Here is a 55,243-nt window from a genome sequence, read left to right on the forward strand (position 1 = left end):
TCCTCTAAGAAGACCTCCGCCCCGAAGCCCCCGCCGTCGACGACACCCAGTGTCACCACCACCGCCGCCAAAGCGACGACGGTCGCCCAGCAGATCCTCGCGCTTGTCAACGAGCAGCGCGCGACCGCGGGCTGCGGCGCGCTTACCGCGGACGACAGGCTCGACAGCGCCGCGCAGAAGTTCAGTGAGGACATGGCGAACCGCGACTATTTTGCCCATACCACACCGGAAGGCGTCACTTTCGATCAGCGGATCACGGCGGCCGGCTACCCGAGCCCGGCCGCGGAGAACATCGCGAAGGGCTCGACGACCGCCGCGCAGACCATGACCATGTGGATGAACTCCGACGGCCACCGCCGCAACATCCTCAACTGTGCCTACAAGAAGCTGGGCGTCGGGCTCGACAAGTCCGGCTGGTACTGGGTTCAGGACTTCGGGTTCTGACGAGCCCGTTCGATGATCGCCTTCGTGTCCACAGTGGACGGTAGAGTGCCGAACGCGATACCCCAGTCGCCACCGAGACGGGATGCGCAGAACGCGTCGGACACCGCGGCCGGCGCGTAGCGGACCAGCAGCGAACCCTGGAGTACCAGCGCCATCATCTCGACCAGCCGCCGTGCCCGGAACTGGATCTCGTCCACATCGGACAGTTCCTTGCGCAGCCGCTCCATCGCGTCGTCCAACCGCGCGTTCGCACCCGACGCCAGCGCAACCTCACCGAAGAAGGCCTCGACGGTCTCTGGCTGCTTTCCCATGGCGCGCAACGCGTCCAGCGCAGCGACGTTACCCGAGCCCTCCCAAATGGACAGTAACGGCGCCTCGCGGTACAGCCGTGGCATCCCGGATTCCTCGACGTAACCGTTGCCGCCAAGGCATTCCAGCGCTTCGGCGGTGTGCGCGGCACCGCGCTTGCACACCCAGTACTTGGTGACGGCGAGCGCGAGCCTGCGGAACGTCGCCTGCGCCGGGTCACCTGTCGCGCCGGCCAGCCGCAGCGCGACCGTCGTCGCGGCCTCCGACTCGATGACCAGATCGGCCAGCACATTGGCCATCGCGGGCTGGTCGATGAGTTTCGCACCGAACGCCCTGCGGTGCGCGGCATGATGGGTCGCGTACACAATCCCTTGGCGCATCAGGGAAGTCGTACCCAGGACGCAGTCGAGCCGGGTGTTGTTGACCATCTCGATGATGGTCGGCACGCCGCGTCCCTCCTCGCCGACCCGCCAGCCGACGGCGCCGTCGTACTCGATCTCGGAGGACGCGTTGGACCTGTTGCCGAGCTTGTCCTTCAAGCGCTGCAAGAAAATCCGGTTACGCGAGCCGTCGGGCAGCACACGTGGGAGAAGGAAACAGGAAAGCCCGCCCGGTGCCTGTGCGAGGGTGAGGAACAGGTCCGACATCGGCGCCGAGGTGAACCATTTGTGCCCGGTCAGCACGTAACTGCCGTCGCCGGCCGGCTGTGCTGTGGTCGTGTTCGTGCGGACGTCGGAACCGCCCTGCTTCTCGGTCATCGACATCCCGGCGATGAGCCCGCGCTTGGTGGTCGGTACCCGCAGGCCGAAGTCGTACTCGGGCGAGGCGAGCAAGGGTTCGTACGTCGCCGCGAGCTCGGAATTGTGGCGCAACGCGGGAACCGCGGCATAGGTCATCGAGATCGGGCAGACGTGACCGCCCTCGGCTTGGTTCCACACCAGGACTTTCGCGGCGCGGGCCACGTGCGCGGCGGGGCGTTCGTCGCGCCACGGCGCCGCGTGGAGGCCGTGTCCGACGGCGACGGTCATCAGCTCGTGCCACGCCGGATGGAACTCGACCTCGTCGACGCGGTGGCCCATGCGGTCGTGCGTGTGCAGCTTGGGCGGGTTTTCATTGGCCTGACGGCCCCATTCCTGCCCCTGCGCGCTGCCCGCGAGCCGGCCCAGCTCGTGCACTTCGTCCTCGGCCCAGCCGGCACCTTCGCGACGCAGCCCGTCGAGCAGCGCGGCGTCGTCGGCGACGTCGTAGTCGACCAGGGGCGGGACCTGGTTGAAAACCTCGTGGGTATCAGGCATCGGTGGCTCCCAAAGCTCGCAGGATGAAGGGGCGTAACTGCCCGACCGCGCCGGCATTGTCTGTGGTGAGCGGGCCTATGAGCACTTCGGTGACACCGCCGACGAGCGCGGCCGCGGTGAGGACGGCGTCCTGTGGTGGCAGCGAACCCTGGCTGACACCTTCGCGGATGTGCTTGGCCGCGACATCACGGAACACTCGCCGGAACACGATGCGCTCCGCTTCGATGGGCGGATCGACAGGCTCGGCCAGCAACGCGTACGCGCGACGAGGCGCCTTCAACGCGCGGCCGGCGAAGGTCTCGAACACGGCGACGACACGTTCGGCCGGGTCACCGGGCACTTCGGCCGCGGCGGTGACGGCTTCGACCTCGTGCCCGACAACGCCGCGGAACAGCTCGACCACCAGCTCGGCCTTGCCGGGGAAGTGCTTGTAGACGCTGCCGGTCGCGACGCCGGCCGCCTCGGCCACGGCCGCGACCGAACAGCCCGCATAGCCACGCTCGGCGAGCAGTTCGGTTGCGGCGCCGAGGATCGCGGCGCGCTGGGCGTCCAGGCGCGCCTGCACCTGCGGCGTCCGGCGGTACGGCACACAAGAAGTGAACCACCCATTCACTTCTTCGTGCAAGAGGACGTCAGTCGGCGTGGCCGTAGCGGGTGGCGATGTCGCCGTAGCGGGCGAGCACCGCTGCGCGTAAGTCCGGATCCGTCCGCGGAACCGGTTCGATGAAGACCTCGTGCACGTCCGAGTAGGCCTCCTGCAGTTCCCCGGCCAACCGGACGCAGGCGCGCTCGACGTCCGCGGCATGCAACGTGTCGTCGAAGTCCACCCGAGCGCACACCAGGATCAGATCGGTACCGAGCAACATGGTCTGCAGATCGACGACCGCCTCGATCTCCGGCGCGGCGGCCAGCAGCTCACGGATTCCGCGCACCACAACGGGATCCGCCTGGCTGCCGATGAGCAGCCGCAGGTTGGTCAGGCCGAGACTCCACGCGACGAGCGCGAGCAGCACCCCGATCAGGATCGATGCGACGCCGTCGTACAGCGAGGAGCCAGTGAGCTGGTGCAGCAGCAACCCGAGGAAGGCGAGAACGAGGCCGATAAGCGCGGCGGAGTCCTCGAAGAACACCGATTTCGGTGCGGGGTCGTCGACCATACGCAGGTAGGCGGAGATGGAACGGTTCTGCGCGCGGGATTCACCGCGCACCTGACGCATCGCCTGCAGCCAGGAAACGCTTTCCAGCACGAACGCCAGCGCGAGCACGACGTAACCGACGATCGGTTTCGTCTGCTCCGTCCGCTCCCCGAACACGGTGGAAAAGCCTTCGTAGAAGGCGAACATCGAACCGGACGCGAAGATCGACACGGCGGCGAGGAGGGACCAGAAGTACCGTTCCTTGCCGTAGCCGAAGGGATGCGCGAAGTCGGCGGGTTTGCCCGAGCGGCGCAATGCCGTCAGCAGCAGGATTTCGGTGAACGTGTCCGCGACGGAATGGGCCGCCTCCGACAGCAGCGCGCCGGAACCGGTGAGGACGCCCGCGATGGCCTTCATGATCGCGATGGCCAGGTTGACCGCACCCGCCAGCACAACGGTCAGGGTGCTCTCACTGCCGGATTCAGCCACCCGATGAAGATACTGCGGCCGAAGCGCCGCCGCGGGAGGGACGGCGCGGCGCGACCGGCTGGGGCTAGATGCGCTGCAATCCCGCCAGCACGCGACGCATGAGGGCCATCGGGGGACGGCCCTCGGCGGTGCGCGCCGTGCCGTGGATGTGCAGCAGGCCCAGCTCCGCCATGTCCGACAGCAGCACCCGCACCACCCCGAGCGGGACCGACAGTTTGGCCGCGATTTCCGCGACCGACACCGGGTGCGCGCACAACGCCCGCACCGGCTGGTACTCGCTGTTCAGCGCGACGCCGGTCCAGCGCGCGTCGGCCCGGACGTTGACCAGCGTCTCCAGCGCGAGTTCATGCGTGGCCTGGGTGCGCCCCCTGGTCAGCACATACGGGCGGACCCGGGGGCCGTTGACATCCTCCGCCGCGACATCCTCGCCGAATCGCGGCAGTCGTGCGCCCGGCTCACGCTCGGGCCACCGGTGCCGCGATTCCGGCTCGTCGAACGTCTCGAGCTGTTGACCCGGCGGAAACCAGGCACCAGTACGAGCGCGAACCGGCGTTTCCGCCGGATCACCGCCAGTACCTGTACCCATGTCAAATCCCGTTCGCGTAGTTCCGAATCACTCGCGGACGACGTTGGCGGCGAGGGAACCCAAGAATAGCTTGGGTGTCGACCCCCAATAGGGGTAGTACGCGATTAATCGACCTCCAGCGGGTCAGCCCCGGCGTCGGGAATGGCCTGGTCAGCGGGCACCGCTACCGCCTGAGGTTGCCGCTTCACCGCCTTGAGCAGCAATTGCGAAACGTCGACCACCTCGACTTTTTCGCTGGCCACACCATCGTTCTGCCGCGCGGTTACCCCATCGGTCAGCATTACGCGACAGAAAGGGCAACCAGTCGCAATCTTTGACGGCGCCGTGCCGAGTGCCTCGTCAACGCGCTCGATATTGATTCGTTTCCCGATTTTCTCTTCCATCCACATCCGGGCCCCGCCGGCACCACAGCACATCGACCGATCACCATGCCGCGGCATTTCGCGGAACTGCGCGCCGGACGCACCGACGAGCTCACGCGGCGCCTCGTAGATCTTGTTGTGGCGGCCCAGATAACACGGGTCGTGGTAGGTCACGTCGTCGGCGATCGGCGCCACCGGAACCAGCCGCTTCTCGCGCACCAGCCGGTTCAGCAGCTGGGTGTGGTGCACGACCTCGTACCGCCCGCCCAGCTCCGGGTACTCGTTGGCGAGCGTGTTGAAGCAGTGCGCGCAGGTCACGACGATCTTGCGCTGGTCCCGTCCTTCGAACACCGAGTTGAGCACCTCGACGTTCTGCTGCGCGAGCATCTGGAACAGGAACTCGTTGCCCGCACGGCGAGCCGGGTCACCGGTGCAGGACTCCTCCGGCCCGAGCACGGTGTACTTGACGTCGGCCAGGTGCAGCAGCTCCGCGACCGCACGGGTGGTCTTCTTCGCGCGGTCCTCGAACGCGCCGGCGCAGCCGACCCAGAACAGGTATTCGGCGTCGCCGAGTTCCCCGCCAGAGTCGCCGAATACCGGCACCTCGAAGTCCAGGTCGTCGGCCCAAGCGAGCCGGTCCTTCGCGTTCTGGCCCCACGGATTGCCCTTGTTCTCCAGGTTCTTGAACATCCCGTTGAGCTCGCTGGGGAAGTTCGACTCGATCATCACCTGGTAGCGGCGCATGTCGACGATGTGGTCGACATGCTCGATGTCCACCGGGCACTGCTCGACGCAGGCGCCGCAGGTGGTGCACGACCACAGCACGTCCGGGTCGATCACACCGCCGTCATCACCGACCAGCGAACGCTCGGCTTCCGCGATCGCCAGCACGTCGATCCCGGCGTACGGGTTGTCCCCGGTGAGACCGACCTCGTCACCGGCCATGTCCTTCTTGCCGCCGGCGAGCAGATACGGCGCCTTCGCGTAGGCGTGGTCACGCAGCTGCGTGATGACCAGCTTGGGAGACAACGGTTTCCCGGTGTTCCACGCCGGACACTGCGACTGGCAGCGGCCGCATTCGGTGCAGGTGGTGAAGTCCAGCCAGCCCTTCCAGCTGAAGTCCTCGATCTTGCCGGCACCGAAAACGTCCTTGTCCGGGTCGGCCTCCTCGAAGTCGAGCGGCTTGCCGTCGCTCATCATCGGCTTGAGCGCGCCGAGCGCGACCCCGCCGTCGTCCTCGCGCTTGAAGTAGATGTTGAAGAACGCGGAGAACCGGTGCCAGGCCACACCCATCGTCAGCGTCCGGCCGACGACGAGCAGCCACACCATCCCGGACAGCAGCTTGATCAGCGCGGTGATGGTGACCGCCGCCGTGCTCGCAGGCAGGATTTCGGCGATGCCCTTGGTGGCGAAGCTGCTCCACCAAGACGGGTCCTCGATCCCGCTGGAGATCTTGAACGCCTTCACGCCGAGGATGCCGAGGCCCTCGATGATCACCACGGCTTCGACGAAATACGCCTGACCGAAGTTCGACCCGGCGAAGCGGGACTGGCGGTCGGCGCGGCGCGGATGGTTGCGCTGGCGGATGATCGCGAGCGCGACCCCGCCGATCACGGTGCCGAGCCCGAGCAGTTCGGTGAGCAGCAGCCACGGTTCCCACGCGCCGATGATCGGCCAGTGGAAATGCGGGTCGAACGTCTCGCCGTAGGCCTCGAACCAGGCGAGCGAGCCGATCAGGAAGCCCCACATCACCATCCAGTGCCAGGGGCCGACGGTGCGGAACTTGTTCATCCGCGTGTGTGCGGCGAATTCCTTGACCAGCGTGGCGAAGCGCGCGCCGAAGGGGCCGCCGCGGGTGGGGTCCGGCTGTCCGAGGCGAATGATGCGCACCATGCGCCACACGCCGGCGACGAACACGATCCAAGCGACGATGCTTATGGCGACGCCGACCACGCCGAGCGTGATCTGCAGAGCACCCATGATCGGGGCCTTTCGTCCGTATGTGGTGGTTGTCGGGAGACTAACGGCAAATACCCGTCAGTAACCAATCGGTGTGGCGTACGACTCCCTGGAAAACGGGACGATCGTTCAGGTAGTTTAGCCCCTGTGCTCGCCTATTTGCTGCTCGCACTCGCCATCGCGGCCGAGGTGACGGGCACGGTCTCGCTCAAGCTCTCGGACGGCTTCTCGAAACTCGTCCCCTCGCTCGTCGTGCTCGCCGGCTACGGAACCGCGTTCGTGGCACTGGCCCTCGTGCTCAAAATGGGACTCCCGGTCGGGGTCGTGTACGCCATCTGGGCGGCCATCGGGGTCGCGGCGGTGGCGCTGATCGGGGCCCTGTTCCTCGGCGAGCACCTGAATCCCACCATGATCGGCGGGTTGCTGCTGGTCATCGGCGGGGTGGTGCTGCTCGAACTGGGGTCGGCGCAGTGAAGGCACAGCGCGACGGCCGCAAGGTGCGTGGCGAGCGGCGGCGGCAGGACATCATCGACGCGACGCTGCGGGTGATCGAGCGCGACGGGGTCGCCGGCGTGACGCACCGGACCGTCGCGGCGGAGGCCGGCGTGCCCACGACGTCGACGACCTACCACTTCGCGAACCTCGACGAGCTGCTGATCGCGACGCTGATCTCGTGCGCCAAGGACATGGCGACCGAGGTCTACTGGACGATCGACCGCGTCCGCTCACGCGGCAGTCTCGGCGCGGCCGAGGTCGCCGGCCTGCTGGCGGAGGCGCTCGGGCCGCGCCGGGGGCGCACGATGGCCGAGTACGAGCTCTACCTGCTCGCCGCGCGGAGGCCCGAACTGCGGCCCGCCGCGCGGCGATGGCTGGATGTGCTCACGTCCATGGTCCGGCCCGATGATCTGACCGCGCTGCGGGCGTTTCTCGCCGGGATCGACGGGCTGCTGATCCAGGGCCTCATCGACGACGAGCCGCCGACCGCCGACGAGCTCAAGCCCGTCGTGGAGTACTTGCTGCGGCCTCGGTGAGCGCTCAGCCCTTGACCTCGAACACGGGCACGATGGCCGCGCGGCCGAGCGTGTGGCCGAACAGGTTGAAGCCGAGGAACGCCGGCGTGGCCTCGCCCGGGATGTCGAGGGACTCCACGTCCAGTGCATGCACGACGAAGAAGTACCGGTGCGGGCCGTGCCCCGGCGGCGGAGCGGCACCCACATACTGCGTCAGCCCGGCGTCGTTCTTGAGCGTGACCGCGCCGGCGGGCAGGTTGTCTCCGCTCGGGTCGCCCGCATCCGCGGGCAGCTCGGTGACCGAGGCCGGGATGTTGAACACCGCCCAGTGCCAGAAACCGCTGGCGGTGGGCGCATCGGGGTCGTAGCAGGTGACCGCGAAGCTCTTGGTCTCCGCCGGGAAGCCTTCCCACGACAGCTGGGGCGAACGATCCTCACCGCCGGGCACGCCGAAGGCGCCGCTCGACTGCGGCGCGGGGAGCGTCTGGCCGTCACTGACATCGCTGCTGCGCAGGGTGAAACTCGGCACCGAGGGCAGGAACTCGTATGGGTTGGGTGGCTGTGCCATCAATCCTCCTTGTCCGCGAACAAGATCAGCTCGAAGCCTAGGTAGGGGATACCCCCGGTGGCGAACCGGGGGCTTCCCTGATGTGCGGAAGTACTACCCGGTTTTAGCGTTTGCCGCACAGGAAAACTGACTGGGGAGGACGCAATGGGCAGACCGGCACTCGCGCTCGGTGGAGTGGCCCTGATCGGCGCGGGTGTCGCCGTCGCGCTCGGCTGGTGGTGGCCGCAGACCGCCGAAGCCCACGAGCTCGTGCCCGGTGTGCAGAGCGTCCGGCTGGACGTCAGCTCCGGCGACGTCCGGGTCCGCGCGGGCGACGCGGGCTCGACGTCGGTTGTCGAGCGGTTCCGCTACTCCGGCTCCCGGCCGGACCACGCCTACCGGCTCGACAGCGGTCAGCTCGTGCTCGCCGACTGCGGGCACGACTGCTCGGTGGACTACGAGATCGTCGTGCCGCGCGGAACTTCCGTCACCGGCAACGCGAACTCCGGGGACATCGAACTCGCCGGGGTCAGCGCCGACGTCAGCAACCGATCGGGCCAGATCGACGTGCGCGACGCGACCGGGCCGGTGAAGGTGCACACGAACTCCGGTGACATCTCGGTCAGTCTCTCCAGCCCGCAGGACGTGACCGCGCAGGCGTCCAGCGGCGACGTGGACCTCACCGTGCCGGACGAGCGCTACCGAATCGACGCGCGGACGAGTTCCGGCGACCGGAAGATCGAGATCCCGGCCGACCCCACCGGGCTCCACCTGCTCGATCTGCAGGCGTCGAGCGGCGACATCACGGTCCGGCACAGTTACTAATCCGGCCGTTTCCGCCGTGGCTGCCGGCGGACTAGTAACGAACGGCACAGTTAGTGAGCCACGCCGGGAACAACCCTGCGCACCCCATCGTTGGACTGGCAGAAAGGTTGAGCGCTCCCGGCTCAAGTCTGGTTTGACGGGGGGCGGGGTCGCGAGATAAAACTTGCGCGGGGCCCGCTCAAGACGGGCGCGACACCGCAGCTCAAGCAGCGTATATCAGGAGGAGAGCAACCATGGCGCGAGCGGTCGGCATCGACCTCGGCACGACCAACTCGGTCGTCGCCGTCCTTGAAGGCGGCGAGCCGACGGTCATCGCCAACTCCGAAGGCTCCCGGACCACCCCGTCCATCGTCGCGTTCGCCAAGAACGGCGAAGTGCTGACGGGGCAGCCTGCCAAGAACCAGTCCGTGACCAACGTCGACCGCACGATCCGGTCGGTCAAGCGGCACATCGGCACCGACTGGAAAACCGAGATCGACGGCAAGACGTACACCTCGCAGGAGATCAGCGCCCGCGTGCTGATGAAGCTCAAGCGGGACGCGGAGTCCTACCTCGGCGAGGAGATCACCGACGCGGTCATCACCGTCCCGGCGTACTTCGAGGACGCGCAGCGCCAGGCCACCAAGGAGGCCGGCCAGATCGCGGGCCTGAACGTGCTCCGCATCGTCAACGAGCCCACCGCCGCTGCCCTGGCCTACGGCCTGGACAAGGGCGAGAAGGAGCAGACGATCCTGGTCTTCGACCTCGGTGGTGGCACCTTCGATGTCTCCCTGCTGGAGATCGGCGAGGGCGTCGTCGAGGTCCGCGCCACCAGTGGTGACAACCACCTCGGTGGTGACGACTGGGACGAGCGCATCGTCAAGTGGCTGGTGGACAAGTTCAAGGCGTCGCACGGTATCGACTTGACCAAGGACCGGATGGCGCTGCAGCGCATCCGTGAGGCGGCGGAGAAGGCCAAGATCGAGCTGTCCAGCTCGAACAGCGCGAGCATCAACCTGCCCTACATCACCGTGGACGCGGACAAGAACCCGCTGTTCCTCGACGAGACCCTGTCGCGGGCGGAGTTCCAGCGGATCACCGCGGACCTGCTCGACCGCACCAAGGCACCGTTCAACAACGTCATCCGTGACGCGGGCATCTCGGTCGGCCAGATCGACCACGTGGTGCTCGTCGGCGGTTCCACCCGGATGCCGGCGGTTTCCGACCTGGTCAAGGAGCTGACCGGCGGCAAGGAGCCGAACAAGGGCGTGAACCCGGACGAGGTCGTCGCGGTCGGCGCGGCGCTGCAGGCCGGTGTGCTCAAGGGTGAGGTCAAGGACGTCCTGCTGCTCGACGTGACCCCGCTGTCGCTGGGCATCGAGACCAAGGGCGGCGTGTTCACCAAGCTCATCGAACGCAACACCACCATCCCGACCAAGCGGTCGGAGATCTTCTCCACGGCGGACGACAACCAGCCGTCGGTGCAGATCCAGGTGTTCCAGGGTGAGCGCGAGATCGCCGCGCACAACAAGAAGCTCGGCATGTTCGAGCTGACCGGGCTGCCCCCGGCGCCGCGTGGCGTGCCGCAGATCGAGGTCACCTTCGACATCGACGCCAACGGAATCGTGCACGTGACCGCGAAGGACCTCGGCACGAACAAGGAACAGTCGATGACCATCACCGGTGGCTCCGCGCTGCCGAAGGACGACATCGACCGGATGGTCAAGGACGCCGAGGCGCACGCCGAGGAGGACCGCAAGCGCCGCGAGGAGGCGGAGACCCGCAACCAGGCGGAAACGCTGGTCTACCAGACCGAGAAGTTCGTCAAGGACAACGAGGACAAGCTGCCCGAGGACACCAAGGGCAAGGTCAAGACCGCGATCGACGAGGCCAACGAGGCGCTGAAGGGCACCGACACGGCCAAGATCAAGGAAGCCATCGAGAAGCTGAACACCGCTTCGCAGGAGCTGGGCACCGCGCTGTACGCGAACGCGCAGCAGTCCGAGGCGGCGGCCGGTGCCGACGGGGGCGCCGCGGGCACCGCGAGTGCCGGCGGGTCTTCTTCGGCCAAGGCCGACGACGTGGTTGACGCCGAGATCGTGGACGAGGACGAGAAGAAGTGACCGGAAAGCACGCCAGGGACACCGAAGAGCAGGAACGGGAGGTGCCGGAGCCGGTGGTGGTACGGGATCGTCGCAAGATCGACCCGCAGACCGGCGAACTGCGCCAGCCCGAGGCGGTGCCGGAGGAGTCCGGTGGCCCGTCGCTCGGCGAGTCCATTGTGGACGATGCGGTCGGTGCGGAGTCGGATATCGAGAAGCAGCTCGCCGAGCGCACCGCGGACCTGCAGCGGCTGCAGGCGGAGTACGCCAACTACCGCAAGCGGGTCGACCGGGACCGGGAGGCCGTCGTCGTCGCGGCGAAGGCCTCGGTGGTGAGCGACCTGTTGCCACTGCTCGATGATCTCGAGCGGGCCGAGCAGCACGGCGATCTCACCGGCGCGTTCAAGTCGGTGGCGGACAAGCTCGTGGCCGGCCTGCAGCGGGCGGGCCTCGAACCGTTCGGCGCGGAAGGCGAGCCTTTCGACCCGAGCGTGCACGAGGCGGTGCAGCACAGCACCTCGCCCGACGTCGCGGGCCCGACGGTGACCACGGTGCTGCGCCGCGGTTACCGGTTCGGCGAGCGCATCCTGCGGGCGGCGCTGGTCGGGGTCACCGACCACGAACCGGCCGGGCCACCACCGGTTGAGGCGGCGGTCGAAGGTGAACTGCCCGTCGACCAACTGTCGGATGAAAACAAGTAACTCGCAGAAAGGAGGAGACGTCCGGTGAGTGCACGGGAGTGGATAGGCAAGGACTTCTACCGCGAACTGGGCGTCTCCTCCGAGGCGTCACAGGACGAGATCAAGAAGGCCTACCGCAAGCTGGCCAGGGCGAACCACCCGGACGCCAACCCCGGCAACACGGAGGCCGAGCAGAAGTTCAAGGCCGTGTCCGAGGCGTACGGCGTGCTGTCGGATCCGGCCAAGCGCAAGGAGTACGACGAGGCGCGGCAGTTGTTCGGGGCCGGCGCCGGGGGCGGCTTCAACTTCCCCGGTGGTGGCGGCTCGGGCACGTTCGACGTCGGGGACCTGTTCGGCCAGACCGCTGGTGCCAACGCGGGCGGTTTCGGCGGGCTCGGTGACATCCTGGGCGGGTTGTTCGGCCGCCGCGGTGGTGCGGCGGGCGCAACGGCCAATCGCGCGCAGCGTGGTGCGGACGTCGAGACCGATGTCCGGATCGACTTCACCGAGGCGGTCAAGGGTGCGACCCTGCCGCTGCGGTTGTCGAGCCCGGCGACGTGCAAGACGTGCGGCGGCAACGGTGCCAAGCCCGGAACGAGCCCGCGGACCTGCCCGGTCTGCCAGGGTTCGGGGCTGGTGAACCGCAGTCAGGGGGCGTTCGCGTTTTCCGAGCCGTGCCGGGAATGCCGTGGCCGCGGCAAGATCATCGACACGCCGTGCCCCGAATGCGCCGGCGAGGGCATCAGCACGCAGACCAGGACGCTGACCGTGCGGGTGCCCGCCGGCGTCGATGACAACCAGCGGATCCGGCTGGCCGGGCAAGGCGAACCGGGCCGGGGCGGCGCGGCGGCCGGCGACCTGTACGTGCGGGTGCATGTGACGCCGCACAAGGTGTTCGGCCGTGCGGGCAATGATCTGACCCTCACCGTGCCGGTGAGCTTCCCGGAGCTGACGCTCGGTGCGACGATCACGGTGCCGACCCTCGACGGGAAGGTGTCGCTGAAAGTCCCGCCTGGCACGGGAAACGGCCGCGTGCTGCGGGTGCGCGGAAAGGGCATCAGCAAACGCGACGGCTCGCAAGGCGACCTGCTGGTGACACTGCAGGTTTCCGTCCCGTCCAAAGTGGACAAGGCGGAGAAGGAAGCGCTGGAAGCGCTTGCGGCGGCGGCCAAGCATGATCCCCGGCCGGAGATCACGGAGATGCTCAAGGAGCGGTGATGGCTTTCGGTGGTATGCCTCACGGGGCGGACGAGGACACGCCGGTCTTCGTGATCTCGGTGGCCGCTCAACTTTCCGGCATGCACGCCCAAACGCTGCGCGCGTACGACCGGCAGGGACTCGTGTCCCCCGGCCGTACCGCCGGCGGCGGGCGGCGGTACTCCATGCGGGACATAGCTTTGCTGCGCGAAGTGCAGCGGCTCTCGCAGGAGTCCGGGGTGAACCTGGCCGGTATCAAGCGGATCATCGAACTGGAGAACCAGGTGGACGCGCTGCGCGCGCGGGTCGCCGAACTCACCGAGGATCTGGCCGCCGCCTACGCCGCCGCCGAACAGGCAACGGCCGCCGTGCATGCCTCGTACCGCAAGGACCTCGTGCCGTTCCGCCAGCAGACTGCGCTGGTGGTATGGAAACCGAAGCGGAACCGCTAGCGCAGGTGCTTCGCGAAGAAGGTGAAGACGCGGCGCCAGGCGTCTTCGCTCGACTCGCGGTGGTAGCCGATCCCGGCGTACCGGGCCAGCATGTTGAGCGGGGCGATCGGGAACTGGTTGGCGAAGCTGTGCCCCGCGCCGGGATACTCCTTGATGTCATGCGGAATCCCGCGGTCGGTCAGCTCCTGTTCCAGTTTGCGCGCGGTGCCCGCGAGCATCCGGTCCCGTTTTCCGAAGCTCGCCACGATCGGGCAGGCTTCGTCCAAAATAGACAGATCTTTCGGCAAGCCGCCGTAGTACGGCGCGGACGCGTCGAAGCCCTGCGTCGCGGCGACCAGTGCGAAGCCGCCGCCCATGCAGAAGCCGACGACACCGACCTTTCCCGTGCAGTCCGCCCGTTCGGCGAGCAACCGGCGCGCGGCGGAAATGTCCGCAAAGGACTGACCCTGCGCTGTCGCCAGTTCCCGGAAGACCGTCTTCACACAGCGGAAGAACCCACCGCGTGAATACAGGTCCGGCGCCAGCGCGAGATAACCCGCCGTGGCGAACCGGTCCGTGATGTTCCGCGCGTCCTCGGTCAGGCCGACCGCGTCATGGATCACCACGACCCCGGGCCACGGTGGTGCACCGGAGACATCCCGGTGGGGCTCAGCCAGATAACCGCGAATGGTGCCGTCCGCTACGGGAATCTCCATGGCAGCGAGGCTACGCCGGCCCCTCACCCACCACCGCCCTCAACGGACGCGCTACGCGCGACTGTCCTTAATCGATCGTGAACGGGTCGTACCGGATCTGATCCAGCGCCGTGCCCGCGACGAGCATCCGGGACACGGTCGCCCGGATCATCGCCGGTGAACCCGACACCAGCACGTCCCGCCCCGGCCACGCGCCATGACGGGTGACGACGTCGGCGAGTGTGCCCTGCTCATACCCGGTCACGCCCGGTCCGTTCTCGATCACCGGGGTCACGGTGAGCCACGGGTTGGCCGAAGCCAGCATCCGCAGACCTTCGAGCGCGTACAGGTCCTCCCGGGTGCGCCCGCCGTAGAACAGCCGAACCTTCGGGTTCTCGCCCCACTGCGCGAGATCGTCGAGCATCGCCTGCAGCGGCGCGATCCCGGTGCCGCCGGCGATCATCAGCACGTCCCGCCCGGCTTCGCGGTCGACATACAGCCGCCCCAGCGGCGAGCCGAACCGCCACACATCGCCCTTCTGCGTGTGGCTGACGATCGCGCGTGAGACCCAGCCGCCGTCGACGGCGCGGACGTGGAACTCCAGCGAACCGTCGCCGCGGGGTGCGTTGGCCGGTGACAGATACCGCCACAACCGCGGCCGCTGCGGCACCTCGACGCTCAGGTACTGCCCGGCGCGGAACGGGATGGCCTGCTCCGGCTCGACCCGGATCACCGCGAGATCCCACGACAGCCGCCGGTGCTCGGTGACGATCGCCGACCAGCTGGCCGGGTGGGTGTCGGCGGCCGCCGCCTCCTGCATCTGGCGGGCGATGATGGTGAACGCCTCGGCCCACGCACGCTCGACCTCCGGGGTCCAGTCCTGGCCGAGCTGGCTGCGCATGGCCGCGAGCAGCGCCGTCCCGATCGCTTCGTAGTGCTTCGGGATCACCCCGAACTTGCGGTGGTCACGGCCGAGCTGGCGCAGGAACGGCACGAGGTCGTCCGGCTGGTCGACCATCTGCACGACGTGGACGAGCGCCCGGAACATCCGGTTGCGCTGCACATCGATGTTGATCGGGAAGAAGTCGCGTGTCGCGGGCGCGAGGGTGAAGAGCATCCCGTAGAAGAACTGCGTCACTTCCGGTAAGTAGGGTTCCGCCTTCGCCCAGGAATCCTGGATGAGCCGCACCATGGCGGTGACGGCTGGCGGCGCCTCCCGGTGGACGGACCGGGGGACGGGGCTGACGGGTTCGGCGGTCATCGGTTTCGAAGTGCTCCGGGGTGCGCGTTGATGCTCGGGCTCGATTATTCACGAACGCGCAACAGCAACGGTTCGCAACGCAGAGCCAGGCCACAGGGGGCGTCACAGCGTGAAATGATCACGAATATTCCACCCCATTCAGTCAAGCGTAATCCGGCTAGTGGGAGCTGATTCGCTCGAAGAGTAACCGCTTCCGAGCCGATCGCCCGCACAGTTGCTCCGTCCGAGTGGTAACCGTGATCAACTTCGAGTGGGCGGGCTCACGCCGTTGATCGTTGTTCAACACAATCACGGTCCGTATAGTTGCATGTGACAACCAATCAGGAGGGTGTCCATGACCCTGTCGGAGCAAGCCGGGATCGAGCTCGTGCAGCAGTTGCGGGCCGCAAGCCAGCTGATGCAGGCGTGGGTCACCAGCTCCTGGCAGCACGACGAAACCGGCCTGCACCCGGCCTCCGCGATGCTGCTGAGCGACCTCGTCGTCAACGGCGAATCGCGCCCTTCCGAACTCGCCAAGCGCAAGATGGTCGACGTCTCCGTGATCAGCAGGCAGATCGCACAACTGGTCGCGGCCGGCCTCGTCGAGCGACGGCCGGCACCCGAGGACGGCCGCGCCGCGCTGGTGCGAGCGTCCGAAGAAGGTCTCACCGTGCTCAAGCGCTGGCGGGAGAAGCACCTCGAGTTCGTCCGCGCCGCGCTGAACGACTGGAGCGAAGCAGAGGTCACCGCGCTGACCAGCCGGCTGGGGTCGATGAACGACGCCCTGCGGCGCACGATCGGGGAAAAGTAGCCCGGGCCCGTACTTGAGCGGAACACACTCAACTTTTCTGACGTTGTTCTTATCGATAGACCAGCCGTTCAAGATGGAGTGTGGGATGGACGCTTTCAACCCGACGACGAAGACCCAGCAAGCGATCTCGTCGGCGGCGCAGGCGGCGACCGTGGCCGGCAATCCGAGCATCGCCCCGGCGCACCTGCTGGGCGCGTTGCTCGCGCAGAGCGACGGTATCGCCGGCCCGTTGCTGACCGCGGTGGGCGCCGATCCGGGGCAGCTGCGCACGGAGCTCGAGCCGATCACCAACGGGCTGCCCTCGGCCACCGGCGCGACCGTGTCCACTCCGCAGTTCGACACCTACGCGCTCAAATCGCTGACGCACGCCCAGAAACTCGCCACCGAGATGGGCGACGAGTACGTCTCGACCGAGCACCTGCTGGTCGGCCTCGCCATGGAAGACGCTGGGGGTGGCTCCGTTGGCGCCCTGCTCAAGCGTCACGGCGCGACGCCAGACGCACTGCGTGAGGCGTTCACCAAGGTGCGCGGCTCGGCCAGGATCACCAGTCCCGACCCCGAAGGCACCTTCCAGGCCCTCGAAAAGTACGGCCTCGACCTCACGGCGAGGGCTCGCTCCGGCGAGCTGGACCCGGTGATCGGGCGGGACACCGAGATCCGCCGCGTGGTTCAGGTGCTGTCGCGCCGTACCAAGAACAACCCGGTGCTGATCGGTGAGCCGGGCGTCGGCAAGACCGCGATCGTGGAAGGCCTCGCCCAGCGCATCGTCGCCGGTGATGTGCCGGAATCCTTGCGGGGCAAGCGAGTCGTCGCGCTCGACCTCGGTTCGATGGTCGCCGGCGCGAAGTACCGCGGTGAGTTCGAAGAGCGGCTCAAGGCCGTGCTCAAGGAGATCACCGAATCGGCGGGCCAGGTCATCACGTTCATCGACGAGCTGCACACGATCGTCGGCGCAGGCGCGACCGGCGAAGGTGCGATGGACGCCGGGAATATGATCAAGCCGATGCTGGCGCGCGGTGAGCTGCGCATGGTCGGCGCGACCACGCTCGACGAGTACCGCCAGCACATCGAGAAGGACGCCGCGCTGGAGCGGCGCTTCCAGCAGGTGCTGGTCGGCGAGCCGTCGGTCGAGGACAGCATCGGCATCCTGCGTGGGCTCAAGGAGCGCTACGAAGTGCACCACGGTGTCCGCATCACTGACGCCGCGCTGGTCGCCGCCGCGACGCTGTCCGACCGCTACATCACCGCGAGGTTCCTCCCGGACAAGGCGATCGACCTCGTCGACGAGGCCGCGTCCCGGCTGCGGATGGAGATCGACTCGCGGCCCGTCGAGATCGATGAGGTCGAACGGGCCGTGCGCCGGCTCGAGATCGAGGAAATGGCGCTGGCGAAGGAAGAGGACATCGCCTCGCAGGAGCGGCTCGCCGCGCTGCGGGCCGAACTCGCCGAGAAGCGCGAAGCGCTGTCCGCGCTGACCGCGCGCTGGCAGAACGAGAAAGGCTCGATCGAGAAGGTCCGCAACCTCAAGGAGGAGCTGGAACAGCTGCGGGGTGAGGCCGACCGCGCCGAGCGCGACGCGGATCTCGGCCGGGCCGCGGAGTTGCGTTACGGCCGGATTCCCGCGCTGGAGAAGGAACTCGAAGCGGCGCAGCAGAACACCGCGGCGAGCTCGTCAGGCGCCGACGTGATGCTCAAGGAAGAGGTCGGCGCGGACGACGTCGCCGACGTGGTGAGCGCGTGGACCGGCATCCCGGCCGGGCGGCTGCTCGAGGGTGAGACCGGCAAGCTGCTGCGGATGGAAGACGAGCTCGGCAAGCGCGTGGTCGGGCAACAGGAAGCCGTGACCGCGGTTTCCGACGCGGTTCGCCGCTCGCGGGCGGGTGTCGCCGACCCCGACCGGCCGACGGGCTCGTTCCTGTTCCTCGGCCCGACCGGCGTCGGCAAGACGGAGCTGGCGAAGGCCCTGGCGGAGTTCCTGTTCGACGACGAGCGGGCGATGACCCGGATCGACATGAGCGAGTACTCCGAGAAGCACAGCGTCGCGCGGCTGGTCGGTGCCCCGCCGGGATATGTCGGCTACGACCAGGGTGGCCAGCTGACCGAAGCCGTCCGGCGCCGACCGTACTCGGTGGTGCTGCTGGACGAGGTGGAGAAGGCGCACCCGGACGTGTTCGACGTGCTGCTGCAGGTTCTCGACGACGGGCGGCTCACCGACGGGCAGGGTCGCACGGTGGATTTCCGCAACACCATCCTGGTGCTGACCTCGAACCTCGGTTCGCAGGCCATCGCGGACGCGTCACTCGACGAACGGCAGCGCCGGGACGCGGTGCTCTCGACGGTCCAGCGGCACTTCAAGCCGGAGTTCCTGAACCGCCTCGACGACATCGTGGTGTTCCACTCGCTCGACACCGAACAGCTGACCTCCATTGTGGATATCCAGATCGAGCGCCTCGGGCAGCGCCTGTCGCAGCGGCGGCTCACCCTGGACGTCACGCCCGGTGCCCGGGAATGGCTGGCGCTCAACGGTTTCGACCCGATCTACGGCGCGCGCCCGCTGCGGCGGCTCGTGCAGTCGGCGATCGGGGACCAGCTGGCGAAGAAGCTGCTGGCCGGCGAGATCCGCGACGGTGACACCGTCCGGGTTGACATCCCGGAGCTCGATGCCGCGGACGCCTTGACCGTGGCCAGGGGCTGAACCCGAACGGGTGGTAACGACACGGGCCGCTGAACTTGGTTCAGCGGCCCGTGACGATACCCTGATCGCGTGGGTATTCCTACGTGGGTCTGGTTCGTCATCGCCGCCGTCGCCCTGGTGGCGGGCCTCGTGCTGCTCGCCGCCGACCGGACGAGAGAGGGTTCCCGCAACCGGGAGCGCATGCGATGGGCTGACCTGCGCGGATGGCAGTTCGTCGAGGAGGACGAGCGGCTCGCCAAGCAGTGGTCGGCAGGTGCGATCGGCTACTTCGGCGCGGAGGCTGCCGTCAACGTCGTCGCCGGATCGACGTTCACGTCCGACGGCCGCCGCCCGGTGTTCGTGTTCGACATCGAGGCAGGCGGGCAGATCCCGGCTGTCGTGGTGGCCGTCCGTTGTAACCGCGTGCACCCCGCGCTGGTCGAACTGTGGCTGGCGAGCGTGCCGTTCCAGCGTCCTGACATGCCCGAACTACTCGGCCCGGTCGGTCAGCGTTACGCGTTCGCCGACGACGCGGAAGCCGCGCGCCGCGTGATCACCCAGGAACTGGTGGACGCCGCGGACGCGCTCGGCGGCGATGTCGGGGTGGCGTGGCTGGAGAACGAATGGGTACTGGCGAGCGCGGCTCCGCAGGCAGGCCCGTCCCGGTTGGAGCGGCTGTTGCGTGACCTCGGGGAGATCGCCGACATCGTCGACCCGTTCGACGAGGACGCGGAAGCGGGACGGCATTGGCAGGCGCCCGAAGCGGCGCCGCAGCAGGATCGCCACGCGTGACCACCGCGCTCGTCACGGGCGCCACGTCCGGTCTCGGCAAGGAATTCGCCCGGCAGCTCGCGCGCGAACGGTATGACCTCGTGCTGGTGGCCCGCGACGAAGCGCGGCTGCACACCGCCGCGGCCGAGCTTTCCCGGCAACACGGGATCTCCGCGGCCGTGCTGCCCGCGGATCTGTCGACCACCGAAGGCCGCGCGATCGTCGAGGGCCGGCTCGCCGGCGAGCCCGTCGACCTGCTGATCAACAACGCGGGAATCGGACTGGGCAAGGATTTCCGGGATGCCTCGCCGGACGAACTCCAGCGCCAGCTGGACATCAACGTCACCGCAGTGCTGCGGCTGACCCGCGCCGCGCTGCCGGCCATGATCGAGCGTGGCTCCGGCGAAATCCTCAATGTGTCGAGCGTGGCGGGATTCTTTCCCGGCTCCCCGTACAGCGCGAGCAAGGCCTGGGTCACGTCGTTCACCGAGGGGGTCGCGGCGGAGGTGCCACCCGGCGTGCGCATCACCGCGCTGTGCCCCGGTTTCGTGCACACCGAGTTCCACCAGCGGGCCGGCGTCTCGATCTCGGCGCCGGCGATGTTCTGGTTCACCCCGGCGCGAATCGTCACCGAAGGGCTCGCGGATCTGCGCCGCGGCAAGGTCGTCTCGATCCCGGGCGCGCACTACAAGACCATCGTGGCGCTCGGCAGACTCGTCCCGCACCGGCTGGTCAGGTGGCTGAGCAGGCGTGTGTAAGACTCTGAGCCGTGGTGAAACCGGGGCTTGATCAAGACGCGAAATTCGAACTGGCTCGACTCGTCACGGACCTGGCCGTGGTACACGGCAAGGTCACGCTCTCCTCGGGCAAGGAAGCCGACTACTACATCGATCTGCGGCGGGCGACGCTGCACCACGCGGCCGCCCCGCTGATCGGCTCCCTGATGCGGCAGCTGACCGCCGACTGGAGCTACGGCGCCGTCGGCGGGCTGACCCTGGGCGCGGATCCGGTCGCGGTCGCGATGCTGCACTCCGCGGCGGCGGACGGTGTCGTGCTCGACGCGTTCGTGGTGCGCAAAGCGACCAAGCAGCACGGAATGCAGCGCCGGATCGAGGGCATCGAGGTGTCCGGGCAGCGGGTGCTCGCGGTGGAGGACACGTCCACGACGGGGTCGAGCGTGCTCACCGCCGTCGAGGCGCTGCGCGAAGCCGGCGCGACCGTCGTCGGGGTGGCCACGATCGTCGACCGGAACACCGGGGCGCGCGAGGCGATCGAGAAGGAAGGCCTGGCCTACCGGTATCTGCTGTCCGCGGAAGATCTCGGGCTCGGCTGAAAGTCATTCGCTCGACGATCACACTGTTAGTTCCCCCTTTCTCAGGAAACCCGGAGTACGTTCGGGTGTAAGGGATCTGTGAAAAGGGGAGGTCACGGGTGTCGGCGTGGAGAGTACTGGCGGACATCACGGTCGGTATCCATCTGCTCGCGTTGCTGTACATCGGCTTCGGCGGATTCCTCGCCTGGCGATGGCCCAAGAGCATTTTCGTCCATGTCTTCTTCGCTTTGTGGGGCGTCGCGGTGAACGTGTTCCCCATTCCGTGCCCGCTGACCGCACTCGAGGACTTCTTCCGCAGCCAGCAGGGTCTCGGCTCGCTGCCCGGCGGGTTCAACGCCTACTACCTCTACGGCACCGTGATCCCGCGGGCGATGTTGCCGCTGGTGGCGGCGGTGGCGATCGGGATCGTGGTGTTCTCCTACGTCGGCGCGTGGCTGCGCTACCGGCACCGCGACGAGGCACCGACGCATCGCGTGCGTCAGGCCTGAGCGAAAATCGCGGGGTGGAGCTGGACAACGCGGGGCCGACGGAATGGACGGCACGACAGGAGGTCGGCGTCGGGCCGTGGCCCGGTGAATGGCCGGACGACGAGCGCTACGACCCGGAACTGCTGGCCGAAGGCGACCGGCGCAACGTCGTGGACGCATACCGCTACTGGCGGCGTGAGGCGATCGTCGCCGATGTCGATCGGCGGCGGCACCCGTTCCACGTGGCGATCGAGAACTTCCAGCACGACCACAACATCGGCACGGTGGTCCGGACCGCGAACGCGTTCGCCGCGGCGGCCGTGCACATCATCGGGCGGCGGCGCTGGAACCGGCGTGGCGCGATGGTGACCGACCGGTACCAGCATCTCGAACATCACGAGGATGTGGCTTCGCTGAGCCAGTTCGCGGGCGCGCACGGGCTGGTCATCGTCGCGGTCGACAACACCCCCGGCTCGCGGCCGATCGAAACGGCGCGGCTGCCACGGGAATGCGTGCTGCTGTTCGGGCAGGAGGGGCCGGGTTTGTCCGCCGAGGCGCAGCAGGCGGCGGCGCTCGTCGTGTCGATCGCGCAATTCGGCACCACGCGTTCGATCAACGCCGGCGTCGCCGCGGGGATCGTGATGCACACGTGGATCCGGCAGCACGCCGACCTCGCCACGGCCTGGTGATGTACGGCGAGTGGGCCGCGGCGGCGGAGCGGGCGATCATGACGCGGCATGTGCGCCGGGTGTGGGCGCTGCCGGGGACCGCGCTGGGCCGCAGCGGCTGGCCGCCGACCGCGGAGCAACGGGTTTTCCTGCACTGGAACTACTGGTGGCAGGCGCATCTGCTGGATTGCCTGATCGACGCGCAGCAGCGCGATCCCACGCCGGCGCGCGAAGCCCTGATCGACCGGTTCCTGTCCACCATCCGGCTTCGTAATTTCGGCAAATGGACCAACGACTACTTCGACGACATGGCGTGGCTCGGGCTCGCGATGCAGCGGACAGGCCGGGATGTCGGGGCGATACTGGCCGAGTTGCGTCGTGCGTGGACACCCGAGGGTGGCGGCGGGATTTGGTGGAGGAGGGGCGATCGGTTCAAGAACGCCCCGTCCAACGGCCCGGCGGCGATCCTGCACGCCCGCGCCGGTGAAACCGAACGTGCCCGGGAACTGTTGTCGTGGCTGGATTCCACGCTCGTCGATCCCGAGACCGGTTTGGTTTGGGACGGTCTGCGGGTGGACGACGGCGAGCTGGTGACGGCGATTTACACCTACTGCCAAGGAGTCTTCCTCGGCGCCTGTCTCGAACTGTCCGAAGTGGACGCTGCCGCGCGGACGGTGCGGGCGGTCGCCGCGCACTGCGCGCCCGGTGGGGTGCTGCGTGGCCAGGGCGGCGGGGACGGCGGATTGTTCGCGGGGATCCTGGCCCGGTACCTCGCGCTCGCCGCACACCGGTTGCCCGCCCCGGAAGCCGCGGTGGCCCGCACCCTGGTCCTCGATTCCGCCCGCGCCGCCTGGGACGGCGCGGCCGGCGCACCGGGCGGTCCACTGTTCAGCTCCGAGTGGTCCAGACCAGCTCCGGACGCGGACGCCCGCGACCTGTCGGTCCAGGTGGGCGCCTGGCTCCTGCTGGAAGCCGCCGCCACCCTCTGACCACGGTCAGCAACCGCAGGAGTGGCGGTGCATCAGGCGGGGTGGCAGGCGGACGGTTTCGGCCGCACGGTCGGGATCGGCGATCCGGGACAGCAACAGGCGCACGGCCGTGCGGCCGATCTCCTCGATCGGTTGCGCCATCGTCGTCAGCGGCGGCTCGACGAGATCGGCCCAGTCGGCGTCGTCGAACCCGGTGAGCGCGAACTCCTGGCCGACGCGCAGTCCCCGACGCCGCGCCTCGTGCAACACGCCGATCATCATCGCGTCGTTCGCGACCACGAGCGCGGTCGGCGGCTCCGACAGCTCCATCAACCGGCGCAGCGCCGCGGCACCGCCGTCCTTCGACGAATGCCCGGTCTCCACCAGCTCCGGGCTCCACGACAGGCCGCCGCGCCCCAGCCCGAGCCGGTAGCCGAGCGTGCGTTCCTCGCTCGTGCTCAGCCCGGGCGTCCCGCTGACCAGGCCGATGCGCCGATGCCCGAGCGAAGCCAGATGCTCGGTCAGCGCCGAGGTCGACTGGATGTTCTCCGCGCCGACCTGGTCCACGTCGGTGCGGGTGGTCAGCCGGTCGACGAGCACGACCGGCACGCCCAGCGACACCAGATCGCTGATCACCGCCCCGTCTCCGGCTGCCGGGGTGAGCAACAGCCCGTCAACGCGACGCGAGCGAAGCGCGCGCACGGTGTCTTGCTCCGTTTCGACCGTGTCGTGCGTGTCAGCGAGCAACACCGTGTACCCCGCCGAAGCCGCTTCGCGCTCGACGGCCTGCATCAACGCCGCGAAATACGGGTTGGCCAGCAACGAAATCGCGAGACCGATCGAGCGCGTTCCGCCCGTGACCAGTGAACGGGCGATCGCGTCCCCCGTGTAGCCCGTCTGCTCGACCGCCGCGAGTACCGCCGCCTTCGTCTCCGGCGCCACCGCACGCGTCCCGTTCACGACATGGGACACGGTGGTGATGGAGACTCCGGCGAGCTCCGCGATGTCCCGCTGCGTGGGCCTGGCAGAGTTGTGCTTCGGCATGAACCGCTCCCGTTGACCAAGTTGCGGCAAGCGTTTGCGCAAACGCTTGCGAGATCAGCATAGAGATCCCTACGGTCCAGGCAGCAAGGTCCCAGCCTCGGAGGTCCCGTGAGACGCCATGTTCTGCTCGCCGGGCTCTGCACGGTCGATGTCGTGCAGCGCGTCACCGAACTGCCGGCGCCCGGTGAGAAGGTGCAGTCGTTGTCGGTGGACGTGGCCGCGGGCGGCCCCGCCACGAACGCCGCAGTCACGGTTGCCGCCTTGAATCGAGCGGCGGCGCGAAGCGCTTCCGTTGAGGGTGGCGGTGTGGGAGCGGAGGCGGGCCGGGCTCGGCTGGTGACAATCCTTGGTGCGCATCCGCTCGCGGACCTGGCGCGCGCCGATCTCACCGCGTGCGGCGTGGATCTCGTGGACGCCGCACCGTCCTTTGTGGACCCGCCGGCGCTGAGCGCGGTCGCTGTCCGTGACCGCGACGGCGAGCGCACGGTGATCTCCCGCAACGCGGCACACAGCCCCGATTTCCCAGGCACACCATGGGAAACGGACGACGTGCGCACGGTGCTCGTCGATGGTCATCATCCCCGCCTGGCGCTCGGCACCGCCCGCTGGGCGCGCACACAGGGAATCCCGGTGGTACTCGACGCGGGAAGCTGGAAACCTGTGCTCGACGAGCTGCTGCCACTGGTGGACATCGCCGCGTGCTCGGCGCAGTTCCCGGTTCCCCCGCTGGAGTTGCTGGCCCGCGGGGTGTCCACGGTGATCACGACCGCGGGCCCGGAGCCGGTGCGCTGGCGGACAGCGTTCGCGGAAGGCGAAGTGGCGGTGCCGGTCGTCAACGCGCGAGACACCCTCGGCGCGGGCGACGTCTGGCACGGTGCGCTCGCCTACGGGGCGGGAAGGTTCGATCTGCCGGAGCTGATCCGGTACGCCAACGAGGTGGCCGCCATGAGGGTGCGCCACGCCGGGCCACGCGCCTGGGTGGGGAAGGTGGGAGTGCGATGACGATGTCGTTCGACGAGTTGCTGGACCGCGCGGAAGCCCTGGTCGCGCGCGGCGGGCGGACCATACTCGGCATCGTGGGCGCGCCGGCCTCCGGCAAGACGACACTCGCCTGGAGCCTCGCGAACGCACTCGGCAACCGGGCGACGGTGGTGGGGATGGACGGGTTCCACCTGGCGCAGGTGGAACTGCGGCGCCTCGGCCGCGCCGAACGCAAAGGCGCGCCCGACACGTTCGACGCGCACGGGTACGTGCACCTGCTGCGGCGGATCAAGACGGGACGGGAAACCGTGTACGCGCCGGAATTCCGGCGCGAGATCGAGGAGCCGATCGCGGGTGCCGTGCCGGTGCCGCCGGATGTGCCGCTGGTGATCACCGAGGGGAACTACCTGCTGGTGGACGAGGAACCGTGGGCGGCGGTGCGCGGGCTGCTCGACCAGGCGTGGTTCGTCGCCCCCGACGAGCACGACCGGATCGAGCGGCTCGTCACCCGGCACCGCCGATACGGCCGGTCGCTCGTCGAAGCACGCCAGCGAGCGCTCGGCAGCGACCAGCGGAACGCGGACCTCATCGCGCCGACCGCGGCGCGGGCCGACCTGGTCCTGGAGCATCTCCCGCTGGCGAACTTCGCGATCTGAGCTGCAGTGCCGTGAGTCCGGCGTGACGCCGACGGACGCGTCGCCTGACCCGGCCTTGAAGTTGTCCACAGGTTGTGGATGACTCGGCGAGTTGTCCACAGATTCTGGAGAAAACGCTTACTGCGTTCGCACGTCGGTAGCCTGGCCGGTGGGGTACAGGAAAGGACGGCTGCCGTATGTCCACGCTGACCGGCGTGCATCACCTGGCGCTCACGGTGACGGATGTGGATCGCAGCGTCCCGTGGTATGAGCGGGTGCTGGATTTCAAGGAGGTCGCTCGCCGCGAGGACGCGGAGACGGGGATCAGGAAGGTCGTGCTGCGCGGGCGGGCGGGCGAGTTCGCGGTCGTGCTCGTGCAGCATCCGGACACCGAACTCGGCGACTTCGACGAACGGCGCCCCGGGCTCGACCACGTCGCTTTCACCGTGGATTCCTACGGCGAGTTGCAGGAGTGGGAGAGGCGGCTCGCGGAGTACGGCGTGACCCATAGCCCCGCGAAAGCCTCCCGCACCCTGCCCGGCTCGGCGGTCGTGGTGTTCCGCGACCCCGACGGGATCCAGCTCGAAGTGTGGGCCGACCCGGCGACCTGAGGCGTCAGCTGTCCTGCATGAGGCCGATCGGGTTGCCGTCGGCGTCCGTCACCGTGGCGACCATCCTGCCGCCGCCGACGTTCCGGACGTCCTGCTGCACCTGCGCGCCCGCATCCAGCAGGGTCTGCACGGTGCCCTTGATGTCGTCCACCGACCAGTAGACGACCGGCCCCGTCATGCCCTGGCTGTGCCCGTTCGGCACCAGCCCGATGTGCCTGCCGCCGGTCTCGAAGCTGACGTAGTACGGCTCGTCGGAAGTCGGGTCGACCCCCAGCAGCGCCTTGAACAGGGCTTTCGTCTTGGCAAGGTCACGCACGGGGAAGAGGATCGTGGTGGGCTGCTCGGACATTCGGTGTGCTCCCTTCGTGTCGCACCGGCGCCTGTTCGCCGATGTGACACGAGGCTAAGCCGCGTACCACCGAGGTCGCTTCTCGATTCCTGACCGGTCCGCGCGGTTCAGGCGGCCTCGCGCAGCGAGGAGTCGGCGCTGCCGCCGGGACGCCCGGCGTCGTCCACCGGGCGACGCATTTCCTGGCGGTAGCGGACGATGCCGTAACCGGTGCCGCCGACGAAGAACGCCACGGACAGCCACACCAGCACGGTCTTCACCCACGGGATCACATCGAGCAGCCCGGCGCCGTAGTAGCCCAGCAGCACCAGCGTCGGAACCCACAGCAGACCACCCAGCGCGGTGGCGAACAGGAACCGCCGGGGGTTCATGCGCGCTGCGCCCGCGATGAGCGGAGCCAGCGTCCGCACCCATGGGATCCACCGAGCCGCGACCACCGCGAGGAAACCCTTCCGGTCCAGGAACTCGCGCGCCCGCTCGAGGTTGGCACGGTTGAGCACGCGCCCACCCCGGCGGGCGATGAACCTGGTACCGGTGTGTTTGCCGATGTAGTACCCGACCTGGTTGCCCACCACGGCCACGACCAGCGCGGCCACCGAAAGCAGCCACGCGTTCGCGTCGGCGCCGTGCGAGGCCAGCACGACACCGGCGGCGAAAAGCAGCGAGTCACCAGGCAGGAACAGGCCGACGATCAGTGCGCATTCGACGAACACGAAACTGAGCACGATCACCCAGACCAGCACCGGCCCCGCGGTGTCCAGCCAGCTCACGCCGAGGCCGGACGAAGCGGCGTAGTCGATACTCACCCGCCGAAGCCTACGTGGCCGAAGCAAGCCATGGTCAGTCGAAGGGGCCAATCGTGGGTTTCCGGGAGCGATTCACGCCCGGATGGTTGCTCACATCTGCGGCAACGACTCGCCTTGAACGGCCTCGATATCGATCTCCACCTTCACCGTGGTGCCGATCGCGGCGACCCCCGCGCGGACCATCGCGTTGTAGTTGATCGCGAAGTCGTTGCGGTGCAACAAGGTCTCGGCGTGGAACGCGGCACGCACGCCGCCCCAGGGGTCGGGACCCCAGCCGCCGTAGGTCAGGTCGAGTTCCACCTGCCGCCGCTCGCCGTGCAAGGTGAGCTCACCGGCCAGCGCCCACCGGTCCGCGCCGCGCTGGTGCAGCGCCGTGCTGGCGAAACTGATCGTCGGGTACGTCTCGACGTCGAGAAAGTCCGGCGAGCGCAGATGGTCGTCGCGCATCTGGATGCCGCTGTCGATGCTCGCCGCCTTGATCTCCGCGTGCACCGAGGACTGCTCCACCGGCCTTCCGATCGTGATCCGGCCGTTGACCTCACCGAAGCGGGCCCGGATGCTGGCGATGCCCAGGTGCCGGGCCGTCGCGACGACGGTGGTGTGCACCGGATCGATCGTCCACGGTCCGGCCGGCGGCAGCTCGACCGAACCTGCCACCGGCTGCAGCGGGATCTCGCCGAGCGAACCGGCGCCGTCCGAGCCGATCTGCGCCGTACGGGCCACCGGGTTGTACCCGGCCGCGGTGAGCACCGCGGTGTAGACGCCCGGGGGCAGCGGCTCGGTGGCCACCGCCCCCTTCGCGTCCGCCGTCGCACGGGCCACCTGCTGGCCGGCCAGATCGGTCACGGTCAGCACCGCACCCTCGACCCCCCAGCCCTCGACCGTCTGGATCCGCGCGCGCAGCCCGCTCATGCCGGCTCGCCACCGAACTCGTCGATCACCTGCTCGTAGCCGAGCCGCACGTCGTGCACGGACTCGCCGCCCGGCAGCTTGACCTGGCTCGTGGCCGGCGGGTACCCGCTGGCCACCACCGTGTAGTCACCCTCGGGCAGGTCGCTCACCAGGTACCGGCCCTCGTCGTCGGTCCTGGCCACCGCCGCGACGTTGCCCTGCGCGTCGAGCACCGTGATCCGCGCGTCGGGGACCGCGCGGTCACCCTCCGTGCGGGCGGTACCGGCGAGCACGACCGCCGAGGCCAGCTCCAGGTCGTGGTGCAGCACGCCGCTGTCCGGCACGGTCAGCATGTCCGCGACCGGGCGCATCCGCTCCGCGCTCGCGACCAGCGTGTACGAGCCGGCCCCGACACCGGTGAAGGTGTAGGCGCCCTCCGCGGTGGTGATCGCCGCACCGGTGACCTCACCGCGCGAGTCGGTCAGCGTGACCGTCGCACCGGGGAACGGCGTGCCCTGCCCGGCGAGCCGGACCACACCGCTGAGCTCGCCCGACCCGACCAGCGTGAGGTCCACCCTCACCGGGCCTTGCCCGACGACGACGCTCGAGGCCTGCGGCTGGTGCCCACTCGCCGAGACGATCAGCACATACGTGCCGGCGCCCGGGGCGTTGATCGTGTACGCACCGTCCCCACCCGCGGTGGCCCGCGAGACCTGGCGGCCGCGCTGGTCGATCAGCGTCAGCGCCGCGCCGAGCACCGAAGAGCCGTCCTGCCTGCGGATGTGTCCACTGATCGGCTGGCCGTCGGTCTCGACGGGGCTGCTCATGCCGGCCGTCGCGGTGAACGGCGCGGTCTGCGCGGCGAGCTGGTAGTTTCCGTGCCCGTTGGTCTCGCTCGGGGCCGAATGCCGGCCGCCGACGAGCACCGGTTCCCGGTCCTCGGCGTCGAGTGCAGCATCCGCGTCGGCCCAGGTGTCCTCGCTGACCAGCGCGGCCGGCGCCGCCGTCTCCACCGGTGCGTCCGTAGCTTCGACCGGCTTCGCCGGCGTCGGGGCCGAACCACCGCCCAGCGGGATCTCCCGCATGAACAGCAGCACGATGCAGGCCAGCAGGGCGACCCCGGCGGCGACGTAGAACACGCCGTGCATCGAGTTGGTGAACCCGGTCAGCACCGGGACCTTGATGGCTTCGGGCAGACTCTGCAGCCCGCTGGTGTTCGACTGCAGCTGGGTCAGCGCACCCGCGTTGAACTGCGCGGGGAGCCGGCCGCCGAAGGCATCCGAGATCCGGTTCGGGAGCAGGTTGAACAGGATCGTCAGGAACACCGCGACACCCAGCGTGCCGCCCATCTGCCGGAAGAACGTCGCCGCCGCGGTGGACACACCCATGTCACTGCGCGGTCCCGCGTTCTGCGCGGCGATGATCAGCGTCTGCATACAGCCACCGAGGCCGAGGCCGATGATCAGCGCGTACGCCAGCGGCTGCCACAGCGGGCTGTCGAAGTGCACCTGCGCGTAGAGCACCGCACCGATCGCGATCACGAACGTGCCGACGACCGGAAGGAACTTGTAGCGCCCCGTCTTGGCGGTGATCCGGCCGGACAGCTGCGAACCGAGCATGATGCCCAGCACCAGTGGCAGCATCATCAGGCCCGCGTTGGTCGGCGAGTAGCCACGGACCACCTGGAAGTACTGCGGGACCATGGTGATGCCACCGAACATCGCGACACCGACGATCGTGCTGCCGGCGATGACGATGCTGAACGTCGAGTTCTTGAACAGCCGCAGCGGGATGAGCGCCGCGTCCTTCATGACGTACTCGACGAAGATGAACAGGACCACGCCGAACGCCGCGACGGCGTAACAGATCACCGCGTTGGTGGAGCCCCAGCCCCAGGTGCGGCCCTGCTCGGCGACCAGCAGCAGTGGGATCACCGCCACCGCGAGTGCGATGGCACCGAACCAGTCGATGCGCTGTGGCTGCTTCTGGTGCGGGATGTTCAGCACCTTCGCCACCACGAACAGCGCGAGGATGCCGATCGGCACGTTGATCAGGAAGACCCAGCGCCAGCCGTGCAGCCCACCGAGGGTGGACAGGCCGGAGAAGAACCCGCCGAGCACCGGGCCGAGCACGGTGGCCGAACCGAAGACCATCATGAAGTAGCCCTGGTAGCGCACGCGTTCACGCGGCGGCACGATGTCGCCGATGATCGTCATGGCGAGCGACATCAGACCACCGGCGCCAAGGCCCTGGAAGGCGCGGAACGCCGCCAGCTCGTACATCGAGGTGGCGAACGTACAGGCCGCCGAACCGATCACGAACAGCGCGATCGCCGTGAGGTAGAACGGTTTGCGGCCGTAGATGTCGGAAAGCTTGCCGTACAGCGGTGTCGCGATCGTCGCGGTGATCAGGTACGCCGTGGTGGCCCAGGCCTGCTCGCTGAACCCGTTCAGGTCGTTCGCGATCCTGACGATCGCCACGCTGACGATGTTCTGGTCGAGCGCGGCGAGAAACATGCCCAGCAACAGCCCGGACAGCACGGTCATGATCTGCCGGTGCGACAGTTGCGGCCCGTCGTCCGCCGGCAGCGCTCCCCCTGCTGCCGGCGCCGCGGGTTGTCGGGTGGAACTCGTCATGCGGTCAGGCCCCCTTTGCCTGCGCCGACGCGGGGTCGGCAATCTGTGGAATGCTTGTCTCGATACCGGAGTTGAGCCGGTGCAGCAGCCGGTTCAGCGTCTGCCGGTCCTCCTCCGGCCAGTCGGCCAGCACCGTTGCCAGCCATTTGTTGCGTTGCCTGCGGTTCTCCTCGAAGACCCGCAACCCCTCGCTGGTGGGTGCGAGCAGGCACGCCCTGCCGTCCACCGGATCGGCCTGGCGCTCGACCAGTCCGTGTTGCACCAGCGCGCTGCTCTGCCTGCTGATCGTGGAGATCTCGGCGTGCAGCGCATCGGCGAGCTTGCTGGTGCGCTGCGGACCGTCGTGGATCAGGTGGAACAGGATCGCGTAGGCGGCGCGCTCGATGCCGTCCGGCCCCTGCTTCCCGACCTGCGACTTCGCCTTGTTGAGGGCACGGATGAAGCGGACCATCTGTACGCCGAGCTCGTCGGCGACGTCGAGGTCGGCCGCCGTGAAGGCATCTTCGCGCGTGGCTGCCGCCGCCATGGTCATCACTTCCTCACCAGCTTGATTGGCCTCTGCAACTAGTTGCCCTAAGCAAGGATGCACCCGAAGTGATTGGTTGCGCCAGTCAAATAGTTCTTCTGTGTTCGAGAACACTTTAGTTGTCGAACGCAACTGAATTACTCTGTGGTGCTCTGTCCGGTTCGTACCGTTCACTCGTTGTGCATGTGGCCGACGTTAGCGATCGGGTACGACAATTTGCGGCATGACCGATCGTGAGGCACTGACCACGCTCCTGTCCGACAGCCGGTTCGGCGTATTGGCGACCATCAAGCGCGACGGGCGACCGCAGCTGTCGACCGTGTCCCACTTCTACGACGCCGGAACCGGCAAGATCCTCGTGTCGGTCACCGCCGACCGGGCGAAGACGCGGAACCTGCGCCGTGACCCGCGAGCGACCTATCACGTGTCGAGCGCCGACGGCTGGTCCTATGCCGTCGCCGAAGGTACCGCCGAGTTTTCGCCCGTCGCACAGGACCCGCACGACCAGGCCGTCGAAGAGCTCATCGAGCTCTACCAAAAGATCGTCGGCGAGCACCCGGACTGGGACGAGTACCGCGCGGCGATGGTCGCCGACAAACGCCTGGTGCTGCGAATTCCGGTCGAGCGGATCATCGGCGCCGTCCGCTGAGAAAATTCGGAAAAGTTCTTCCGCACTGTGGACAAATGAGCCTTACGATAGGCACATGGGCACCGAAGCATTGCTGACCAAGCTCCAGGAAGCGGCCGGGAAGGACGCGGTCCTGACCGACCCTGACGTCATCGGCAGTTACTCGCGCGACATGATGCCGCTGGCTCCGTCGGGGCGGCCGCTGGCGGTGGTGCTGCCCGCTTCGGTCGAGGCGGTGCAGGCGATCGTGCGGGCCTGTGCCGAGGCGAAGGTGCCGATCGTCCCGCGCGGCGCCGGCAGCGGCCTGTCCGGCGCCGCCAACGCCATCGACGGCTGCGTGATGCTCGTGATGACGAAGTTCGACCAGGTGCTGGAGGTCGATCCGGGCAACCGGCTCGCCGTCGTGCAGCCCGGCGTGGTCAACCTGGATTTCCGCAACGCGGTGGAGAAGCACGGGCTGTTCTATCCGCCCGACCCGTCGAGCTACGACTGGTGCACCATCGGCGGCAACCTGTCCACGAACGCCGGCGGGCTCTGCTGCGTGAAGTACGGCGTCACCACGGATGCCGTGCTGGGGCTGGAAGTCGTGCTCGCGGACGGCTCGCTGCTCAAGACCGGGCGGCGCACCGTCAAGGGAGTCGCCGGGTACGACCTGACGAAGCTGTTCATCGGCAGCGAGGGCACGCTCGGGGTGATCACCCAGGCGACGGTGGCGTTGCGCCCGCTGCCGCAGGCGCCGGGCACGCTGGTCGCCGGGTTCGACCACACCGACAAGGCAGGCGAGGCGGTTGCCCGTGTGGTCCAGGAGGGACTGGTGCCTTCGCTGATGGAGATCATGGACGCCAGCTCCATCAAGGCCGCGGAGCACTATCTCAAGACCGACCTCGGCGCCGGCTCGGATTGCCAGGCGTTGCTGCTGTGCCAGTCCGACTCCGGCGGCGAAGTGGCCCGGCGTGAACTGGCGGCGCTGGAACAGATCTGCGTCGACTGCGGGGCGACGATGGCCTACGCGACCGACGATCTCGCCGAAGGCCGGATGCTGCTGCAGGCCCGCCGGGTCGTGCTCACCGCGCTGGAGGAGTACGGCGTCTGGCTGACCGACGACGTGTCCGTGCCGCGGACGCGGATCGCGGAGCTGATCAAGGCGTGCGAGCGGATCAGCGCGGAGGTCGGCCTGCGGATCGCGGTGGTTGGGCACGCCGGCGACGGGAACATGCACCCGACGATCGTCTACGCAGCCGACTCGGAGGACGAGTTTTCCCGCGCCCACAAGGCTTTCGACGAGATTCTCGACGTCGGATTGTCCCTCGGCGGCACGGTGACCGGCGAGCATGGGATCGGCAAGATCAAGAAGGAGTGGCTGGAGCGCGAGATCGGCCCGGTCGGCATCCGCGTGCACCGGCGGATCAAGCAGGCGCTCGACCCGGACAACCTCTTCAACCCGGGCTCGATGTTCTCGATGACGTAAGTACTACACAGATGTACTACACTTGGCCAGATGACTCGGGTACCGGTTCGAGAACTGAACCAGGACACTGCCGGCGTGCTTGCTCGGGTGAAGGACGGCGAGGAGGTCGAGATCACCGAGCGAGGTGCAGTGATCGCGCGGCTTGTCCCGGCACAGCCGAGCCCGGTGGCGGACCTGGTAGCGGCCGGCAAGCTGCGGCCGGCCAAGCTCACCGGGCCGATTCCGGCGCCGAAGGGTCCCGTCAGAACCGATCAGGAAGCCGGAGAGCTCCTTCGACGACTCCGAGATGACGAACGGTACTGATGATCTACCTGGATACGGCCGCTCTCGTAAAGCTGATCCGCCGGGAACCGGAAAGCGACGTATTGGTCGAATGGCTCGCCGGACAGGCGGACACGATGCTGGTCTCCTCCGCGCTCGCCGAGGTCGAGCTGCCGAGGGCATTGTTGCGGACCGAGCCCGAACTTATTGTCGAGGTCCCCGGTGTGCTGGAACGGATAGCGCGATACGAAATCGACGATCTGGTTCGTAGCACCGCTGCGAGTTATCGCGTACCCGAGCTTCGCTCACTGGATGCGATCCACCTGGCGACCGCGCACACGGTGTTCGGGGCGCAGTTGACCAGTTTCGTCACCTATGACAAGCGGTTGCGCGCTTGCGCGGAGTCACTCGGGCTGGCGGTCCGCAGCCCCGGCGCTTGACCGTCAGCGGTCGATGCGGGGGATCTGCTGGGTGACCTCCGCGTCCGCTTCGGCGGACGGGGCGTTCTTGCGTTCCCGGCGGCTGCGGGCCCATTCGATGACGATCGGCACCACCGACACGAGCACGATCAGGATGAAGATCGCCTCGATGTTGTTCTTGATGAACGAGATGTTGCCGAGCACGTGCCCCAGCGCGGTGATCCCGCCTGCCCAGAGGATGCCGCCGATGATGGTGTAGGTGAAGTACCTCTTCGCGTCCATCCGGCCGACGCCCGCGATCCACGTGATGAACGTGCGCACGAACGGCACGAAGCGGGCCAGCACGACCGCCTTCGGGCCGTGCTTCTCCAGGAAAGCGTGCGTCTTGTCGACGTACTCCTGCTTGAAGAACCGCGAATCCGGCCGCTTGAACAGCGCAGGCCCCGCCTTGTAGCCGATGAAGTACCCGACCGCGTTGCCCAGCAGCGCCGCGACGCTCACCACCAGGCACACCAGCCACAGCGGGGTGTGGATCGAGCCTTGCGCGACGAACAGCCCGGCGGTGAACAGCAGGGAATCACCGGGCAGCACCGGGAAGATGCTGCTTTCGATGAAGATGACCAGGCACAACCCGAGGATTACGTACCCACCGAACTGGGTCAGCAGGTACTCCGGGTTGAACCAGTTCGGCATCAGGGCGAGTGTCGTCGTCTCGGCGAGGTACACGCCATCAAACGGTACAGGGTGACACTGTGTTGTTTCCGCTGCCTCAGAGCAGGGTGATGAGCCCGATCACCGCGCCGGTCGCGAGGCCGAGCAGGACCGCGAGCAACAAGATCCAGTAGGCGGGCAGCGGCCCGGACGGCGTTTTCGAGCGCACCGCGGGGTGGCGCACGGTCGGTGGTTCGAGCGCGGCGCTCTCGCGCGCCAGCGCACCGTCACCGGTGCCGGACAGCAGACCGTACTGCGGCGGCAGGCTCGTCGGCTCCGGCACCGGGCCGGGACCCGCGGGCGGAGCGCTTCGCGCCTGCGCGCGCAGTGCCTCGGCCAGCAGGCGCTCCGGGTCCTGAAGCTCGCTCACCCAGAGCAGCTTACCGATCCGACCAAAAGCAGGCAGACCCCCGAGCAGCGCGTAAATGTTGCCACGCAAGCCGGATAGCCGTGACTGTGGTCGGATTGGTAACGAAAAGCACGGTGTCCCGCAGGCGCGAGGATTTCGTCAACTGACCCACTCGCCGGCACGCAGCACCTTCACCGGGCGCAGGTCGTCGTCGAGCACGACCACATCGGCGGCGAGGCCGGTTTCCAGCGAACCGGTGCGGTCGCAGATGCCGAGCAGCTCCGCGGGTCTGCCGGAGGTCGCACGCACCGCGTCGGGGATACCAAGTCCGGCGCCGCGCACCAGGTTGCGGAACGCGACGTCCATGGTCAGCGTGCTGCCGGCGAGCGAGCCGGTGTCCGCGAGCGTCGCGACGCCGTCGCGGACGTCGACTTCCAGTCTGCCCAGCTGGTACCGGCCGTCGGCCGCGTCGGTGGCCGACATCGCGTCGGTGATCAGCACCGTGCGCCCGCGGCCGGCATGCGTCGCGGCCAGGCGCAGCACCGTCGGATGGACGTGCACGAGGTCGCAGATCAGCTCGACGGTGACGCGTTCGTCGTCCAGCAGCGCACCGATCGGGCCCGGCTCGCGGTGATGCAGCGGGCGCATGCCGTTGAACAGGTGGGTGCCGACGGTCGCGCCGGCGTCGATCGCGGGCCGGATCTGCTCCTCGGTACCGTCGGTGTGCCCGATCGCCGCGATGACGCCGGACTCGGTCAGCTGGCGGACGGCGCGTACGCCACCGGCCAGTTCGGGCGCGAGCGTCACCATGCGCACCGCACCGTGCCCCGCACGCAACAACGCGGCGACGGACGCGGTGTCGGGTTCGAGCAGCACGCCGGGATCGTGGGCGCCGCATCGGGCTTCGGCGATGAACGGGCCTTCGAGGTGGACACCGGCGAGCTCACCTTCGTCGACCAGCTCGCGCAGCGCGGCCAGCTGGTTCACCAGCGACCGGATCGGTTCGGACACCAGGCTCGCCAGCATCGTTGTGGTGCCGTGCCGCCGGTGCGCGGCGATCGCCCGCTCCAGCTCCTTCGACTCACCGCTGGAGAACGATCCGCCTCCGCCGCCGTGGCAGTGCGTGTCGATGAAGCCGGGAACCACCAGCTTCCCGTTCAGTTCCACCTGGTCGCCCGGCGGTGGGGTACCGGTGCCGATGCCCGAGATCCGCCCGCCGGAGACGGCAAGCCAGCCGTCGTCGACAAGTCCTTCAGGCAGCGCCAGCCGGCCGCCGGTCAGCACGAAGTCCGTCACGCACTCCAGCATATATTGGTCTAAACCATACTCGCGATGTCAGCCGTTCATCGCCTTCTGCAGCGACTCCAGCGCACGGCTCGCGGTGGACTTCACGGTGCCCTTCGAGATGCCGGCCGCGTCGGCGATCTCCGCTTCGGAAAGTCCGCCGTAGTACCGCAGGACAAGCACTTCCCGCTGGCGCGGCGGAAGTTTCGACAACGCGCTGACCACAGCCTGATGCTCATTCGAGAGCATCGCAAGACTTTCCGCCGACCGCGCGTTGACCATGTGCGGCGGCACGTACTCACGCGCCGTCTTGCGGCGGCGCAGCACGCTGCGCGAGCCGTTGACGACAGCGGTGCGCAGGTAACCGACGGCGGCCTGTGCGTCCCGCAGCCTGCTCCAGTTGCGGTACAACCCGGTGAACGCCTCCTGCACGACGTCCTCAGCGGTGGCCTGCTCGTCGACGAGGAGGATTGCCAGCCGGACCAGGCGCATGCGATGCGTGCGGTACAAATCCTCGAGGGTCAGTGGCACGGCAGGCTGCGCCGGCGCCTGCGGTAGCCCGTCAATGGTGCGCAAATGCCCGAGCGTACGCTCGACGCTACGCTCCGCGCTGCCTTCCGGCATGTAGTCCTGCCCGTCCTCGGCCCTCGTTCGTGCGTTCCCCGCTGGTTCCACGCGCGCCAAGGGTATCGGGTGCCGTGACGCCCCCATAGTCGCAAGTAGCGTGCGGACAAAGTTTCCAGCACTTGGAGGTAATCGTGGCGTGGTTCCTGGTCGAGACCCGGTATGTACCGGAAAAGTACGGCGAAGTCCGGCCGCGGCACCGGGAGTGGTTGCAACGCCTGAGCGACGAGGGTGCCGTCGCGATCGCCGGGCCGCTCGGTGACGACAGCGGCGGGGTGACGCTGATCCAGGCCGACGACGCGGCGGCGCTGGAGAAGATCCTCGACACGGACCCGTACCACCTCGAAGGCGCGCTGGCCACGCGCACCGTGCGCGAGTACCGGCCGGTGCTGGGCGCCTGGCTGCCCTGATTCAGCGGATGGCGGCCTTCCCGCCGTGACCGACGACGGCCGCGTCGCGGGAACCGCGAGCCTCGATGTCCGCGAGCGCGTCGCGGTCGGCGGCCGGCACCCGCAACCGCGCGCCGAGTTCGATGATCGGCGGCAGGAACGCGCGGACGAGCTTCAACGCGACCACCCAGCGCGGCACGTGGATGGCCCGTGCCCGCTTGAGCACGCCGGCTTCGATGAGGTCGAGGGCGACCTCGAGGGGATAGGTCTTGCCGAGCGGGCCGGGCATCGACCCGCGCAGCTTGCCGAACACCGGGTGCGTGTCCGCGCTGTCCACCATGTCCGTCTTGATCCAGCTGGGATGCGCGACGCCGACCTTGACGCCGAGGTGCGCGACCTCGGCGCGGAGGCTGTTGCAGAACGCTTCGACACCGGCCTTGGCCGCACTGTAGTTCGCGAGACCCGGCGCGTGCGTGATCGCCGCGAGCGAAGAGATGGCCAGCAGGTAGCCCTTGCGTTCGATGACATGGGGCAGCGTGACGCGGAAGGTGCGCCACACGCCGAGCAGGTCGACGTCGATCACCTTCTCGAACGCCGCGCGGTCGACCGAGCGGACGAAACCCGCGGTGGCGATGCCCGCGTTGGCGATGACGATGTCGATCCCACCGAAGTGCTCGACGACGCCCGCGGTCGCCTTCTCCAGCGCAGCCCAGTCGGTGACGTCCGCTTCCCAGGCACGCGCCGCCGGCCCGATCCGGGCGGCGACCTGCTGCTGTTCGTCGGCCTCCAGACCGACGAGGGCGACCTTGGCGCCGCGGGCAGCGAGTCGTTCGGCCAGCCCGGCGCCGATGCCGCGCGCAGCTCCGGTGATGAGCACGACCTTGCCGTTGACCGTGGGCATGACCGAACGGTACCTCACCCTACCGCGAGTAAGCTACTCCTGAGTAAGATCAGGATGAGGCCTCGTCGAGGCTCCCGAGCTCGGCGGCACTGAGTTCCAGTTCGACCGACGCCAGCAGGTCGGCCAGCTGCCCGACGTTGCGCGCGCTTGCGATCGGCGCGGCGACGGTCGGGCGCGAGGCCAGCCACGCGATCGCGACGGCGGCGGGTGAGGTCTTGTGCGCGGCCGAGATGTCGTCGAGCGCCTCCAGCACCCGTTCGCCGCGATGGTCCAGGTACTCCACGGCGCGGGCCGCGCGCGGGCTGCCCGTGTCCGTCTCGCGGGACCGGTACTTTCCGGTCAGAAAACCCTTCGCCAGCGCGAAATACGGCAATGTGGACAGTCCCTCACGCTGCACCAGCGGCAACAGGTCCGTCTCGTAGGCGCGCTCGACCAGGTTGTAGTGCGGCTGCAGCGCGACAAACCGGGCGAACCCCGAACTGTCCGAAATAGACAGTGCTTCGGCGAGCCGGTCCGCGCTGAAGTTGGACGCGCCGAGGAAGCGGACCTTGCCCGCCCGCACCAGCTCGTCGAACGCACCGAGGGTCTCTTCCAGCGGCGCGTCCGCGAGATCCCGGTGCGCGTAGTACAGGTCGATGTGGTCGGTTTGCAGGCGCCGCAAGGAATCCTCGGCCGCCGCCCGGATGTTCTTGGCGGACAGCCCTGGCCGCGCCGCCGCGTTGCCCACCTTCGTCGCGATCACGACGTCGTCCCGGTTGCCCCGCTTCGCCAGCCAGTTCCCGATGATCGTTTCGGAGCCGCCGTCGGAGTAACTGTCCGCCGTGTCGATGAAATTGCCGCCGGCCGCGGCGTAGGCGTCCAGCACCGCGAAGGACTCCTGCTCGTCGGCCGTCCAGCCGAACACGTTGCCGCCGAGGTTCAGGCGGTGGACATCCAGGTCACTGTTGCCGATTTTCATGGACCCCACGCTAACCCGGAATGCCGCCGCCAGGTGATCGGTTGTCCGTTGGCATGGTGAATGCACTCGGTCGGCTCGGCGCCTCCCAGCCCTATTCGACGTTCACGCCGGACCTTGCGGTCCAGCTGGAGAAACTCGGTTACGGGGCGCTGTGGGGTGGCGGGTCGCCCGATGCGGACCTCTCCCTCGTCGAACCTCTGCTCGACGCGACCGATCACCTCGTCGTCGCGACCGGCATCGTGAACATGTGGAAAGACGACGCGGCGCCGGTCGCCGAGTCGTATCACCGGATCGTCGCCAAACACCCGGGGCGGTTCCTGCTCGGCGTCGGCATCGGACACCCGGAAGCAACCAAGGAATACCAAAAGCCCTACGACAAGATGGTCGAATACCTCGACCAACTCGACGAAGCCGGCGTACCGGTCGCCGACCGGGCACTCGCCGCGCTCGGCCCCAAGGTGCTCAAGCTCGCCGGCGACCGGACCGCCGGGGCACATCCGGCCATGGTCACCCCCGAGCACACCCGCCAGGCGCGTGCATTGCTCGGCGAGGGCCCGCTGCTCGCGCCCGCACATCCGGTGGTGCTGGAGCCGGACGCGGCGAAGGCACGTGCGATCGCACACGAGGCGATTCGGAACATGCTGAACCTGTCCAACCACCGCAACAGCTGGCGACGCCTCGCGTTCACCGACGAGGACTTCGCGAACGGGGGCAGTGACCGGCTCGTCGACGCCGTGGTCGCAGGAGGCACACCTGACGTGATCGCCGCGCGGCTGACCGAACACCTCGACGCCGGCGCGACCCACGTCGTGGTCCTGTCGCTGGGCGACGACCCACTCGCGGCGTTCCGGGCGGTTGCACAGGTCCTGCTGTCGTAGTGCCGATTCTTTGAACCTGCCGTTGCCCCGGAATGCTCGCGCCGGGTGACCGGTTGTCCGGGGCATGGTGAATTCACTCGGCAAACTCGGCGCTTTCCAGTTCCACGACACCGTCACCCCTGAACTGGCGGTCGCGGTCGAGAAACTCGGCTACGGCACGGTTTGGACGGGCGGCTCGCCTGACGCGGGTCTGTCCTTCGTCGAGCCGCTGCTCGAGGCAACCGATCATGTCGTCGTCGCGACCGGCATCGTGAACATGTGGAAAGACGACGCGGCGCCCGTGGCCGAGTCGTATCACCGGATCGTCGGCAAGTACCCCGGTCGCTTCCTGCTCGGGCTCGGCATCGGCCACCCGGAAGCGACCAAGGAGTACCAGAAGCCCTACGACAAGATGGTCGAATACCTCGACCAACTCGACGAAGCCGGCGTACCGGTCGCCGACCGGGCACTCGCCGCCCTTGGTCCCAAGGTGCTCAAGCTCGCCGGCGAACGGACCGCAGGGGCGCACCCGTATCTGACCACGCCGGAGCACACCCGCCAGGCCCGCGAACTGCTCGGCGAGACGCCGCTGCTCCTGCCCGAGCACAAGGTGGTGCTCGAAACCGATCCGGAGAAGGCCCGTGCGATCGGGCGGCCGCGGGTTCAGCGCCCCTATCTGCACTTGAGCAACTACCTCAACAGCTGGCGGCGTCTCGGCTTCACCGATGAGGACTTCGCCGACGGCGGCAGTGACCGGCTCGTCGACGCCGTGGTCGCCTGGGGCACGCCGGAGGCGATCGGCGCGCGGCTGACCGAACACCTCGACGCCGGCGCGAACCACGTCGCGGTCCAGGCGCTGGGCGACGACCGGCTCGCGGTGTACCGGGCTGTGGCGCAGGTCCTGCTGTCGTAGTGCCCTCCGGTCGTACCTCGTACGATTCGGACAGCAGGTGAACCACGCTAGGAGGACGAACGATGCCCATCGCCACCCCCGAGGTCTACGCGGAGATGCTCGACCGGGCCAAGGGAGGCGAGTTCGCCTACCCGGCCATCAACGTGACCTCGTCGGAAACACTGAACGCGGCACTGCGCGGATTCGCCGACGCGGAGAGCGACGGCATCATCCAGGTGTCCACCGGCGGCGCGGAATTCGCGTCCGGCACGCATGTCAAGGACATGGTGACGGGCGCGACCGCGCTCGCCGAGTTCGCGCACGTGGTCGCCGCGAAGTACCCGGTCAACATCGCGTTGCACACCGACCACTGCCCGAAGGACAAGCTGGACTCCTACGTCAACCCACTCATCGCGATCTCGCAGGAGCGGGTCAACCGTGGTGAGAACCCGCTGTTCCAGTCGCACATGTGGGACGGCTCGGCGATCGACCTCGACGAGAACCTCAAGATCGCGGCGGAACTGCTGGAGCGGGCGGCCGCGGCGAAGATCATTCTCGAGGTCGAGATCGGCGTCGTGGGCGGCGAGGAGGACGGCGTCTCGAACGAGATCAACGAGAAGCTGTACACCGCCGAGGGTGACTTCGTGAAGACCGTGGACGCGCTCGGTTCGGGCGAGAAGGGCCGGTACCTGCTGGCCGCGACGTTCGGCAACGTGCACGGCGCGTACAAGCCTGGCGCGGTCCAGCTTCGGCCGGACGTGCTCAAGCGTGGTCAGGAAGTGGCGGCGGACAAGCTCGGGCTCGGTGCCGGCGCCAAGCCGTTCGAGCTGGTGTTCCACGGTGGTTCCGGCTCGCTGCTGGAGGAAATCCACGAGGCGGTCTCGTACGGCGTGGTGAAGATGAACGTCGACACCGACACGCAGTACGCGTTCTCCCGCCCGATCGCGGACCACTTCTTCAAGAACTACGACGGGGTACTGAAAATCGATGGCGAGGTCGGCAACAAGAAGACCTACGACCCGCGCAGCTACCTCAAGAAGGCCGAGACGTCGATGGCCGAGCGGGTCGTCGAAGCCGCACAGGCCTTGAAGTCCGCGGGCACGAAGCTCTGAGGTTTCACCCGCAGGTGTACTTGCCGCGGGCATCACGGGCCCGGCATCGTGTCGGCCCGTGATGCCCAAACGTCTCGTCGCCGCTGTTCTCGTCGCGTGCCTGGTGCTGCTGGGTAGCGGGGTCCTCGCAAGCTTCGTCTTCTAGCCAGGCAGGATGGCGGTATGACGAACCTGCTGGGGCCGGAACCGACCCGGCTGCCCGACCGCCCCGACGCACAGGCCGCGCTCGACGCGGGCACCGATCCCGCCGAGGTCGCCGCCGAGCACCCCGATTTCAGCGAGGCGTGGGCCGCGCTCGCCGAACGCGCGCTGGAGTCCGGCGAGATCATCGCCGCCTACGCCTACGCCCGCACCGGCTACCACCGCGGCCTCGATCAGCTGCGCCGTGCCGGCTGGAAGGGTTTCGGCCCGGTGCCGTGGGACCACCGGCCGAACCAGGGTTTCCTGCGTGCCCTCGCCACGCTCGGCAAGGCGGCCGGGCGCATCGGCGAGACCGAGGAGTACGAGCGCTGCCGCACCTTCCTCGCGGACTCGGACCCGGCCGCGGCCGAGGCGACCGGACTCAAGTAGTCCACATCGCGGAACCCTCGACGGGATCGGCCGGATCGCCGTAGCTTCGGATCATGGGGTCTTGTCAGCTCGTGATCGTCGGCGCGGGCCCGCGCGGGGTCGGGTTGCTGGAACGGATCGCAGCCAACGCCGCGGAACTGCTGCCCGATGGCAGGCTGGTGATCCATCTCGTCGACCCGTTTCCGCCTGGCCCCGGCCGGATCTGGCGGTACGAGCAGTCGCCGCTGCTGCGGATGAACTCGATGTCCGAGGACGTCACGATGTTCACCGACGAGAGCGTCGAGATCGAGGGACCGGTGCGGCCGGGACCGTCGCTGGCCGAGTGGGTCGAGCAGGTGCGCCGCGGTGAGATCGAGCATGAGCCGGCCGGGGACCTGCACGAGGAGTTCGGCGAGCTGCTGAGCACTTCGTTCGCGACGAGGCGGCTGCAGAGCGAGTACCTGGCCTGGGTGTACCGGCGGACGCTGGGTGAGCTGCCCGCCAACATCGATGTCGTCGAGCACCGCACGCGTGCCGTGCGCATCACGGATGACCAGGTGTGGCTGGAAAACGGCGAGTCACTGCACGCGGATCAGCTGGTGCTGACGATCGGGCATCTCGACGCCGTGCCGGACCCGGCGGCCGCCGGACTGGCCGAGTTCGCGCGCGAGCACGGCCTTTCCTACTACCCGGCCGGTTACACCGCTGACATCGACTACAGCGCGATCCCGCCCGGGGAGCACGTGCTGGTCCGCGGGTTCGGGCTCGCGTTCGTCGACCTGATGCTCCTGCTGACCGAAGGCCGCGGCGGCCGGTTCGTCGAACAGGACGGCGGTGGTCTGCTCTACGAGCCGAGCGGCCGGGAACCGGTGCTGCACATAGGTTCCCGGCGCGGCGTGCCCTACCACGCGAAGCCGGGTTACCGGCTGCAAGGAGAACCCCTGCGGCTGGCCCGGTTCTTCAACCCCGAGTCGATCGGGGCACTCGGCGACGGGCTGAACTTCTTCACCGACATCTGGCCGTTGGTGGCGAAGGAGATTTCCTGGGGCTACTACAGCGAACTGTGGACCGGGCACCCCGAGCGCGTCCGGCTCGGTTTCGCGGAGTTCGAGGCCGAGTTCGCCGAACTTGCTTGGGACAGCGAGGAAATGCACCGGCTGATCCAGCGCGCGGTGCCGGCCGAAGAGGACCGGCTAAACCTGCACCGGCTCGACCGGCCGCTGGCGGGTGAACGGTTCGAGAATGCCGAAGAGTTCGGCAAACACCTGCGTGAGTACATCGAGGCCGATCTCGCGCGGCGCGCCGATCCCGAGTTCAGCGCGGATCTCGGCGGGTTCATGGCGCTACTCGCGGTCATCCGGCAGTTCGGTCACCTGGCCGGCAAGCTCGATCCGGCGTCTCAAGTGTCTGATGTGGACGGTTGGTTCCACGGGTTTTTCAGCTTCTACGCGAGCGGCCCGCCCCCTCGAAGGCTCCACGAGCTGCTCGCACTGGAACAGGCAGGCGTGGTTTCCTTTGCCGGCGCGGAAATGCGCGTGATCACCGAGGGCGGGCGGTTCGTCGCGAGCACGTCGAGCTTTCCCGGCACGATCGCGGCGCGCACGCTGATCGAGGCCCGGCTGCCGGAGGCAAGCGTCGGACTCGCCTCCGACGAGCTGGTCCGGTCCCTGCGGGATTCCGGTCTGCTGACCGAAGAACTGGTTCAGGGCCTGCCTTCGGGGCGGATTCACACGCAGATGTCCGACGGGCGGCTGATCACGGCCGACGGCACACCGCATGAGCGGTGGTACTCGCTGGGACCGCACACGAGCACCCGGTCCGTGGCCGCGTTCGCGCGGCCACGGACGAACGCCCCGTCGTTCCGGCAGAACGACGCGACGGCGCGGGAAATCCTGCTCAGCAGCGGTCGAGCATCCCGCTGAGCGCCGAGTACTCCGCGCTGTTGACGGTCAGCTTCCAGGTGTACTTGACCTTGATCCACATCTCCGCGTACGTGCACCAGTAGCCGGTGAGCGGCGGCTTCCACTTGTCCGGCGAGGCGTCGCCCTTCGCCTGGTTCACGTTGTCGGTGACGGCGATCAGCTGCGGGTCGGACAGGTCGTTGGCGTACGCCTGCCGCTGCGCGGTGGTCCACGACGAGGCGCCGGTGCGCCACGCGTCGGCGAGCGGGACCACATGGTCGATGTCGACGTCGGACGCGGCCGTCCACGTCGCGCCGTCGTACGGGCTGTACCAGCTGCCGGACGTCGGGGCGCAGTCCGAGCCGGTCTGCACGTTCGTACCGTCCCGCTTGAGCACGACCTCCCGGGTGTTGCAGCTGCTGCCCTGGTCGATCCAGTGCGGGAACTTGTCACGGGAGTAGCCGTCGAGGCTGCCGTCGGCCTTGACGGTCAGCGACGCGAGCTCGCTGCGGGCGGTCGATTCGGACGGGATTCCGGGAGGCGTGGCCAGCGCGGTGCCGGCGGCGCCGGCGGCGATGACGACGGATGCGGTGAGAACGGTGAGCGTGCGGCGTAACGTACGGGAACCATTCATGCAGCGAGCGTGAACGGCAAAAGTGACCAATGCAATACTGGTGGGTGATTTACCGACGTCCGTAGGTTTACGTTCCGTGGCTAAGCGAGCCCGCGGACGAGCCGCAGATCCTCGGTGTGCCGGTACCAGGTCCAGCGCGTGACCACTCGCGGGAAAGGCACCCCGTCGCTGGTCGGACGCGTTGGTACACAACCAAGTTGGAACGCCCTCCCGGCGAAGATGACAGGCCGTTTGAAGACCAGTCCCTTGGTGACGCGGACGATCAGGCCCGGACCGCCGTCGACATCGGGCGTCACCTCGACCGAGCGCGCGGTACCACGTAAGGCGACGTCGTCGTCACAGTAAGCAACGCCGCGGATAGCGCCGAATGTGCCTCTCCCCACTAAAACGCCGCCGTTGTCGTCCCGCACCAGCGGCACCGGGTCCACCTCGCCCTGCGTCGCGAGGGTCAGCGCACGGGCCGGATCGGTCGGCAGCCGCCACAGCGCGGCCACCTCCGACGTGGGGTCCAAAGGCACGAAACCGACCCGGGTGGTGGCGAGCTTTTCCTTACGCACCAAGCGAAGCACGACGGCAGCGAGGTCCGCGTCGGTACCCGCGACGATGAGCAGACCCTCGTCGAGAAGGGCGTCCACTTCCGCCTTCCCCGGCCGCTCGCCGACCCGGTGCACGACGAGCCCGTCGACCTCCGGCAGCACCGGCGCCGACGCCCCGCAAAGCAGTACCTGTCCCCGCACTTCGCGGCCCTCCGTTACGCTCATGCACCGGCTTCTAAATCCTCGCCGAATACCTGGAGTGTCACATGCCGGCCATCGTGCTGATCGGTGCCCAATGGGGCGACGAAGGCAAGGGCAAGGCCACCGACCTGCTCGGCGACCGTGTCCAGTGGGTCGTCCGTTATCAGGGCGGGAACAACGCCGGGCACACGGTCGTGCTGCCGACCGGCGAGAACTTCGCCCTGCATCTCATCCCTTCCGGCATCCTGACCCCGGGTGTCACCAACGTGATCGGCAACGGAGTCGTCGTGGACCCGGGGGTCTTGCTGGAGGAGCTCGACGGGCTGGAGAAGCGGGATGTGGACACCAGCCGGCTGTTGATCTCCGCCGACGCGCATTTGATCATGCCGTACCACGTGGCCATCGACAAGGTCACCGAGCGCTACCTCGGCAGCCGCAAGATCGGCACGACGGGGCGCGGGATCGGGCCGTGCTACCAGGACAAGGTGGCCCGCGTGGGGGTCCGCGTGCAGGACCTGCTCGACGAGAAGATCTTCCGGCAGAAGGTCGAGGCCGCGCTGGAGTTGAAGAACCAGGTGCTGGTCAAGGTCTACAACCGCAAGGCGCTGGAGCCCGACCAGGTTGCCGACGAGGTGCTGGCCGCGGGCGAGAAGTTCGCGCACCGCATCGCCGACACCCGGCTACAGCTGAACAAGGCGCTCGAACGCGGCGAGACGGTGCTGCTGGAGGGGTCGCAGGGCACGCTGCTGGACGTCGACCACGGCACGTACCCGTTCGTGACGTCGTCGAACCCGACATCGGGTGGGGCGAGCGCCGGTTCGGGCATCGGGCCGGGCCGGATCACGACGGTGCTGGGCATCTTGAAGGCCTACACCACGCGCGTGGGCTCGGGCCCGTTCCCGAGCGAGCTGCACGACGAGATGGGCGAGCATCTGCGAAAGGCCGGCGGTGAGTTCGGGGTCACCACCGGCCGGTCGCGTCGCACGGGCTGGTTCGACGCGGTGATCGCCCGCTATGCCGCGCGCGTCAACGGGATCACCGACTACTTCCTGACGAAGCTCGACGTGCTGTCCGGGCTGGAGCGGGTGCCGGTCTGCGTCGGGTACGAGGTCGACGGCTTCCGCACCGAGGACATGCCGATGACCCAGACCGATCTACACCACGCGGTGCCGATCTACGAAGAACTGCCCGGCTGGTGGGAGGACCTGTCGGAGTGCCGTTCGTTCTCGGACCTGCCCGCGAACGCGCAGGCCTACGTCGAACGGCTCGAAGAACTTTCCGGCGCCCGGATCTCGGCCATCGGCGTGGGGCCGGGCCGCGACCAGACGATCGTCCGGCACGAGTTCCTCTGAGCTGTCAGCAGGAACCGTTGTGCGGGGTCACGTTCGTCACGGTCACCGGGATGTAGAAGATGTTCGTCTCGAGACGGCTGACGCAGTACGAGCTGGATCGTGTCGTCCCGTCCGGGAACGTGTAGGACCATTTCAGGTCGGCGGCGCTTGACGTGTCGTTGTAGAACGTCAGCGCCGGGACATTCCCGGCCCATTCTCCGTAGGTCACCAGAGACGGGGTCTCCGGCGGGGTCGTCGTGTCCTGATCGTGGTAGTCCGCCCACACGCAGAATGCGCCCTTCGGGCAGTTCCCCGGGTTCCACCCGGTCTCGTCGGCCGACGCGGCGGGTGCGGCGGCCAGCATCCCGGCCGCGGCAACGGCCGCAGCGCCGACGACAACAGTTTTTATGCCCATGGTTTTCCCTTTCCGGTACGGATCGGTGATCCGTAAACGAAGCTACCGAGGAAAAAGTTGAACTTGCAAGTAAACGCTTTCGGCTTGCCCGATCGGCTCTTCGATCAAGCCGGGCCGGTTACTTGAGGGCGGTCAGGGCTCCCGAGGTCTGGGACCGGGGCTCAGCCCGACCGCGACGTGAGGGTGTTCGTCAGCGCCAGTTCCTCCAGATCCAGTTCCCGCAACACCTTTCGCACCACTTCGTCGTCGACGTCACCCGCCTGTCGGCAGTCGAGGACGGCTTCCCGTTGGGCCAGCAGGAGTTCGCGGCGCGCCTTCACGAATGCCGCGTGCGGGCTGGCTTCGCGATCCTCGGCGGACAGCGAGATCGCGGCGATCGCACCCTTGTAACGTGATTCGACGAGAGCACGCAGGCGGGCGAGCAACCGGTCGGCATGCTCCCGCGATATGTCCACTTTGGACAGTATCTCCGGCAGCAGGTCGTCGAGCCGCACCATCGCCGCGCGCATCGCCTCCTCGCGTGCGTGCTTCTCCTCCACCTCGTCCTGGGCGGCCTCGGCGTCGTTGTTGACCCCGAGCGTCCGGATGAGCAACGGCAGCGTCATGCCCTGCACGAGCAACGTGCCGACCGCGACGGCGAACGCGAACAACTGGATTTCCGCACGGCCGGGGGTCCCCAGCGGCACACCGGTCGCCGCGGCGAGCGTCACCACACCGCGCATCCCTGTCCACGACAGCACCGCCAAGTGCCGCCACGGCGGCGCCGCCCGTTCCCGCCCGAACAGCCGCACCGCCTGCGGAAGCGAGGCGGCGAGGAACACGTACGGAATGCGCACGAAGATCACCACGGCGAGCACGACGAGCGCGGTGACCGCCAGGGTCCCGTTGGCAGGCGCGGCGGCGTCCATGTTGTGCAGCACGAAGGGCAACTGCAGGCCCATCAGCGCGAACACCAGTGTTTCCAGCAGCACGTCCAGCGACGCCCACACCGTCGAATCCTGCAGGCGGGTCGCGGGGCCCGCGTGCAGCGACTGGTTGCCGAGGTACAGCCCGGCCGCGACCACCGCGAGCACGCCGGAACCGCTGAAATCCGGGGAGAACGGGTGCAGGTGCTCGGCGATGACGTACACCGCGAACGGCACGATGATGCCGAACACCGATTCCATCAACGGGTCGTCGAGTTTGCGGCGGATGTACCCGACGAGCACCCCGGCGAGCAACCCGACGCTGGTGCCGAGCACGGCGGCGACAACGAAGATCAGCAAGCCGTGGCCGATGGACCCCGCGGCGCCGAGTACCGCGGCGAGCGCGAGCTTGTACAGGGTCAGCGCGGCCGCGTCGTTGACCAGGCTTTCGCCGGTGAGCACGGTCATCAGCCGGCGCGGCAGACCGAGACGGCGGCCGATCGCGACCGCGGTCACCGCGTCCGGCGGCGCGACCACCGCACCGAGCACGAGCGCCGACGCCGTCGGCAACTGTGGCAGGAGGAGGTGGACGACGAACCCGACGACGAGCGCGGTGACCACCACGAGCACCACGCCGAGGGCGACGATCGGCCTCGACGCGGCGCGGAACTGGGCGTAGGAGCTGTCCAGCGCGGTCGAATACAGCAGCGGCGGCAGGACCAGCGTGAGGATCAGTTCGGGTTGGAGCTCGACCTTGGGCATGCCCGGGATGAACGACACGGCCAGCGCCACCACGACGATCAGCAGTGGAGCCGGCAGGCTGTGCCGTCGCGCCAGTGCGGTCAACCCCAGCGCGACGGCCAGCACGCCCATCAAGGTCAGGAGCTCCATGCCCCTGATCCTCGCTCACGGTGCCGGGTTACGCGGCGGTGGCGACCTCGTCGGGCTTCCCGTCGGGCTCCTCCGCGGGAACCGCGGGTTTCTTCGGGAGGAACAGGGTCGGGATGATGCAGACCGCGATGAGCACGAGCGCCCACAGGAACGTGGAGGCGAACGCGTCCGCCGACGCGCCTGCCGCGGCCTCGTGGGTTTGCGGGTTCGTCAGCAGTGCTGTCGCGGCGAGCTGGCCCTGGCTGGTCGGCACCCCGAACTTCCCGGCGAGCAGGCTGGCCAGGATGATCGACATCACGGCCGAACCGATCCCGCCCGCGGCCTGCTGCACGATGTTCATCGCGGTGGACGCGCGCGCCACCGACCGCTGGGTGAGGGTTTGCAGCGCCGCCGCGCTGATCGGCATCATCGTGGCGCCCATGCCGAGGCCCATCACGAACAGCCCGGCGAGCAGCACCGGGTACGGCGTGTCGGCACCGACCTGGGTGAACACCGCCAGGCCGGCGAGGATCACGATGATGCCGGGCAACACGATCTTGCCCGGCCCGATCTTGTCTGCCAGGCGCCCGCCGAGTGGCATGGTGACCATCGCGCCGATTCCCTGTGGCGCCAAGAGCAGTCCGGCCTGGAGCGCGGTTTCCCCGCGCACCAACAGGAAGTACGTGGGCAACACGAGCATCGCGCCGAGGAACGCCACCATGAAGAAGGTCATGGTGATCATCGCGACGGCAAATGTCCTGTCCTTGAACAGTTTCAGGTCCACCAGCGGGTTCTGGACCCGCGCGGCCCGCAACACGAACGCGACGATCAGCGCGAGCCCGGCGACCGCGGGCAGCCACACGCCGACCGACGAGACGCCGCCTTCCTGCGGGATCTTGGACACGCCGAAGATCAGCAGCGCGAGCCCCGGGGACAGCATCAGCATCCCGGGGAAGTCGAACTTCTCGGCCGGCCGCGGGTTGTCCTTCGGCAGGATGCGCCAGGCGAGAATGAGGGCGATCGCGCCGATCGGCACGTTGATGTAGAAGATCCAGCGCCAGCTCACCGCGTCCACGAGCCAGCCGCCGAGGATCGGGCCGCCGATCGGGCCGAGCAACATCGGCACCCCGAGCACGGCCATGACCCGGCCGACCCGGTGCGGGCCCGCGGCCCTGGTCATGATCGTCATGCCCGCCGGCATCAGCATGCCGCCGCCGAGCCCCTGCAGGATGCGGAAAATGATGAGGGACTCGACGTTCCACGCCATGCCGGCGAGCATCGAGCCGAGCAGGAACAGTGCGATCGACAGCATGTACGGGCGCTTGGAGCCGAACCGGTCGCACGCCCAGCCGGTGACCGGGATGACGGTCGCGAGCGCCAGCATGTAGCCGGTGACGACCCACTGGATGGTGTCGAAGGACGTCTTGAACTCCAGGGTCAGCGCCTGGAGCGCGACGTTGACGACCGTCGTGTCGAGGATCGCCATGACGGCACCGAGAACGACGACACCGGCGATCTTGAGCACCGCCGGGTCGAGCTTGTCGGAGTCCGCGGGGCTGGGCTCAGCTGTGGTCATGACATCCGTTTCAGGTCAGGAAGGAACACAGGAGGCAGCCGAAGAAGTACCGCCCCCTCGCGAAACCCCCTCAACCTGCCGACAAGAGTATCGAATCGGAAAAACAAGACGCTACACATTTTCGCCGTTGGCCAATTCCCGCGACGACGCGGTTACCGGGAGCAATGCCCGCAATTTCCCAACGACCGTCCGAACGCTACTCTGACTCCGGCCACCAGGCTTCCCCGCGCGATCGCCGGGGAAAGCCCTCGGCGACCGGCTCGGCCGCAATGGTCTGCCGGTTGTTCGAAAAATGAGGTGGTTGCCCATGGGTCACCAGCGCCATAGGCGCCGGCCTGGGCCGAAGGCGACGCTCCGAATCACCATCACGTTGCGCGTGAAGGTGACCGGAGTCGTCGTGGTGATTGCAGGACTGGCGCTCTATCGGTTCGCGGCCGTGCACCAGTTCTGACGCCTCACCCGCCTGGGGTCGTTCCTCGAGAGCGACCCCAGGTGCTTGCATTCTAGGGCGCGTTGCACCGCGCCCCATCGCACCCGCCGCGCCCGGATCGTCGGCGCAGCGTTGCGCTGCACAATTACCATGACTATACAACCTTGATTCGACAAGCATGACCGTAGTTACATGATCAACTATGGTCAGATCAAGGTTGCACGACCAAGGTTGCGGCGTGCCTGCGCCGAACCGAACCGCGACAGCGGCGACCACAGAGTTGGGTCGCCGAGTCCGGGCGCAGCGCAAGAAGCTCGAGCTGACGCAGCAAGATCTCGCCCACAGTGCGGGCCTGACCATCAGCTGGCTCTCCGGGCTCGAACGCGGCAAACGTAAGCGCGTCGAACTGCCCGGCATCCTTGCTCTCGCCGAGGCGCTGGAAATGGACGCCGGGGACCTGCTTCAAGGCCTGAAGGCAGATCCCCAGCGCTGACTTCACTACGAACTGGTCACCGCCAGCAATGCGGTGTCCGGTTGGTCGGCGAAGAAGCCGTCGATTCCCGTGGCCAGGAAAGCGGATTCCTCGGCGAAGATATTGCCCCACGCGGTGGGATCCCCCGACGAACGCAGGTTGGCGGGCAGGAAACTGTTCTCGTTGCGGAAGGTGTAAGGCGCCACCTTGAGCCCGGCCTGGTGCGCGTCCCGGACGACGGCGGTCGGGGTGGTCAGGTTGCCTGCCGCGTCGGGCGGGATGATCTGGTTCTTGTCCGGGCCCAGATAGTCGGCGTAGGTGGCGATTTCCTTGAGCCCGGCCGGCGTGACGAGGTCCGCGTACGTGCGCTTGTCGCCCTTGGCGACGAAGTCCGCCGGCGCGCCGGTGGCCGACGTCAGCTGTAGCAGCGGCACGCGCACCTGCTTGCTCAAGGCCTCGAGGTTCGACACTTCGAACGACTGGATGATCACCGGCGCGTCCCGCCGGTTCAGCCCGTTGCGGGTGAGGATGTCGACCAGCTTCGGCTCGGTCGGGTTTCCGATGCTCGCGAAGTACGTCGAGTGCTTGACCTCCGGGTACGTACCCAGCGTGCGGTGCAGCTCACGACCCAGCCGCTTGGTCAGGTCGAGCACCTCCTGGTACGTGGCGATCTGCCAGCGCCCGTTGTAGATCGTGTTGTGCGGGCGGATGTCGGGGATCCGCTCGGTCGCGCGCAACGTCTTCAACTCGGCCAGCGTGAAGTCCTCGGTGAACCAACCGGTCATCGAGGCCCCGTCGATGACCTTGGTGGTCTTGCGGGAAGCGAACTCGGGGTGCTGCGCGACGTCGGTCGTACCGCCGATCTCGGGCTCGTGCCGGGCGACCAGCTGACCGTCCTTCGTCGGCACCAGGTCCACGTCGACCCAGCTCACACCCTGCCGGAACGCGAGCTCGTAGGACGCGAGCGTGTGCTCGGGCCGGTAGCCGGGAGCACCGCGATGGCCGACGACCACCGGGCCGCGGTCATGCGTACGAGTGTCCTCGACGGCGCTGGACGGGCTCGCCACGCCGAGCAAGGTGAGCCCCGACAACAGCGCCACCACCATTCGTTTCCGTATCTGCATCCGGCCACTTTCGCGCCGGCGAACGGCGATCACGGCAAAACGGATCAACAGGTGACGGTCGGGCGGGTGAACGGCCGGTGCGCGCGCTCCGGCTACGCTCGGTCCGTGCGCGTTCTTGTCATCGGGTCAGGTGCCCGCGAACATGCCCTCGTCCTCGCCGCCTCACACGACCCCGCGGTGACCGCGCTCGCGTGCGCCCCCGGCAACGCCGGTATCGCGTCGCTGGCCGAGCAGCTCGGGGTTGACGTGGCCGATCCGCAGGCCATCGCCGCGCTCGCCACGAGCTGGCGCGCCGACCTCGTGGTCATCGGGCCGGAGGTGCCACTGGTCGCCGGGGCGGCCGACTCCGTCCGCAAGACCGGGATCGCGTGCTTCGGCCCGTCCGCAGCGGCCGCCCGCATCGAGGGCTCGAAGTCCTTCGCCAAGGACGTGATGGCCACCGCGAAGGTCGCCACCGCGCACAGCGAGATCGTCGACAACCCGGCGCGCCTCGACGACGCACTGGCCCGCTTCGGTCCCACCTGGGTGGTCAAGGACGACGGGCTGGCGGCAGGCAAGGGCGTCGTCGTCACCGCCGACTACGACCAGGCCCGCGCGCATGCGATGACGCTGCTCGACGGTGGGCACGCGGTACTCCTCGAGTCCTTTTTGGACGGACCGGAGCTGTCGCTGTTCTGCCTCGTAGACGGCCGCACCGTGGTGCCGTTGCTGCCGGCGCAGGACTTCAAACGCGTCGGTGACGGTGACACCGGGCCCAACACCGGCGGCATGGGCGCCTACGCCCCGCTGCCGTGGGCGCCCGACGGGCTCGTCGAGCGCATCGTCGCCGACGTCGTGCAGCCCGTGGTCGACGAGCTCGCCGCCAGGGACACCCCGTTCGTCGGCCTGCTCTACGCCGGGCTCGTGCTGACCGCCGAGGGGCCGCAGGTCATCGAGTTCAACTGCCGCTTCGGCGACCCCGAGACCCAGGTCGTGCTGGCGCTGCTGGCCACGCCGATCGCCGGGCTGCTTTACGCCACCGCCACCGGCAAACTCGCCGACCACCCGCCGCTCGAATGGCAGCCGGGTGCCGCGGTCACCGTGGTGATCGCCGCCGACGGCTACCCGGGTATCCCGCGCGCCGGTGACGTCATCACCGGTTCCGAAGGCGAAGGTGTCCTGCACGCGGGCACGCGGCGCCGCGAAGACGGAGGCGTCGTCGCACATGGCGGCCGGGTGCTGTCGGTCGTCGGCACCGGTCCGGACCTCGCCGCGGCGCGCGAGCAGGCGTACGAGCGGGTCGCCAAGGTGCACCTCGCCGGTTCGCACCATCGCACCGATATCGCGCAGCGGGCTGTCGACGGCGCGGTGACGGTCCCCGCCCGATAGCGGAACTACCACCCGGGCACGCGCGTCCATTGGTAGCCTGCTGGGGAAACCGGCGGTCACCGTCCGTACCCGGGAGAGTGCGCACCATGGCAGAACCCACCGTGAGCGCGTGGAGCACCGCCGTACCGCAGGTGCCGGCGGCGATGGACATCGAGGTCCGGCCGGATCAGGTGCTGCAGGTCGCCAAGATCATCAACGATCAGGCGGACGAGCTCGCCGACCGGGTTCGGCAACTGCTGGCCGAGCTGAACATCGACGCTCCCGCGCAGGACGTGGTGAGTGCCACCGCGGCGGACGCCTGGAACAGGCTGGTCGCGCGCGGGGACGGCTCGTACGCCCATCGCGTGCAGAACTACATCGAGCAGTTGCGCCATCTCGCCGGCCAGTTGCGCACTGCGGCGGGGACCTACCAGAAGGGCGAGGACGAGAAGATCGCCGCGCTCGGGGACCGCCATGCGGGCCAGAAGTAGCGCGATGATCCTGCTGGCGACGATCACGCTCGGCGGCTGCACCACCAGCATCGACGGCGTCAGCGCACCGGTGTCCGCCACCGCGCCCACGCTCCGCCTTCCCGTCCGCGCCAAGGAACTTTCCTTGCAGGGCACCGATCCCTGTGCGCTG

Annotated in this window: 61 protein-coding genes (1 of these 61 cut by a window edge); 35 read left to right on the forward strand and 26 right to left on the reverse strand. The window is 68.3% G+C overall.

Annotated features, from left to right (window positions below):
* The coding region (locus GKO32_RS27230; protein ID WP_154759769.1) for a CAP domain-containing protein at positions 1-444 on the forward strand (444 nt) is incomplete at its 5' end.
* Here GKO32_RS27230 and GKO32_RS27235 read toward each other — a convergent pair.
* The 5 genes from GKO32_RS27235 to GKO32_RS27255 form a co-directional block, all read right to left on the reverse strand.
* A complete protein-coding gene (locus tag GKO32_RS27235; RefSeq protein WP_154759770.1) occupies positions 426-2,048 on the reverse strand; it encodes an acyl-CoA dehydrogenase family protein in 1,623 nt (540 codons plus the stop codon). The genes GKO32_RS27230 and GKO32_RS27235 overlap by 19 nt on opposite strands.
* Positions 2,041-2,637: a TetR/AcrR family transcriptional regulator gene (locus GKO32_RS27240; protein ID WP_312868605.1), complete on the reverse strand. Its 597-nt coding sequence runs from the start codon at positions 2,635-2,637 to the stop codon at positions 2,041-2,043. The genes GKO32_RS27235 and GKO32_RS27240 overlap by 8 nt, the downstream gene beginning before the upstream one ends.
* A gap of 43 nt (positions 2,638-2,680) precedes the next feature.
* On the reverse strand, positions 2,681-3,673 hold the full coding sequence (locus GKO32_RS27245) for a cation diffusion facilitator family transporter (protein ID WP_312868606.1): 993 nt from the start codon (positions 3,671-3,673) through the stop codon (positions 2,681-2,683).
* 64 nt (positions 3,674-3,737) lie between these two features.
* Positions 3,738-4,259, reverse strand: coding sequence for a DUF742 domain-containing protein (locus GKO32_RS27250; protein ID WP_154759771.1), 522 nt, complete (start codon positions 4,257-4,259; stop codon positions 3,738-3,740).
* Positions 4,260-4,363: 104 nt separating this feature from the next.
* Entirely contained in the window at positions 4,364-6,601 is a 2,238-nt protein-coding gene (locus tag GKO32_RS27255) for a (Fe-S)-binding protein (protein WP_154759772.1), read from the reverse strand.
* A gap of 126 nt (positions 6,602-6,727) precedes the next feature.
* Between GKO32_RS27255 and GKO32_RS39345 the strand changes: the two genes are divergently transcribed.
* Together GKO32_RS39345 and GKO32_RS27265 are read left to right on the forward strand one after the other, a co-directional pair.
* Positions 6,728-7,054, forward strand: coding sequence for a DMT family transporter (locus tag GKO32_RS39345; RefSeq protein WP_312868607.1), 327 nt, complete (start codon positions 6,728-6,730; stop codon positions 7,052-7,054).
* Positions 7,051-7,611: a TetR/AcrR family transcriptional regulator gene (locus GKO32_RS27265; RefSeq protein WP_312868609.1), complete on the forward strand. Its 561-nt coding sequence runs from the start codon at positions 7,051-7,053 to the stop codon at positions 7,609-7,611. Before GKO32_RS39345 ends, GKO32_RS27265 begins: the two co-directional genes overlap by 4 nt.
* A gap of 4 nt (positions 7,612-7,615) precedes the next feature.
* Here GKO32_RS27265 and GKO32_RS27270 read toward each other — a convergent pair whose 3' ends face one another.
* Positions 7,616-8,158, reverse strand: coding sequence for a YbhB/YbcL family Raf kinase inhibitor-like protein (locus GKO32_RS27270; protein WP_154759775.1), 543 nt, complete (start codon positions 8,156-8,158; stop codon positions 7,616-7,618).
* Positions 8,159-8,302: 144 nt separating this feature from the next.
* Between GKO32_RS27270 and GKO32_RS27275 the strand changes: the two genes are divergently transcribed.
* The 5 genes from GKO32_RS27275 (at position 8,303) to GKO32_RS27295 (ending at position 13,372) form a co-directional block, all read left to right on the forward strand.
* Positions 8,303-8,962, forward strand: coding sequence for a DUF4097 family beta strand repeat-containing protein (locus tag GKO32_RS27275; RefSeq protein WP_154759776.1), 660 nt, complete (start codon positions 8,303-8,305; stop codon positions 8,960-8,962).
* A gap of 233 nt (positions 8,963-9,195) precedes the next feature.
* Positions 9,196-11,064, forward strand: coding sequence for a molecular chaperone DnaK (gene dnaK / locus GKO32_RS27280; RefSeq protein ID WP_154759777.1), 1,869 nt, complete (start codon positions 9,196-9,198; stop codon positions 11,062-11,064).
* Positions 11,061-11,744: a nucleotide exchange factor GrpE gene (grpE, locus tag GKO32_RS27285; protein WP_312868610.1), complete on the forward strand. Its 684-nt coding sequence runs from the start codon at positions 11,061-11,063 to the stop codon at positions 11,742-11,744. Before dnaK ends, grpE begins: the two co-directional genes overlap by 4 nt.
* A 24-nt stretch (positions 11,745-11,768) precedes the next feature.
* A complete protein-coding gene (dnaJ, locus tag GKO32_RS27290; RefSeq protein WP_312868611.1) occupies positions 11,769-12,941 on the forward strand; it encodes a molecular chaperone DnaJ in 1,173 nt (390 codons plus the stop codon).
* Complete coding sequence (locus tag GKO32_RS27295; protein ID WP_154759778.1) at positions 12,941-13,372, forward strand: heat shock protein transcriptional repressor HspR; 432 nt, start codon at positions 12,941-12,943, stop codon at positions 13,370-13,372. The genes dnaJ and GKO32_RS27295 overlap by 1 nt, the downstream gene beginning before the upstream one ends.
* On the opposite strand, the gene GKO32_RS27300 is transcribed toward GKO32_RS27295, so the two are convergent.
* Complete coding sequence (locus tag GKO32_RS27300; protein WP_154759779.1) at positions 13,369-14,067, reverse strand: dienelactone hydrolase family protein; 699 nt, start codon at positions 14,065-14,067, stop codon at positions 13,369-13,371. The two genes, GKO32_RS27295 and GKO32_RS27300, sit on opposite strands and share 4 nt — an antisense overlap.
* Positions 14,068-14,134: 67 nt before the next feature.
* Positions 14,135-15,307, reverse strand: coding sequence for a globin domain-containing protein (locus GKO32_RS27305; RefSeq protein WP_208024561.1), 1,173 nt, complete (start codon positions 15,305-15,307; stop codon positions 14,135-14,137).
* A 334-nt stretch (positions 15,308-15,641) separates the two neighbouring features.
* Between GKO32_RS27305 and GKO32_RS27310 the strand changes: the two genes are divergently transcribed.
* The 8 genes from GKO32_RS27310 (at position 15,642) to GKO32_RS27345 (ending at position 22,999) form a co-directional block, all read left to right on the forward strand.
* A complete protein-coding gene (locus tag GKO32_RS27310; RefSeq protein ID WP_154759780.1) occupies positions 15,642-16,097 on the forward strand; it encodes a MarR family winged helix-turn-helix transcriptional regulator in 456 nt (151 codons plus the stop codon).
* Positions 16,098-16,182: 85 nt separating this feature from the next.
* On the forward strand, positions 16,183-18,792 hold the full coding sequence (clpB, locus tag GKO32_RS27315; protein WP_154759781.1) for an ATP-dependent chaperone ClpB: 2,610 nt from the start codon (positions 16,183-16,185) through the stop codon (positions 18,790-18,792).
* Between the two features lie 69 nt (positions 18,793-18,861).
* Complete coding sequence (locus GKO32_RS27320; protein ID WP_312868612.1) at positions 18,862-19,563, forward strand: TtfA family protein; 702 nt, start codon at positions 18,862-18,864, stop codon at positions 19,561-19,563.
* Positions 19,560-20,300, forward strand: coding sequence for an SDR family NAD(P)-dependent oxidoreductase (locus GKO32_RS27325; RefSeq protein WP_312868613.1), 741 nt, complete (start codon positions 19,560-19,562; stop codon positions 20,298-20,300). Before GKO32_RS27320 ends, GKO32_RS27325 begins: the two co-directional genes overlap by 4 nt.
* 11 nt (positions 20,301-20,311) lie before the next feature.
* Positions 20,312-20,875: an orotate phosphoribosyltransferase gene (gene pyrE / locus GKO32_RS27330; RefSeq protein WP_312868615.1), complete on the forward strand. Its 564-nt coding sequence runs from the start codon at positions 20,312-20,314 to the stop codon at positions 20,873-20,875.
* A 98-nt stretch (positions 20,876-20,973) separates the two neighbouring features.
* Positions 20,974-21,363 (forward strand): DUF2784 domain-containing protein, encoded by a 390-nt coding sequence (locus GKO32_RS27335; RefSeq protein ID WP_312868617.1) that lies wholly within the window; start codon positions 20,974-20,976, stop codon positions 21,361-21,363.
* 20 nt (positions 21,364-21,383) lie between these two features.
* Positions 21,384-22,031, forward strand: coding sequence for a TrmH family RNA methyltransferase (locus GKO32_RS27340; protein ID WP_154759822.1), 648 nt, complete (start codon positions 21,384-21,386; stop codon positions 22,029-22,031).
* On the forward strand, positions 22,031-22,999 hold the full coding sequence (locus tag GKO32_RS27345; protein WP_154759783.1) for a glycoside hydrolase family 76 protein: 969 nt from the start codon (positions 22,031-22,033) through the stop codon (positions 22,997-22,999). Before GKO32_RS27340 ends, GKO32_RS27345 begins: the two co-directional genes overlap by 1 nt.
* A 6-nt stretch (positions 23,000-23,005) precedes the next feature.
* On the opposite strand, the gene GKO32_RS27350 is transcribed toward GKO32_RS27345, so the two are convergent.
* The gene (locus tag GKO32_RS27350) at positions 23,006-24,022 is read right to left on the reverse strand and encodes a LacI family DNA-binding transcriptional regulator (protein ID WP_154759784.1); all 1,017 of its coding nucleotides are present in this window, start codon (positions 24,020-24,022) and stop codon (positions 23,006-23,008) included.
* A gap of 108 nt (positions 24,023-24,130) precedes the next feature.
* Between GKO32_RS27350 and GKO32_RS27355 the strand changes: the two genes are divergently transcribed.
* The 3 genes from GKO32_RS27355 (at position 24,131) to GKO32_RS27365 (ending at position 26,249) form a co-directional block, all read left to right on the forward strand.
* The gene (locus GKO32_RS27355; RefSeq protein WP_312868619.1) at positions 24,131-25,024 is read left to right on the forward strand and encodes a PfkB family carbohydrate kinase; all 894 of its coding nucleotides are present in this window, start codon (positions 24,131-24,133) and stop codon (positions 25,022-25,024) included.
* Positions 25,021-25,659: a nucleoside/nucleotide kinase family protein gene (locus GKO32_RS27360; RefSeq protein WP_154759785.1), complete on the forward strand. Its 639-nt coding sequence runs from the start codon at positions 25,021-25,023 to the stop codon at positions 25,657-25,659. Before GKO32_RS27355 ends, GKO32_RS27360 begins: the two co-directional genes overlap by 4 nt.
* Before the next feature lie 176 nt (positions 25,660-25,835).
* A complete protein-coding gene (locus tag GKO32_RS27365) occupies positions 25,836-26,249 on the forward strand; it encodes a VOC family protein (protein WP_154759786.1) in 414 nt (137 codons plus the stop codon).
* Positions 26,250-26,253: 4 nt separating this feature from the next.
* On the opposite strand, the gene GKO32_RS27370 is transcribed toward GKO32_RS27365, so the two are convergent.
* From GKO32_RS27370 to GKO32_RS27390, 5 genes are all read right to left on the reverse strand, one after another.
* Positions 26,254-26,598, reverse strand: a complete 345-nt coding sequence (locus tag GKO32_RS27370) for a VOC family protein (RefSeq protein WP_154759787.1) — start codon at positions 26,596-26,598, stop codon at positions 26,254-26,256.
* Between the two features lie 107 nt (positions 26,599-26,705).
* Positions 26,706-27,404, reverse strand: coding sequence for a DedA family protein (locus GKO32_RS27375; protein WP_312868620.1), 699 nt, complete (start codon positions 27,402-27,404; stop codon positions 26,706-26,708).
* Between the two features lie 90 nt (positions 27,405-27,494).
* Positions 27,495-28,316: a YceI family protein gene (locus GKO32_RS27380; RefSeq protein ID WP_154759789.1), complete on the reverse strand. Its 822-nt coding sequence runs from the start codon at positions 28,314-28,316 to the stop codon at positions 27,495-27,497.
* Entirely contained in the window at positions 28,313-30,931 is a 2,619-nt protein-coding gene (locus GKO32_RS27385) for an MFS transporter (RefSeq protein ID WP_154759790.1), read from the reverse strand. The genes GKO32_RS27380 and GKO32_RS27385 overlap by 4 nt, the downstream gene beginning before the upstream one ends.
* 4 nt (positions 30,932-30,935) lie before the next feature.
* Complete coding sequence (locus GKO32_RS27390; RefSeq protein ID WP_154759824.1) at positions 30,936-31,463, reverse strand: MarR family winged helix-turn-helix transcriptional regulator; 528 nt, start codon at positions 31,461-31,463, stop codon at positions 30,936-30,938.
* Between the two features lie 217 nt (positions 31,464-31,680).
* Here GKO32_RS27390 and GKO32_RS27395 point away from each other — a divergent pair, with 217 nt between their 5' ends.
* The 4 genes from GKO32_RS27395 to GKO32_RS27410 are packed head-to-tail and all read left to right on the forward strand — an operon-like array spanning position 31,681 to position 34,254.
* The gene (locus GKO32_RS27395; protein ID WP_154759791.1) at positions 31,681-32,106 is read left to right on the forward strand and encodes a PPOX class F420-dependent oxidoreductase; all 426 of its coding nucleotides are present in this window, start codon (positions 31,681-31,683) and stop codon (positions 32,104-32,106) included.
* Between the two features lie 55 nt (positions 32,107-32,161).
* On the forward strand, positions 32,162-33,553 hold the full coding sequence (locus GKO32_RS27400; RefSeq protein ID WP_154759792.1) for an FAD-binding oxidoreductase: 1,392 nt from the start codon (positions 32,162-32,164) through the stop codon (positions 33,551-33,553).
* Positions 33,554-33,583: 30 nt separating this feature from the next.
* On the forward strand, positions 33,584-33,856 hold the full coding sequence (locus GKO32_RS27405) for a type II toxin-antitoxin system Phd/YefM family antitoxin (protein ID WP_154759793.1): 273 nt from the start codon (positions 33,584-33,586) through the stop codon (positions 33,854-33,856).
* Positions 33,856-34,254, forward strand: a complete 399-nt coding sequence (locus GKO32_RS27410) for a type II toxin-antitoxin system VapC family toxin (protein ID WP_154759794.1) — start codon at positions 33,856-33,858, stop codon at positions 34,252-34,254. The genes GKO32_RS27405 and GKO32_RS27410 overlap by 1 nt, the downstream gene beginning before the upstream one ends.
* Positions 34,255-34,257: 3 nt before the next feature.
* Here GKO32_RS27410 and GKO32_RS27415 read toward each other — a convergent pair whose 3' ends face one another.
* The 4 genes from GKO32_RS27415 to GKO32_RS27430 all read right to left on the reverse strand — a co-directional run bounded on the left by GKO32_RS27415 (position 34,258) and on the right by GKO32_RS27430 (position 37,201).
* Positions 34,258-34,959 carry a DedA family protein gene (locus GKO32_RS27415; RefSeq protein ID WP_312868621.1) on the reverse strand — a complete coding sequence of 234 codons (702 nt, stop codon included), beginning with the start codon at positions 34,957-34,959 and terminating at the stop codon, positions 34,258-34,260.
* A gap of 43 nt (positions 34,960-35,002) precedes the next feature.
* Positions 35,003-35,314: a hypothetical protein gene (locus GKO32_RS27420; protein ID WP_312868622.1), complete on the reverse strand. Its 312-nt coding sequence runs from the start codon at positions 35,312-35,314 to the stop codon at positions 35,003-35,005.
* A 138-nt stretch (positions 35,315-35,452) separates the two neighbouring features.
* On the reverse strand, positions 35,453-36,577 hold the full coding sequence (nagA, locus tag GKO32_RS27425) for an N-acetylglucosamine-6-phosphate deacetylase (protein ID WP_312868626.1): 1,125 nt from the start codon (positions 36,575-36,577) through the stop codon (positions 35,453-35,455).
* 51 nt (positions 36,578-36,628) lie between these two features.
* The gene (locus GKO32_RS27430; protein WP_154759827.1) at positions 36,629-37,201 is read right to left on the reverse strand and encodes a SigE family RNA polymerase sigma factor; all 573 of its coding nucleotides are present in this window, start codon (positions 37,199-37,201) and stop codon (positions 36,629-36,631) included.
* Positions 37,202-37,335: 134 nt separating this feature from the next.
* On the opposite strand from GKO32_RS27430, the gene GKO32_RS27435 reads away from it, so the two are divergent.
* Positions 37,336-37,611 carry a YciI family protein gene (locus tag GKO32_RS27435; RefSeq protein WP_312868623.1) on the forward strand — a complete coding sequence of 92 codons (276 nt, stop codon included), beginning with the start codon at positions 37,336-37,338 and terminating at the stop codon, positions 37,609-37,611.
* A 1-nt stretch (position 37,612) separates the two neighbouring features.
* Here GKO32_RS27435 and GKO32_RS27440 read toward each other — a convergent pair whose 3' ends face one another.
* Together GKO32_RS27440 and GKO32_RS27445 are read right to left on the reverse strand one after the other, a co-directional pair.
* The gene (locus GKO32_RS27440) at positions 37,613-38,491 is read right to left on the reverse strand and encodes an SDR family oxidoreductase (protein WP_154759797.1); all 879 of its coding nucleotides are present in this window, start codon (positions 38,489-38,491) and stop codon (positions 37,613-37,615) included.
* A 49-nt stretch (positions 38,492-38,540) separates the two neighbouring features.
* Positions 38,541-39,449, reverse strand: coding sequence for an aldo/keto reductase (locus GKO32_RS27445; protein WP_154759798.1), 909 nt, complete (start codon positions 39,447-39,449; stop codon positions 38,541-38,543).
* A 53-nt stretch (positions 39,450-39,502) separates the two neighbouring features.
* On the opposite strand from GKO32_RS27445, the gene GKO32_RS27450 reads away from it, so the two are divergent.
* The 5 genes from GKO32_RS27450 to GKO32_RS27470 all read left to right on the forward strand — a co-directional run bounded on the left by GKO32_RS27450 (position 39,503) and on the right by GKO32_RS27470 (position 44,781).
* The gene (locus GKO32_RS27450) at positions 39,503-40,327 is read left to right on the forward strand and encodes an LLM class F420-dependent oxidoreductase (protein WP_154759828.1); all 825 of its coding nucleotides are present in this window, start codon (positions 39,503-39,505) and stop codon (positions 40,325-40,327) included.
* Positions 40,328-40,391: 64 nt separating this feature from the next.
* Complete coding sequence (locus tag GKO32_RS27455) at positions 40,392-41,219, forward strand: LLM class F420-dependent oxidoreductase (protein ID WP_154759799.1); 828 nt, start codon at positions 40,392-40,394, stop codon at positions 41,217-41,219.
* A gap of 62 nt (positions 41,220-41,281) precedes the next feature.
* Positions 41,282-42,310: a class II fructose-bisphosphate aldolase gene (gene fbaA / locus GKO32_RS27460; RefSeq protein WP_154759800.1), complete on the forward strand. Its 1,029-nt coding sequence runs from the start codon at positions 41,282-41,284 to the stop codon at positions 42,308-42,310.
* Positions 42,311-42,472: 162 nt separating this feature from the next.
* A complete protein-coding gene (locus GKO32_RS27465) occupies positions 42,473-42,880 on the forward strand; it encodes a DUF3151 domain-containing protein (protein WP_154759801.1) in 408 nt (135 codons plus the stop codon).
* A gap of 53 nt (positions 42,881-42,933) precedes the next feature.
* Positions 42,934-44,781: an FAD/NAD(P)-binding protein gene (locus tag GKO32_RS27470; protein ID WP_154759802.1), complete on the forward strand. Its 1,848-nt coding sequence runs from the start codon at positions 42,934-42,936 to the stop codon at positions 44,779-44,781.
* Here the strand turns inward: GKO32_RS27470 and GKO32_RS27475 are convergent.
* Both GKO32_RS27475 and GKO32_RS27480 read right to left on the reverse strand, forming a co-directional pair.
* The gene (locus GKO32_RS27475; RefSeq protein WP_154759803.1) at positions 44,756-45,394 is read right to left on the reverse strand and encodes an HNH endonuclease family protein; all 639 of its coding nucleotides are present in this window, start codon (positions 45,392-45,394) and stop codon (positions 44,756-44,758) included. The two genes, GKO32_RS27470 and GKO32_RS27475, sit on opposite strands and share 26 nt — an antisense overlap.
* 80 nt (positions 45,395-45,474) lie before the next feature.
* Positions 45,475-46,155 (reverse strand): hypothetical protein, encoded by a 681-nt coding sequence (locus GKO32_RS27480; RefSeq protein ID WP_246244782.1) that lies wholly within the window; start codon positions 46,153-46,155, stop codon positions 45,475-45,477.
* A 41-nt stretch (positions 46,156-46,196) separates the two neighbouring features.
* Here GKO32_RS27480 and GKO32_RS27485 point away from each other — a divergent pair, with 41 nt between their 5' ends.
* Positions 46,197-47,483, forward strand: a complete 1,287-nt coding sequence (locus tag GKO32_RS27485) for an adenylosuccinate synthase (RefSeq protein ID WP_154759804.1) — start codon at positions 46,197-46,199, stop codon at positions 47,481-47,483.
* Between the two features lie 4 nt (positions 47,484-47,487).
* Here the strand turns inward: GKO32_RS27485 and GKO32_RS27490 are convergent, their stop codons facing one another.
* The 3 genes from GKO32_RS27490 to GKO32_RS27500 form a co-directional block, all read right to left on the reverse strand.
* Positions 47,488-47,877 (reverse strand): hypothetical protein, encoded by a 390-nt coding sequence (locus GKO32_RS27490; RefSeq protein ID WP_154759805.1) that lies wholly within the window; start codon positions 47,875-47,877, stop codon positions 47,488-47,490.
* A 161-nt stretch (positions 47,878-48,038) separates the two neighbouring features.
* Entirely contained in the window at positions 48,039-49,673 is a 1,635-nt protein-coding gene (locus tag GKO32_RS27495) for a Na+/H+ antiporter (protein ID WP_154759806.1), read from the reverse strand.
* Between the two features lie 28 nt (positions 49,674-49,701).
* Complete coding sequence (locus GKO32_RS27500) at positions 49,702-51,228, reverse strand: DHA2 family efflux MFS transporter permease subunit (RefSeq protein ID WP_154759807.1); 1,527 nt, start codon at positions 51,226-51,228, stop codon at positions 49,702-49,704.
* A 307-nt stretch (positions 51,229-51,535) separates the two neighbouring features.
* On the opposite strand from GKO32_RS27500, the gene GKO32_RS27505 reads away from it, so the two are divergent.
* Positions 51,536-51,679 (forward strand): hypothetical protein, encoded by a 144-nt coding sequence (locus GKO32_RS27505; protein WP_154759808.1) that lies wholly within the window; start codon positions 51,536-51,538, stop codon positions 51,677-51,679.
* Between the two features lie 217 nt (positions 51,680-51,896).
* A complete protein-coding gene (locus tag GKO32_RS27510) occupies positions 51,897-52,151 on the forward strand; it encodes a helix-turn-helix domain-containing protein (RefSeq protein ID WP_208024562.1) in 255 nt (84 codons plus the stop codon).
* Between the two features lie 5 nt (positions 52,152-52,156).
* On the opposite strand, the gene GKO32_RS27515 is transcribed toward GKO32_RS27510, so the two are convergent.
* Positions 52,157-53,254, reverse strand: a complete 1,098-nt coding sequence (locus tag GKO32_RS27515; RefSeq protein WP_154759810.1) for a glycerophosphodiester phosphodiesterase — start codon at positions 53,252-53,254, stop codon at positions 52,157-52,159.
* 105 nt (positions 53,255-53,359) lie between these two features.
* On the opposite strand from GKO32_RS27515, the gene purD reads away from it, so the two are divergent.
* The 3 genes from purD to GKO32_RS27530 all read left to right on the forward strand — a co-directional run.
* Complete coding sequence (purD, locus tag GKO32_RS27520) at positions 53,360-54,622, forward strand: phosphoribosylamine--glycine ligase (RefSeq protein WP_312868624.1); 1,263 nt, start codon at positions 53,360-53,362, stop codon at positions 54,620-54,622.
* Between the two features lie 86 nt (positions 54,623-54,708).
* The gene (locus tag GKO32_RS27525) at positions 54,709-55,092 is read left to right on the forward strand and encodes a PE domain-containing protein (RefSeq protein WP_154759811.1); all 384 of its coding nucleotides are present in this window, start codon (positions 54,709-54,711) and stop codon (positions 55,090-55,092) included.
* Positions 55,076-55,243: the 5' portion of a DUF3558 domain-containing protein gene (locus tag GKO32_RS27530; protein WP_246244784.1), read on the forward strand. It continues 414 nt past the right edge of the window; the window shows 168 of its 582 coding nt (coding positions 1-168); it begins with the start codon at positions 55,076-55,078; its stop codon lies beyond the right edge, outside the window. Before GKO32_RS27525 ends, GKO32_RS27530 begins: the two co-directional genes overlap by 17 nt.

This window comes from Amycolatopsis pithecellobii (assembly GCF_009707865.1).
In the GTDB taxonomy this organism is placed as follows: Bacteria; Actinomycetota; Actinomycetes; order Mycobacteriales; family Pseudonocardiaceae; genus Amycolatopsis_E; species Amycolatopsis_E pithecellobii.

Coding starts and splice junctions, on each gene's coding strand:
- GKO32_RS27235 (WP_154759770.1), bottom strand. CDS start 2,048: ATGCCTGATACCCACGAGGTTTTCAACCAGGTCCCGCCCCTGGTCGAC.
- GKO32_RS27250 (WP_154759771.1), bottom strand. CDS start 4,259: ATGGGTACAGGTACTGGCGGTGATCCGGCGGAAACGCCGGTTCGCGCT.
- GKO32_RS27255 (WP_154759772.1), bottom strand. CDS start 6,601: ATGGGTGCTCTGCAGATCACGCTCGGCGTGGTCGGCGTCGCCATAAGC.
- GKO32_RS27270 (WP_154759775.1), bottom strand. CDS start 8,158: ATGGCACAGCCACCCAACCCATACGAGTTCCTGCCCTCGGTGCCGAGT.
- GKO32_RS27275 (WP_154759776.1), top strand. CDS start 8,303: ATGGGCAGACCGGCACTCGCGCTCGGTGGAGTGGCCCTGATCGGCGCG.
- dnaK (WP_154759777.1), top strand. CDS start 9,196: ATGGCGCGAGCGGTCGGCATCGACCTCGGCACGACCAACTCGGTCGTC.
- GKO32_RS27295 (WP_154759778.1), top strand. CDS start 12,941: ATGGCTTTCGGTGGTATGCCTCACGGGGCGGACGAGGACACGCCGGTC.
- GKO32_RS27300 (WP_154759779.1), bottom strand. CDS start 14,067: ATGGAGATTCCCGTAGCGGACGGCACCATTCGCGGTTATCTGGCTGAG.
- GKO32_RS27305 (WP_208024561.1), bottom strand. CDS start 15,307: ATGACCGCCGAACCCGTCAGCCCCGTCCCCCGGTCCGTCCACCGGGAG.
- GKO32_RS27310 (WP_154759780.1), top strand. CDS start 15,642: ATGACCCTGTCGGAGCAAGCCGGGATCGAGCTCGTGCAGCAGTTGCGG.
- clpB (WP_154759781.1), top strand. CDS start 16,183: ATGGACGCTTTCAACCCGACGACGAAGACCCAGCAAGCGATCTCGTCG.
- GKO32_RS27345 (WP_154759783.1), top strand. CDS start 22,031: ATGTACGGCGAGTGGGCCGCGGCGGCGGAGCGGGCGATCATGACGCGG.
- GKO32_RS27350 (WP_154759784.1), bottom strand. CDS start 24,022: ATGCCGAAGCACAACTCTGCCAGGCCCACGCAGCGGGACATCGCGGAG.
- GKO32_RS27360 (WP_154759785.1), top strand. CDS start 25,021: ATGACGATGTCGTTCGACGAGTTGCTGGACCGCGCGGAAGCCCTGGTC.
- GKO32_RS27365 (WP_154759786.1), top strand. CDS start 25,836: ATGTCCACGCTGACCGGCGTGCATCACCTGGCGCTCACGGTGACGGAT.
- GKO32_RS27370 (WP_154759787.1), bottom strand. CDS start 26,598: ATGTCCGAGCAGCCCACCACGATCCTCTTCCCCGTGCGTGACCTTGCC.
- GKO32_RS27380 (WP_154759789.1), bottom strand. CDS start 28,316: ATGAGCGGGCTGCGCGCGCGGATCCAGACGGTCGAGGGCTGGGGGGTC.
- GKO32_RS27385 (WP_154759790.1), bottom strand. CDS start 30,931: ATGACGAGTTCCACCCGACAACCCGCGGCGCCGGCAGCAGGGGGAGCG.
- GKO32_RS27390 (WP_154759824.1), bottom strand. CDS start 31,463: ATGACCATGGCGGCGGCAGCCACGCGCGAAGATGCCTTCACGGCGGCC.
- GKO32_RS27395 (WP_154759791.1), top strand. CDS start 31,681: ATGACCGATCGTGAGGCACTGACCACGCTCCTGTCCGACAGCCGGTTC.
- GKO32_RS27400 (WP_154759792.1), top strand. CDS start 32,162: ATGGGCACCGAAGCATTGCTGACCAAGCTCCAGGAAGCGGCCGGGAAG.
- GKO32_RS27405 (WP_154759793.1), top strand. CDS start 33,584: ATGACTCGGGTACCGGTTCGAGAACTGAACCAGGACACTGCCGGCGTG.
- GKO32_RS27410 (WP_154759794.1), top strand. CDS start 33,856: ATGATCTACCTGGATACGGCCGCTCTCGTAAAGCTGATCCGCCGGGAA.
- GKO32_RS27430 (WP_154759827.1), bottom strand. CDS start 37,201: ATGCCGGAAGGCAGCGCGGAGCGTAGCGTCGAGCGTACGCTCGGGCAT.
- GKO32_RS27440 (WP_154759797.1), bottom strand. CDS start 38,491: ATGCCCACGGTCAACGGCAAGGTCGTGCTCATCACCGGAGCTGCGCGC.
- GKO32_RS27445 (WP_154759798.1), bottom strand. CDS start 39,449: ATGAAAATCGGCAACAGTGACCTGGATGTCCACCGCCTGAACCTCGGC.
- GKO32_RS27450 (WP_154759828.1), top strand. CDS start 39,503: ATGGTGAATGCACTCGGTCGGCTCGGCGCCTCCCAGCCCTATTCGACG.
- GKO32_RS27455 (WP_154759799.1), top strand. CDS start 40,392: ATGGTGAATTCACTCGGCAAACTCGGCGCTTTCCAGTTCCACGACACC.
- fbaA (WP_154759800.1), top strand. CDS start 41,282: ATGCCCATCGCCACCCCCGAGGTCTACGCGGAGATGCTCGACCGGGCC.
- GKO32_RS27465 (WP_154759801.1), top strand. CDS start 42,473: ATGACGAACCTGCTGGGGCCGGAACCGACCCGGCTGCCCGACCGCCCC.
- GKO32_RS27470 (WP_154759802.1), top strand. CDS start 42,934: ATGGGGTCTTGTCAGCTCGTGATCGTCGGCGCGGGCCCGCGCGGGGTC.
- GKO32_RS27475 (WP_154759803.1), bottom strand. CDS start 45,394: ATGAATGGTTCCCGTACGTTACGCCGCACGCTCACCGTTCTCACCGCA.
- GKO32_RS27480 (WP_246244782.1), bottom strand. CDS start 46,155: ATGAGCGTAACGGAGGGCCGCGAAGTGCGGGGACAGGTACTGCTTTGC.
- GKO32_RS27485 (WP_154759804.1), top strand. CDS start 46,197: ATGCCGGCCATCGTGCTGATCGGTGCCCAATGGGGCGACGAAGGCAAG.
- GKO32_RS27490 (WP_154759805.1), bottom strand. CDS start 47,877: ATGGGCATAAAAACTGTTGTCGTCGGCGCTGCGGCCGTTGCCGCGGCC.
- GKO32_RS27495 (WP_154759806.1), bottom strand. CDS start 49,673: ATGGAGCTCCTGACCTTGATGGGCGTGCTGGCCGTCGCGCTGGGGTTG.
- GKO32_RS27500 (WP_154759807.1), bottom strand. CDS start 51,228: ATGACCACAGCTGAGCCCAGCCCCGCGGACTCCGACAAGCTCGACCCG.
- GKO32_RS27505 (WP_154759808.1), top strand. CDS start 51,536: ATGGGTCACCAGCGCCATAGGCGCCGGCCTGGGCCGAAGGCGACGCTC.
- GKO32_RS27515 (WP_154759810.1), bottom strand. CDS start 53,254: ATGCAGATACGGAAACGAATGGTGGTGGCGCTGTTGTCGGGGCTCACC.
- GKO32_RS27525 (WP_154759811.1), top strand. CDS start 54,709: ATGGCAGAACCCACCGTGAGCGCGTGGAGCACCGCCGTACCGCAGGTG.